At 40.9% G+C, this 57,671-nt stretch carries 27 protein-coding genes (1 of these 27 running past the window's edge); 18 read left to right on the forward strand and 9 right to left on the reverse strand.

Going from position 1 to position 57,671, the window contains the following annotated elements:
- Positions 1–711: 711 nt before the first annotated feature.
- The 5 genes from XM47_RS00005 (at position 712) to XM47_RS00025 (ending at position 14,491) form a co-directional block, all read left to right on the forward strand.
- On the forward strand, positions 712–3,099 hold the full coding sequence (locus tag XM47_RS00005; RefSeq protein ID WP_048687916.1) for an alpha-L-rhamnosidase-related protein: 2,388 nt from the start codon (positions 712–714) through the stop codon (positions 3,097–3,099).
- Between the two features lie 100 nt (positions 3,100–3,199).
- Entirely contained in the window at positions 3,200–6,832 is a 3,633-nt protein-coding gene (locus XM47_RS00010) for a glycosyl hydrolase (protein ID WP_245623383.1), read from the forward strand.
- Positions 6,833–6,840: 8 nt separating this feature from the next.
- Entirely contained in the window at positions 6,841–10,563 is a 3,723-nt protein-coding gene (locus XM47_RS00015; RefSeq protein ID WP_245623384.1) for a glycosyl hydrolase, read from the forward strand.
- A 38-nt stretch (positions 10,564–10,601) separates the two neighbouring features.
- Positions 10,602–11,507, forward strand: a complete 906-nt coding sequence (locus XM47_RS00020) for a hypothetical protein (RefSeq protein WP_048687921.1) — start codon at positions 10,602–10,604, stop codon at positions 11,505–11,507.
- Between the two features lie 122 nt (positions 11,508–11,629).
- The gene (locus tag XM47_RS00025; protein WP_077066432.1) at positions 11,630–14,491 is read left to right on the forward strand and encodes an alpha-L-rhamnosidase; all 2,862 of its coding nucleotides are present in this window, start codon (positions 11,630–11,632) and stop codon (positions 14,489–14,491) included.
- A gap of 526 nt (positions 14,492–15,017) precedes the next feature.
- On the opposite strand, the gene XM47_RS00030 is transcribed toward XM47_RS00025, so the two are convergent.
- Complete coding sequence (locus XM47_RS00030; RefSeq protein ID WP_048687923.1) at positions 15,018–15,788, reverse strand: DeoR/GlpR family DNA-binding transcription regulator; 771 nt, start codon at positions 15,786–15,788, stop codon at positions 15,018–15,020.
- A gap of 133 nt (positions 15,789–15,921) precedes the next feature.
- Positions 15,922–19,191, reverse strand: a complete 3,270-nt coding sequence (locus XM47_RS00035; protein WP_053084478.1) for a BNR-4 repeat-containing protein — start codon at positions 19,189–19,191, stop codon at positions 15,922–15,924.
- 530 nt (positions 19,192–19,721) lie between these two features.
- Here XM47_RS00035 and XM47_RS00040 point away from each other — a divergent pair.
- Positions 19,722–20,276 (forward strand): sigma-70 family RNA polymerase sigma factor, encoded by a 555-nt coding sequence (locus tag XM47_RS00040; protein WP_048687925.1) that lies wholly within the window; start codon positions 19,722–19,724, stop codon positions 20,274–20,276.
- A complete protein-coding gene (locus XM47_RS00045; protein ID WP_048687927.1) occupies positions 20,273–21,949 on the forward strand; it encodes a LamG-like jellyroll fold domain-containing protein in 1,677 nt (558 codons plus the stop codon). Before XM47_RS00040 ends, XM47_RS00045 begins: the two co-directional genes overlap by 4 nt.
- 682 nt (positions 21,950–22,631) lie before the next feature.
- Here XM47_RS00045 and XM47_RS00050 read toward each other — a convergent pair.
- The 3 genes from XM47_RS00050 to XM47_RS00060 all read right to left on the reverse strand — a co-directional run bounded on the left by XM47_RS00050 (position 22,632) and on the right by XM47_RS00060 (position 30,414).
- Positions 22,632–25,073 carry a VCBS domain-containing protein gene (locus XM47_RS00050; protein WP_172656480.1) on the reverse strand — a complete coding sequence of 814 codons (2,442 nt, stop codon included), beginning with the start codon at positions 25,071–25,073 and terminating at the stop codon, positions 22,632–22,634.
- A gap of 56 nt (positions 25,074–25,129) precedes the next feature.
- Positions 25,130–26,884, reverse strand: a complete 1,755-nt coding sequence (locus XM47_RS00055) for a VCBS domain-containing protein (RefSeq protein WP_048687930.1) — start codon at positions 26,882–26,884, stop codon at positions 25,130–25,132.
- Positions 26,885–26,961: 77 nt separating this feature from the next.
- On the reverse strand, positions 26,962–30,414 hold the full coding sequence (locus XM47_RS00060) for a TonB-dependent receptor domain-containing protein (protein WP_048689088.1): 3,453 nt from the start codon (positions 30,412–30,414) through the stop codon (positions 26,962–26,964).
- Positions 30,415–31,547: 1,133 nt separating this feature from the next.
- On the opposite strand from XM47_RS00060, the gene XM47_RS00065 reads away from it, so the two are divergent.
- The 7 genes from XM47_RS00065 to XM47_RS00095 all read left to right on the forward strand — a co-directional run bounded on the left by XM47_RS00065 (position 31,548) and on the right by XM47_RS00095 (position 46,368).
- Positions 31,548–33,395 carry a heparin lyase I family protein gene (locus tag XM47_RS00065; protein WP_048687932.1) on the forward strand — a complete coding sequence of 616 codons (1,848 nt, stop codon included), beginning with the start codon at positions 31,548–31,550 and terminating at the stop codon, positions 33,393–33,395.
- A 177-nt stretch (positions 33,396–33,572) separates the two neighbouring features.
- Positions 33,573–36,593 (forward strand): endo-acting ulvan lysase-like protein, encoded by a 3,021-nt coding sequence (locus XM47_RS00070; protein ID WP_048687934.1) that lies wholly within the window; start codon positions 33,573–33,575, stop codon positions 36,591–36,593.
- Positions 36,594–36,644: 51 nt separating this feature from the next.
- The gene (locus tag XM47_RS00075) at positions 36,645–39,512 is read left to right on the forward strand and encodes a family 78 glycoside hydrolase catalytic domain (RefSeq protein WP_048687937.1); all 2,868 of its coding nucleotides are present in this window, start codon (positions 36,645–36,647) and stop codon (positions 39,510–39,512) included.
- Between the two features lie 29 nt (positions 39,513–39,541).
- A complete protein-coding gene (locus tag XM47_RS00080) occupies positions 39,542–42,382 on the forward strand; it encodes an alpha-L-rhamnosidase (protein ID WP_048687942.1) in 2,841 nt (946 codons plus the stop codon).
- A 67-nt stretch (positions 42,383–42,449) separates the two neighbouring features.
- Positions 42,450–43,895, forward strand: a complete 1,446-nt coding sequence (locus XM47_RS00085; RefSeq protein ID WP_245623385.1) for a sulfatase family protein — start codon at positions 42,450–42,452, stop codon at positions 43,893–43,895.
- Between the two features lie 278 nt (positions 43,896–44,173).
- Positions 44,174–44,752, forward strand: coding sequence for a sigma-70 family RNA polymerase sigma factor (locus XM47_RS00090; protein WP_245623386.1), 579 nt, complete (start codon positions 44,174–44,176; stop codon positions 44,750–44,752).
- Complete coding sequence (locus tag XM47_RS00095) at positions 44,749–46,368, forward strand: LamG-like jellyroll fold domain-containing protein (protein WP_048687945.1); 1,620 nt, start codon at positions 44,749–44,751, stop codon at positions 46,366–46,368. Before XM47_RS00090 ends, XM47_RS00095 begins: the two co-directional genes overlap by 4 nt.
- A gap of 88 nt (positions 46,369–46,456) precedes the next feature.
- On the opposite strand, the gene XM47_RS00100 is transcribed toward XM47_RS00095, so the two are convergent.
- The 4 genes from XM47_RS00100 to XM47_RS00115 form a co-directional block, all read right to left on the reverse strand.
- Positions 46,457–47,899: a BNR-4 repeat-containing protein gene (locus tag XM47_RS00100; protein ID WP_048687947.1), complete on the reverse strand. Its 1,443-nt coding sequence runs from the start codon at positions 47,897–47,899 to the stop codon at positions 46,457–46,459.
- Between the two features lie 29 nt (positions 47,900–47,928).
- Positions 47,929–49,392: a sulfatase gene (locus tag XM47_RS00105; RefSeq protein ID WP_048687949.1), complete on the reverse strand. Its 1,464-nt coding sequence runs from the start codon at positions 49,390–49,392 to the stop codon at positions 47,929–47,931.
- Positions 49,393–49,408: 16 nt separating this feature from the next.
- Positions 49,409–50,287 (reverse strand): DUF1961 family protein, encoded by an 879-nt coding sequence (locus XM47_RS00110; RefSeq protein ID WP_048687952.1) that lies wholly within the window; start codon positions 50,285–50,287, stop codon positions 49,409–49,411.
- Between the two features lie 70 nt (positions 50,288–50,357).
- Positions 50,358–51,827, reverse strand: a complete 1,470-nt coding sequence (locus tag XM47_RS00115) for a BNR-4 repeat-containing protein (protein ID WP_245623387.1) — start codon at positions 51,825–51,827, stop codon at positions 50,358–50,360.
- A 618-nt stretch (positions 51,828–52,445) separates the two neighbouring features.
- On the opposite strand from XM47_RS00115, the gene XM47_RS00120 reads away from it, so the two are divergent.
- From XM47_RS00120 to XM47_RS00135, 4 genes are all read left to right on the forward strand, one after another.
- Entirely contained in the window at positions 52,446–53,309 is an 864-nt protein-coding gene (locus XM47_RS00120; protein WP_048687959.1) for a heparin lyase I family protein, read from the forward strand.
- Positions 53,299–54,771, forward strand: coding sequence for a sulfatase (locus XM47_RS00125; RefSeq protein WP_172656481.1), 1,473 nt, complete (start codon positions 53,299–53,301; stop codon positions 54,769–54,771). Before XM47_RS00120 ends, XM47_RS00125 begins: the two co-directional genes overlap by 11 nt.
- Positions 54,772–54,812: 41 nt before the next feature.
- On the forward strand, positions 54,813–56,486 hold the full coding sequence (locus XM47_RS00130; protein ID WP_048687961.1) for a YajG family lipoprotein: 1,674 nt from the start codon (positions 54,813–54,815) through the stop codon (positions 56,484–56,486).
- Positions 56,487–56,550: 64 nt separating this feature from the next.
- Positions 56,551–57,671 carry the beginning of a glycoside hydrolase family 2 TIM barrel-domain containing protein gene (locus XM47_RS00135; protein ID WP_048687967.1) on the forward strand. Its footprint extends 1,984 nt past the window's final position, so 1,121 of the gene's 3,105 nt are visible here — the first part of the coding sequence; it begins with the start codon at positions 56,551–56,553; its stop codon lies beyond the right edge, outside the window.

Below are 57,671 nucleotides of genomic sequence, written 5' to 3' on the forward strand. Positions count from 1 at the left end.
AAGTGACAGAAACGAGCTAAGGCTGAATGTCCGAAAATGGCAACTGAGAGGTCATTAACAATGAAGCTTCATGCGCGTCTGCTTTGTGGCAATTACCGAAATAGTTTGAGGCAAAGTTTATGATAGTTTTGGTTTAGAAATAGAGCTATATAAATGATGAACTCTTGCAAGTTAAAATATCCACTGGGGTCATAAATTTTAAGTGGTGTACTTGGACAGGCTTCTATAGGTATTAACCGTGCTGAGAATAGTTGAGCCATCAAAGCCTATTCAGGTATTATTAATGAAGTTGCCTTTTATGATTTTTCTTTACAGCCATTGTCATTACAAGCGTATTTTAAACACTTACAACAAGGTAGTAACTACTTTTTCTTGCCACCAAGTACTATGGCACTACCTAAGAAAATTATAATACCATTACCTTCACTCACGTCTATTGGACTTGAGCCACTAACGGGATTATATATATCAAATAATTATTAAATAATAATTAGCTTTATAAAACTGTTAGCTAATAAAATCGTCAAGCTAGTCAATCTATAGGTTGACTACCACCTCTACTAATTATCAATAAAATTCAAAATATTTCAAAATCATTCACAGTTGGGGGGTATCAATTTATCTTATTTGTGACTATTCATGTATAACCAAAAACGTTTACTACGACAATAATAAAACACAGTTGCGTAAAAATACTTACTAGGAAGTCACATGACTAAACGAAAAACATTCCTCTGGTTCATAGCCAGCTTGTTAACTTTATTTTCTTTGCAATCAGCCGCTGTTAAATGGGATGCGGAATGGATTTGGACTAAACAAAAAATTGGCAACCCAAACACTTGGGTTGCACTGCGTAAAGAAGTCGATATCACTGATTTTGACAAGATAGCAACTGATAAAGCTATAACCGCTTATATCAGCGCCGATACTAAATATTGGATATGGATCAATGGCGAAATGGTGGTGTTTGAAGGCAGCTATACTGGTGGCCCATCGCCAGTAAAACCCTCGCCTCGTGTTGACGGTTTTCCCATTGCGTCTAATAAATATTACGACCAAGTTGATATCAAGAAATACTTAAAAAAAGGTAAAAACACCATTGCGGCTTTAGCTTGGTATTACGGCGCTAATGGCGACAAAGGCACCCATATTTCGGCGAGAATTGGTGGTTTTATATTTCAGGCTAAGGTGGGTGAACAGCTCATTATTTCTGACACGTCATGGAAAGCTAAACAACATATAGCTTATCAACCGGTAGCGAAAGAAAAACATCGCCGAGTTGCCGCATGGAGTGTTAATTATGATGCCCGTAAAGATATGGGTGACTGGGGGAATGAAGCATGGTATTTACCCGGTTATGACGACTCTAACTGGAAAGCGGCTAACAGTGCTAAACAGCCACCACGTGCCCCGTTTTTCGAATTATTCCCAAGTGAAATACCGCCGTTAAATAACTTCGGTTTGGCCAATTGCACAAACTTCCCAGCGTCTAAATTCCCGTTTGTCAGTGACGGTAAAAAAATTAAATGTAAGTTAGATTTTAATAAAAACTTCACCCCTTATTTTGATATTGACGCGCCTGAGGGGTTAAACATTCACATCAAATCGAATATGCGATTAAACACAATTGAGACCTTTTATACCACTAAAGCTGGTCGCCAGCAGTTTGAATCTTATTCTTGGTTAAATGGCCGCATCATCGAATACACTATTCCTAAAGGCGTGACCATACACGGTTTAAAATATCGTTGGACAGGTGTTGGCAAGCCTGTTGGTCATTTTGAAAGTGACGATGCATGGTATTCACGTATCTGGCAAATGTCTGAAAACACCCTGTATATTTGTGCCCGCGATAACTTTATGGATACCCCCGACCGTGAACGTGGTTTGTGGATTGGTGATGTTGCCGACCAAGCCAGTTATTTATTTTATACCATGGATAAACCCGGCCGAGATCTTCTGAAAAAAGCGATTAAAGTTACCATGGCCTTTAGTGATTCTGAATCTGGTGTATTTGCTGGTTTAGGCCCGGGACGTTTCCGTGAATTACCGGCACAAAGCCTGCAGTTTATTGAACAAGCCGTTTGGCATTATTATTACAATACCGGTGATTTAGAAACCCTCGCCTATGCCTACCCTTATGTACACAGATATTTATCGATTTGGGACAAACAAGACAATGGCCTGATCGTCTTTAGAAGTGGCGCTTGGAAATGGACTGACTGGGGCCCGCAAGACACGATTGATTACGATGTAATCCAAAACGCTTTGTATTACAGTGCATTAGTATCTGCACGTAAAATGGCAAAAGCCTTAAACGACGAAACTCATCTCGGTTTTTACGATCAACGAATTACAGAGCTGAAAAAAGCCTTCCAACAACACTTTTGGCAAGATGGTTTTTACAGTAGTAAGCCTGACAAACTCAAAGATGATCGCGCCAATGCCCTCGCTATTTTATTTGATTTAGCCGAACCATCTCAGTATCAACAAATTGTCGATAACGTATTAATCCCCAATCAATTTGCTAGTCCGCATTTTGAATGGATGATTTATAACGCCATGGCGATTGCTGGCCGTTATGACGATGCGTTAGCTCGAATGAAACAACGTTATGGCAAGCAAGTAGATAACAAAGAACGCTCAACCTTAACCGAGTATATGGACGGTCGTGGCACCGAAAACCACGCTTGGAATGCGCCAGCAACCGTGTTAAGCCAATATATTGCGGGTATCGCACCAACATCAGTGGCGTGGGAAACTTATCAAATCATGCCAAACATGGCGCACATGAAGCACATCAAACAATTAGTTCCTAGCGTGCAAGGTGATATTGATTTTGCAATAAGCCGTAATAATAACAGTATCAAGATGACACTAACGTCTCCTCAAGGCAGCACAGCAACTGTTGGTATTCCAAAGGCCTACTTCAAGGTCAACACGATAAGTATCAATGACCAGCAGGTATTCAAAGCTGGTTTGTTATGGTCAACCGACAATACAGATCAATATCCAGGTATTCGTTATATGGGAGAAGACGATAAATACTTGAAATTTGAACTGGCTCCTGGTGATTGGATCATTCAAGCGGATCAATAGCCATAGTTTGAGCAAACACATGTATATCAGTGTCATAACCTGATTTTTAGGGTTGTGACACCGACTATACAAAGCATTGAAGAGTAAGCTAGGAAACAATATGTTTAATGATAATAGCGTGATAAATAATTCAACTTTAATCACAATATTCAAGCGTCGTATCACAAACACCATTATTTTTATAATAATGATGCACTTTTTGATTGGCTGTCACTCAGTTGATCATAACGATACAAACGCCAGAAGCAATACCAATACGAACACGATTAAACAAATTAAACCGCTAGCTCACACTCAACATTCACCTTTACCTATTAGCACATTAAAAACAAATTTTAAGAATCCCGAGAAACATTATTACCCTGAAACTTGGTTTCACCTCAATGGCAAAAATATTAGTAAACTAGGTTTAACCGCAGATTTAACCGCAATTAAAAAAGCTGGATTACAAGGGATACAGTTATTTAATACCCGATCTCAGCCATACCCGAATGTCGAACAAGTACCTATTTTAACGCCAAAATGGGAAGAGATGATTGGCCATATTGCCGATGAAACAGAACGGTTAGGATTAAATTTAACCCTACAAAACTGCCCTGGTTGGTCGATGGCTGGCGGGCCTTGGGTTCCCGTAGAAGAATCACAGCGTGAGCTAATTGAGCATGTATTTCAATTAAAAGGCGGGCAACTTGTTCAAAAATCGTTAGCGCTTAAAGCTGAATATTTAAGCTCCGAACGTAACTATCAAGATATTAAAACCATTGCTTTTAAAACGCTTAACAATGAACGTCCAGTTAAATCAATTCCTAACGTAGCCCCAGTTAGTTATCAAACTAATAATTCGATAGTTCCGTGGGATACCGTATTTGAAGAAACTAAACAGGTGATTTATAACCCAAAAAAAATTCATTCACAAGAGCCGTATAGAACCTATCAACAGAAGAACATTCAATATGTTGATGGTAAACCTACCTGGGTGGCCGTCACATTTGCAGAAAAAACCACCTTACGCAGTTTAGAATTACCCCCTATTCGTACTGTGTTAACCAATCGCCTTTTGCCCAAGGTAAATATCGGTATTTTAGTTGAAGCACTACAAGATAATGAGCAGTGGCAAACCCTTGCTTCACTCAAGGTTCCGACAAGTCACTGGTACGATAATGATTACCCCGTGACGTTTAATTTACCTGAAACAAAAGCTAAAACTTTTAAATTAACCTTTACTGATGATCCCTTATTTTTGTCTTATGTCCGTTTAAATGGTCACGTGCGTTTACATAACCATGAAGCGAAAGCCTCAAAAAGCTCGCGCGGTTTACAAAGCGACATCAAGCAATTTGTGTCTACTGACGATACGATAAATCCCAATGATATTATCGATTTAACCTCATATGTTAATACCCAAGGTCAACTAAACTGGCAAGCACCAAAAGGTGACTGGACAGTGATCCGCTTTGGTCATGTCAATATGTTAAAAACCAACCGCCCTGCCGAGCCAGAAGCAACCGGTTGGGAAACCAGCAAGCTCGATAAAATTGCAATAGAAAACCATTTACGTCATGGCATGATGGGGAATTTAATGCGCGATGGTGGCCCACTAGATGGTCATAAACTACATGGCATGTTAATCGACAGCTGGGAAAGCGGCGTACCGACATGGACCATGCACAAAGATGATTTACCCAAAGCATTTAAACAGCGGCGTGGTTACGACATGATGCCGTATCTACCCGCCACATTAGGCTATATTGTCAGTTCAGTCGATGACACCAATAAGTTTTTAAGAGATCTTCGTCAAACCATGGCTGATTTGTATGTCGATAATTTCTTTGACCATTTTAGAACCGTAGCTCACGATATGGGCGCTAAAGTTTACACCGAGGGGGCAACCGGCGAAACCTTGCCTGGAGATCCCTTACGCTATTACGGCGTAAGTGATTTCCCGATGACCGAATTCTGGTACCCGAAAGCTCCACAAAATCAAAAAGAAGCCAAACCTATCTATGCCGCTGCATCGGCTTATCATTTATATAACAAACCTTTTTTAGCTGCAGAAGCTGCAACGCAATTAGGGGTGAAATGGAATGAGTCGCCTAAAGATATCAAATACCTGATCAATGAAAATTTTACCAAAGGTGTTAACCATTTAGTCTTTCATACTTTTTCTCATACCCCGCAAGTAGATGTCGTGCCCGGATCTAGCTTTGGTGGCAATATTGGCTTCCCCTTTTTACGCACGCAAACATGGTGGCGTCATACACCTAAATGGATCAAGTCTTTAGCGCGCAGCCAATATTTACTGCAACAAGGTGAATTTGTCGCCGACGTACTTTGGTATTTAGGTGATGATTTAGATCGTCACCCGTTTGATACCTATCCATTTCCACAGGGTTATAAGTTCGATTATTTGAATGAGGAACTATTGCAAGAAAAAGTACACATCGCTAACGGCCAATTGTATGTTGAAGATGCTGGTCAATATAAAATCATTATGCTGCGTGACTCTCAGCGCATGTTGTTATCTACCGCGCAAAAACTTAAAAGCTTAGTAGAACAAGGCGCAGTTATTTTAGGTAACAAACCGCAAACATCGCCGAGTTTGATGGATGATGCCCAAGATTTAAGCAAGCTCACTCAAATAGCAAACCAGTTATGGGGCGATACTAATACCGGCATGAGAAAAGTAGGTAAAGGTAAAGTTTATTGGGGACACACATTACAACAAGTATTGAACGCTGAAGCAATTCAGCCGGATGTTTCGTTTGCCAAAGACCTTGATTTACGTTGGTTACATCGCAGTATTGGCGACACTGAGGTATATTACATAACGAATCAGCTTGATAAATCCGTTGATGCTTCTATCCGATTAAGAACAACCGGTACAGCGCCAGAAATTTGGAATCTAGATACGGGCAACACCCATATTGCGCCAATTTGGCAGCAAGACGATGCTCACATGAATGTCGCTATTAGCCTCGATCCTCATGGTAGTCAATTTATTGTGATTAACAAAAAACGTGAAGATGCAACCAGCGTTACAAAATCACAACAGCAAGGCCATATTGCCCTGAAAAAAGGCACAAGCACCTTATTAAGTAGCCAAGCACACTGGTTTAAAATTCACGATACTGATACACCACCACTATCATTTATAAATGGTCAGTTACTGCCAAAACAAACAGGCATGTATCAATGGCACTCACATAACGGCGACATCAATGAGCAATTTATTCAGACAGAAACCAAGCCTCTAAACAAACCTTGGCTATTAGATTTTGAAGCCGGCTGGGAAACGCCATCACAGCTAACGTTAACAAATTTGATAGCCTTAAATGAACACGCAGAACCTGCTATTCAACATTACTCAGGCACGATCACCTATAACACTTCATTCACAGTGAAAGATAAATCACAGTTGATGCAATTAGATCTCGGTCAAGTGGCCGATATTGCCGAAGTGTGGTTAAACCACCAACGTGTCGGGACTCGCTGGGCCCCCCCTTATACCTTTGATATTACAAAACATGTAACTGATGGAGAAAATCAACTCAAGGTGTTAGTCACTAATACCTGGCGAAATCAACTGATATACGATGCCAAACGAAAAGCATCACATAAAAAAACCTGGACGACCAATCCACCAAAAGAACATGAAACACAACTTGATCTTTCAGGACTCATTGGTCCTGTGAGTATTCAGCAAATTAATAATAACAGTGTAGATGGGATATAAACATCGACATGATGAGTAATAGAGATCCATTCAAGATGATGAAACAGATTAACGAAATTTTAACGCCTAAAGATAAGAAACAACCAAAGCGAGCTTTTTCAAAGTATGGTCGTTTTTCCATTTGCGTTTTTAGCTTTTTAATATTGTCTGCTTGCACAGGCGTTGAAGAAATTTCAACAGCTGATTCTGGCGCTGAGCAGTTTGAAGAACAAGGCAGACAAGCATTAAGCTTATCTTCCGAACAATTTTATCAAGCGCCAGCAGAGGTATTAAAAACCAATTTTAAAACACCGCCTGAGCAAGTGAAACCTTGGGTTTATTGGTATTGGGTGAGTGATCACATTTCGAAAACGGGGATTGAAAAAGACTTAGCGGCCATGCAAAAGGCCGGCATTAATACCGCGCTCATCGGTATTATTCATCTCAAAGGTAAACAAGGTGATGTCAAAGCCTTAACCGACCCTTGGTGGGATCACGTACGTTTTGCCATTAAAAAAGCTGCAGACTACAACATCGATATTGGTTTGTTTAATTCTCCCGGTTGGAGTCAATCAGGTGGTCCTTGGGTCGACTTAGATAAATCAATGCGTTATTTAGACTCGAACGAACATCAGGTCGTAGGCCCTAAACAACTAAATATGGTGTTAAATGCACCAGAAGCCAAAGGTATAAAAAAACATGTTGCTGAGTTTTATCAAGACGTTAAAGTTTTAGCGTTTAAAACCCCTGTTTATGAAAAAGACAAACTGACCACTGCCAATAGCAAAATTACAATTAGCAACCCTGTTACAAAGTCTGTACTAACCGACCAAGACGCAGATGTTTTGTTTGATGGCGATAGCAACACGGTTTACGCGCTGCCACAAGAAGTACTCAACCATCAACGTCAAGGCTCACGAAGCAAAGGTCAGCTACAAATTGACTTAGTGCATCCAACGTCTTTCCAAGCACGTAGTTTAGAAATTTATCCGTATAAAACCTTACAAACAACCATAACATTGTCGGCAAAAAATGAAGCGGGCGAGTTTGAAGCGGTTAAAACCTTCGAAATGCAACGTCCACGCAATATGGCGGCGATTGGTCCTGACCATGATGCGCCGATTGTTGTTTCCTTTCCGGCAGTTGATGCCAAACATTTCCGTTTAACTTTTAATGGCTTTAACCGATGGCGTATGGATAAGCCAACTGACCCAGTTGGCTTTAAAGACATTGTATTATCAAAAGCTTATAAACTTGAGCGTTATGTCGAAAAGAAATTGGCAAAAGTGTTTCCAAACCCAATGCCAAAATTTGATACCTATCAGTGGCCACTGCCAGCAAAAGCGGACGACCAACAGTTATTGCTTAAAGCTAATGATGTCTTAGATATCACCAAACATGTAAAAGATGGTCAACTTAATTGGCAAGTCCCTGCTGGTGATTGGACTATCGTGCGTTATTTTATGCGTCCAACGGGCACAGAAAATGGCCCTTCAGCTGGCTTAGCTCGCGGAGCTGAAATCGATAAACAAAGTAAAAAAATTGCGCAATATCACTTTGATGCTTACATCGGTAAGTTTTTGTCATCAATGCCTGCTGAAGATCGCACCGCATTAAAATATGCCGTGATCGACAGTTACGAAAAAGGCGCACAAAACTGGACTGACGGTTTTGCCAAAAAATTTGAACAACGTTACGGTTACGATCCAATTCCGTACATGCCAGTTTATAGTGGTCGCGTGGTCAACAGTGTAGAAAAAAGCGAACGTTTTTTATGGGATGTACGCCGTTTAGTCGCCGACAACGTCGCCTACGAATATACCGCTGGTTTACGTGAACGTGCCAATGCCAATGGTTTAAAACTATGGTTAGAAAATTACGGCCACTGGGGATTCCCAGCTGAGTTTTTACAATATGGTGGTCAAGCCGATATTGTTAGTGGTGAGTTTTGGGCAACGGGTAACTTAGGGGCAATTGAGTTAAAAGCTGCTTCATCTGCCGCGCACATTTACGGGCAAAAAACCGTGATGTCTGAGTCATTCACCTCTGGTCGTAGCAACAGCTTCCAAAGCCACCCGTGGAACTTTAAAAAGCGCGGTGATTGGTCATTTGTTGAAGGGGTTAACCACACCTTATTACATGTGTATATTCATCAAGCTTACGATGACCGTTTCCCGGGCGTAAACGCGTGGTTCGGTTCTGAGTTTAATCGTAACAATACGTGGTTCGATTACATGGGCAGTTGGTTAGATTACATCAAACGCGCCAACTACATGATGCAACAAGGTAAGTATGTTGCTGATATTATGTATTTTATTGGTGAAGATGCGCCAAAAATGACCGGTGAAATCAACCCAGCCTTGCCAGCAGGTTATTCGTATGACTTTATCAATGCCGAAGTTATTTTAAAGCGTTTATCTTTTGCTGACGGATATTATCAGTTACCAGATGGTATGCGTTTTAAACTATTAGTATTGCCAAATCTGGAAACGATGCGTCCTGCGGTATTGGCAAAAATCGCTAAGTTAGTTCAACAAGGTGGTGCTGTTTATGGTCCTAAACCTTTACGTTCACCAAGTTTAGAAAACTTCCCAAGTAGCGATCAGCAAGTGCAGCAACTTGCACAACAACTATGGCAAAACATAGATGGCCAACAGGTCACGCAAGCTCGTTATGGTCAAGGCTCAATCCATTATCAACAAACACAAGATGGGCAAATTGTTGATTTAGCAGTGTTATTAAACCAATTAGACACACCTGCAGATTTAGGTGGTTTACCAGCTGAGGTTATTTGGAGTCATCGCAGTAGCGATAGCCACGATATTTATTTTATCGCCAATCAGTCTGAGCAAAAACTAACAATTAATCCAAGCTTCCGCATGACGGCTCAGCAAAATCCGCAACCGCAATATTTTAATGCGGTCACCGGTGAGATTTCAGCAATTGCCCAGTTCAAAAACGCTAACGGTCGCATTGAGATCCCAATGCAACTAAATGATTTAGAGTCACGTTTTATTGTTTTTGAAAAACAATCTACTTCGCAGGCGCAACAACAGAGTGCAGGTCAAGGTCGCATTCACCAGGTAACGCATAATGGCAAAGCTGTATTGTTAGCAAACCACGTGAACAACCAAGGTCAATCTGTATTTACCGTAAATGACAACGGTGTATATCAAGCGGCCAATCACAATGGTCAACTGCAGACGGCTAAAGTTGATGATTTACCAGCGGCAATTACTTTAGACCAGCCTTGGCAGTTAACTTTCGAAGAAAACCGTGATGTAACCACCAGCTTAACCTTAGATAAGTTAACCTCGTTAACTGAGCTAAAACCGGCCGCGTTACAGCATTATTCGGGCAGCATTAAGTACCAAACGACCTTCACTGTTGACTCAGCGTGGTTGCGTGACGATCAGCAATTGCAACTAGATTTAGGTGAAGTTGGGGTGATAGCTCGTGTGACTGTGAATGGCCAAGACTTAGGTGAATTATGGAGCCGACCACTCACGGTGAACATCAACGACGTAGTAAAAGCTGGCAGCAATACCCTAACCGTTGAAGTCGCAACGACTTGGTTAAACCGTATTATTGGTGATTTAAAATATCCGGAGCAATTCCCAGATAGCAACAAAACTAAAAGCTTCAATACCGACATTACTTTTGAGGGAACCGTCAAGAAAACCGCCGCTCTACAGCGTTCGGGGTTAATCGGACCGGTACAACTTAAAGCGGTTCGTAAAGTCCGTTTTTAAGCTTATAAAACAGCCTAATAGATAAAGAGATCACCTCTATGCAAATTAAAAACAAAATATTTACAGGACTGTATATGCTAGCGCTATGCAATTTGTTAGTTGCTTGTTCAACGCAACAAACGACGTTCAGTCCGATAAAACCTGAAGACGTTATTAAAAGCCAAGCGTATTCACTTGAGCAGTTATACAGCCTAAAAGGCCAAGACAAAAGTTGGCAACAGCTACTCCAATCTGACGATTTAAAACCCTTAGGTACTTTTACGCACCATGGTTCTTTAGGTGCCACCGTTAACATAAATAATGACCTGATTGAAACCGGTCCTTACGCGCATCAGCCCATCAACGCTGTTCATCGGCATATGCGCTTGCACACCCTTGGTAACGCAGCTTTAGAAAGCACTGAGTTTTCTAAGTGGTCTCGTTGGTATCAAGAAGACGGTCACACCCAAATATTTCGTTTATTTAAAGACGAAGTGAATACCTCAAACCAACGAAAAAATGCCGCTCGAGTCGAAACCTATATCCCAACACAACGCTGGTTACCAGAACCTGACGTCGTGCGAGAGTTTGGCGCACGTTTTACCGTATTAAAGTCTGGCGGATGCATAGCTCCGCACTATTGTTCAATTTTCCAAGCCAAAGGCAATAACGTCGACCATTGGTCGGTGATGTTACGAGTCGATAGTGACGGCGCTTTATGGTTTTACCCACGCGAAGATTTATCGAAACGACGATTAATTGCCGCTAATGCTATCGGCCGTCCTTTTGATATGAAGGTACTAGACGACGGTTTAGATTACGAAATGTTCATTGATGGCCAGTCGGTTGGTACCGGCCAATGGCAACGCACCCAAAAAATTGGCTTTAGGTGGGGTATTTATGTCGGTCGTTCTACCATTCCAGAAGACATCATTGTGTTAGTCACTGGCGCAGCAATGAAATAGCGCACAGTTAAATACCAGCAAAATCGGCAATTGCATCACCAACAAAAAAGACACGCATGGGTTTATCACACTCATGTGGTGTTATGAACGATTGTCTATTGACTCCTTTAATCGAGATTATTATGCCCCACTATTTAATAAAAATATTAGCCGGTGTTCGCTCAAGCGTTCACTCAAACATAAAGGCTAGAATTAACACCAGCGTCTTATTGAGCCTGATTGTATTATCGGCTTGCACCTTTACCAATAATACCGAATTTGAAGGACAAGCCCCTATAGCCCTAAAAGTCGGTGAAGGTTTTGTTAACCCAATTGGTTATTATGAACAAAAACCGCGATTTTCGTGGCAAATTGCCCCGTCGGCCAAATATCAATTCCAACACGCCTACCAAATTCAGGTAGCTACCAGTGCCGATAACATTGCTAAAGCGGATTTATGGGATAGTCAAAAACAATTATCCACCAGCAACGCTTGGATACAATATCAAGGCACCCCGTTATCCTCTCGCCAAAAAGTATATTGGCGGGTGCGAATTTGGGATGAACAAGATAAGGTTTCACAGTGGAGTGAGCCAGCCTTTATTGAGTTAGGTTTATTATCCAATGATGATTGGCAAGGGCAATGGATCCGACACCCTGAAACCGGTGAAACTGTCACATTTGATATAATTGACAATAAAACAAAAAATACCAAAACAGTCACCAATAAAGTATATCGGCCACAATATTTAAGACGATCTTTTACCACTCAAAACAATACGGTCCTAGAAACGGCAGAAGTTAAGCCAAGCATCAAGCAAGCGCGTTTATACATTACCTCAAAAGGTATTTTTAACGCTTATGTTAATGGTCAAAAAGTTTCTGAGGATGTAATGACTCCAGGGTGGACACCTTATAAACAACGTATTGAAACCTTAACTTATGATGTAACTTCATTGGTCCATTCCGGTGAAAATGTGCTCGCTGCTACTGTCGCTGAGGGCTGGCATACCGGACGTTATTTAAAGTTAAGAGCGCTAAAAGTCAAACCTTCAGCCTTGTTAGCACAGCTTGAAATTACCTATAGCAATGACACAACGCAAATTATAACAACAGACAACAACTGGCAGGTGACACTGAACGGACCTATTCGCCATGCCGGTAATTATGATGGTGAAACCTATGACGCTAATTATGAAATGCCAGGTTGGAATACGGTTAATTTTATTCCTGATAACTGGAACTCTGTTATCACCGAAGCGTTAGAACCTGATGTTGAGTTAGCGCCAAAACGGCATCAAGCGGCAGCCGTAAGATTAACGATTCCAGCGGTCGATATTGTTAAAGTGGCTAACCCAAAACCGGGTGTTGTCGTGTTTGATATGGGACAAAACATGCTGGGCGTACCTGAATTATCAGTGCCTGGTATTGCCAATCAAAAAATGACGTTTAGGTTTGCTGAGGCCTTACATAAAAATACGTTTTATACGAAAAATTTACGCACAGCAAAAGCCACTGACTACTATACACCAGCTAAATCAGGCCAAATCCATTATGTGCCAACCTTTACTTTTCATGGGTATCGATATGTTGAAGTATCAGGCTTTGATCAATCTAAAACGCCTAATTTGAGTTGGGTCAAAGGCCGAGTATTACACTCAAACTTTAACGTCCATGCTAACTTTAAAAGTTCTCATAAAAAGCTTAATAAACTAGCTGAAAACGTGGTTTGGGGCTTGCGCGGCAATTTTTTAGATATTCCAACTGACTGCCCTCAACGTGATGAACGTTTAGGCTGGACAGGAGATGCTCAAGTATTTGCCGCACCATCGATGTACATGGCCGATGTCTATGGCTTTTGGGCCGCATGGATGCAGTCGGTCAGAGAATCGCAAAACCCAGACGGCGGTGTACCAAATTTCGTACCAAATAAAGGTCATGGTTTTGGTAAATTAGCCTCTGCGGGCTGGGGAGACGTTGCCGTGATCATCCCTTGGGAGCTTTACTTATTAAACGGCGATAAACAATTTTTGCAAGACAACTATGCCATGATTAAAGGTTGGCTCGATTTTCACAAATCTAAGTCAGAACAATATATTTCGAGCCTACGTGGCTTTAAAGATTGGTTGCAACCATACGCCAAACAAGGTCAAACGCCTCAATATTTAATATCTACGGCTTATTATGCACGTTCATTAGATTACGCCGCCAAAATAGCCAAAGTGCTAGGTTATGAAAATGATGCCACAACCTATGCTGATACCTTAAATAAAGTAAAACACGCCTTTCGCCAAAAATTTTACGATGAAAAGACAAAGGTAAAAAGTGCGTCAACGCAAACCAGTTACCTGTTACCACTAGCGTTTGAGTTATTTGAAGGCCAAGACCGGTTGAATGCGCAGCAACATTTAGTCGAGACAATTGAAGCCAGCGATAAGCATTTAGGCACTGGATTTCTTGGCACACCTTTATTGGCCCCTGTATTACAAAACATAGGCCGTAGCGATCTCATGTTTGATGTTTTGTTTAAAGAAACCTATCCATCATGGTTTTATTCCATTAATAATGGTGCCACCACCACTTGGGAGCGTTGGAATTCATACTCACTTGAAGCGGGTTTTAGTGAAGAGTCTATGAACTCGCTTAATCATTACGCCTATGGTGCCGTGGCCAAGTGGTTTTACGAGGGTATTTTAGGCATTAATGCTGCCAGCGCGGGTTTTAAAGATATTACCATTGCACCACAGTTTAATCAGCGCTTAGGTCATGCTGCTGGCAGCTATCACACACCACAAGGTGAAATTAAAGTGAGCTGGAAGATTGACCAAGATCAACTTGATATGCAAGTAACCATCCCCAAAAATAGCCGTGTCAATTTTGAGTTATCGCAAGTTTCTGGCTTAACGATTAATGGTGTAGCAATAACCTCATCGAACCAAAATCTCCTTCTACAACGACCTCCTGGTGTGTATAAAATACGAAGTACGTTGATAAATAAAGGTTAATTATGCTCAATTTTGTATTTTCTTCCAAGAAGTACGTTTATTGATAAAAAAACCGATTCCCCCTATTTTATGGGGGGAAAAGATTTTCGGCCAAATAGTCTTAAATTAAGTAACATTTAAACCTAAGTTCAATAAGAATTTTTGTTGTTCGATAAACTAACACGTCTGCTGTCAAAATCACTTTATGTTATTGTTCGTTATTCATGATGTGGTAGCCAGGCTACTTAATTTTAAAACAGAGTGAAAAATAAAATATCCAAGCGGGTACAAGCAATAGCTTTTGACAAACATAGCCAACTTATTTGGTTACTTTAGAGGATTGAGCTACGGCTTATTTTTGAACAAGGGAGATACATCAGTGTGGCCAATACCATTAATACTAGATAATAAAAGTAACTTTGTATTACATATAGAAAGATTTACTACCGCGAACAATGATCTAAAAACAACAGTATGTGAAAATTCTTTAAGAAATGAGTCGGGATAGATTTGGGCCAGATCATCTGAGTTAATAAATATAATGGCATTATCTAGCTTGAACCACTTCCACGCCAAGGTCCGTAAATTCTTGTAATATATCTTTGTTAGCGTCATTATCCGTGATCAGAACATCAACTTCATCTATACGCGAACAAACAAAATTACTAGTCATACCCAGGGTTGAACTTTCGGCCATAACAATTAACTTTTCTGCTTGTGTTTTAAGTTGACATTCTGCCTTAGCAATAAATCTGTCAGATTCCATAACGCCTTTTTGACTAATCGCTTCTGTACTAACAAACATCTTTGAATAGTAATAATCAGGTGAATTAATATTATTTGCTTGGAAATCCTCGATAATAATACCGTTAGAGCCACAAATTTGTCCCCCTGGTAAAATCACCTGATTATTATTTTTATTCCACAAAGTTTGCGCAATTAACATTGAGTTAGTCATAACATTTAATTGTTTATCAACCAAGTACTCTCCCATAAAGTGAGTTAACTTACCCCCATTAATAATTATTGAATCATTATTACCGCATAAGGCTGCCGCAGCTTTAGCGATAAGTTTACGGTTACATATTTTTTTTTCTATTTTTTTACTGGTATGTGCGTTAAAAGAATGATTAAAGTTATAAACTGCCTCTGCCCCTCCCCTTATTTTTTTTATTAACCCCAAATGAGACAATGCTTGAATATCTCGCCGTATTGTAGCTGCTGAAATATTTAATTCTGAGCAAAGAGTATCGACACTAGAAAAGCGATGTTTTTCCACAATATCAATAATTAATCGTTGACGCTCTCCTACCAACATAGTTTTTTCTCCTGTAAAAATACCTTGCTATTCATGCTCTAATCTTACATATATTTCAAAGACTGTATTTATGAATAATAAGAAAATGCCAAGCAACGTAATTGTTCGGCATTGACTATAAATGTTTTAATCGCTATTTATTTGCTCTCATTTTGGTGCGAATAGCTACTAATGATACGCATAGCAGTAACAAAGAAATCGGCATCCCACCACCAGAGGAATTATCATCTGCTTCGTTACTAGAATCATGAGTGCCTCCAGATGTTTTAGGTGTCTCTAGTGGTTCTGACGTCACAGGTGTTTCTGGCGTCTCAGGTGCTTCTGGCGTCACAGGTGCTTCTGGCTTCACAGGTGTTTCTGGCGTCACAGGCGTTTCTGGCGTCACAGGCGTTTCTGGCGTCACAGGTGTTTCTGGCGCCTCAGGTGTTTCTGGCGCCTCAGGTGTTTCTGGCGCCTCAGGTGTTTCTGGCGTCACAGGTGTTTCTGGCGTCACAGGTGCTTCTGGCGTCTCAGGAGTAACTGGCGCCTCAGGTGTTTCTGGCGCCTCAGGTGTTTCTGGCGCCTCAGGTGTTTCTGGCGTCACAGGTGTTTCTGGCGTCACAGGTGCTTCTGGCGTCTCAGGAGTAACTGGCGCCTCAGGTGTTTCTGGCGCCTCAGGTGTTTCTGGCGCCTCAGGTGTTTCTGGCGTCACAGGTGTTTCTGGCGTCACAGGTGCTTCTGGCGTCTCAGGAGTAACTGGCGCCTCAGGTGTTTCTGGCGCCTCAGGTGTTTCTGGCGCCTCAGGTGTTTCTGGCGTCACAGGTGTTTCTGGCGTCACAGGTGCTTCTGGCGTCTCAGGAGTAACTGGCGCCTCAGGTGTTTCTGGCGCCTCAGGTGTTTCTGGCGCCTCAGGTGTTTCTGGCGTCACAGGTGCTTCTGGCGTCTCAGGAGTAACTGGCGGTGCAGCACTTGCGGCAACAACAGTTAGTGTCAATGTTGCTTCGCCAGTATAGCCTTCGCTGTTGGTCGCTACAGCTTTAATAGTATGGATGCCAACAGGTTGTCCTAACAATTCAGATTTAAATTTATCGCTGTGCCCCCACTCATAAGGGGCGACGCCTTCTTTTCTGATTAATTGATCATTAATAAATAACTCAACTTCAGAAATAGTTGTCGTTTCAACGTGACTGATCGCTAATACTTCTAAACTTAAGTTGGTGTAACCTTCTTCAACCGTTATTGTTGTTTTTGGCATCGTAACCACAGGAGTTGAATCGAAGACTTTGATCACCGTGTTTGCCTCCGCTGTATCCCCCTTACTGTCGGTCACAACCGCTTTAACGTTATAACTGCCGACTGAAAAATTAGAAAGCAAACCGCTTGATTCTGTCCAAAGGTATGGCGCGTTGTTGAGCACAGACACTGAGTTGCCGTCTAAAAACAACTCTACTTTACTGATAGTTCTCAATACGTCAGGAGTCGCAGCATCAACAGCTAAGGATACGTTAGTATAACCTTTATTCAAAATTATCTCGGGTTCGGTAAATGCGATGGTTGGGGTCGGTTTTACTACATTTAATAACATAAATGATTCAGAGGTTTCTAACTGATCATTCGTTACAACGGCTTTAATTGAATAACTGCCAAGTGCTAAATTTTGCAGTTTGTCATCATTATGTGTCCATGTATAAGGCGCATTCGTGCGGCTAGAAACTAAAGTACCATCAATATATAAATCAACTTTGCTGATAGAGCGCGTATCATTGGCAATTGATGGTGTCGCGTTAATCTCTAAACTAGGGTAGTTTTCAACGACGGTGAGTTCATTTTGAGCAAAACTTACAGAAGTAGCGCTGATGCCTAAATCTAAGACTTGTAAATGTAATGGTCTTTCAGTGCCCGAGCTTTGTTCCATCAAATAATAATAGACTTTGCCATCTTTGACGTAAGCAACACCATGCGCAAAATTAAGTGGGGTTGTCGTATCAGAATAAATTTTTTGAAAATCATTGGTACCACCTCGAGCAACACTCACGGTGGGTCTTTTTTTACCATCAATGGTTTCTAAGCCAATCAAGTAAATATTATCGCCAGCGGCATAAAGGCGCGAACCGGAGTCTTCTCTAATTTCATGAATAAACTCAGTGGCGCCGGCTGGTTTATACAGGTGGCCATGTACGGTTTTGTTAATCTCAAGATCTTTAACTGAATGGGTAAAGTGCAAGTCACCTTTGTCGGTTAACGCCCAGTCAAAACCACCGACAATGTAAACTGAACCTGGCGGTCTGCCGCTGCCCCCTCCGTCAGTAGCCGTTGCCGCTACTAAATCACCTGGTTCAAATACCTTGATTTCATCAGCATCGACTAACGGCCAAGTCATTTGTTTGCCAGTGTGGTCACGCCAAAGGTTATTTGCCGGATCGTCAAGGTAGGCATAATAAATACCGTTTTGGTAAACAAATTTGTCATTGTTGTTACTGCTACGTTTTTGGAAGGCGACACCGAGCTTACCGCTAAAATATTTCATGTTACCGTATAAACCCCAGTTGTGGTCTAGGCCATGGCTCTTTTGGTTTTTACGACTAAATGCCTCAAAGCGGCTCCATTTTTGCGCATCAGCATCATACCAATTGTAATAATAAGCACCGTTATTATTACCGCCCCAACGCATATAAAGCAGTAAATCTCCCTCGTCCGTTGTATAAAACTTAGGGTAAGTATATTCTGCAAAATTCGACTTATCGTCTAAATTACCGGTCATAACTAAGTGTTTATAGTCATCAGGGCCTTCACTAACTTCACTGGTATCTTTTACAAACTGCTTTTCTAGAGTGAAGTCGGCATCTGTCACTTCTGCAGCTCCGGCTACGCTGTAACTATAGCGGAAAAAATCATTCTTAAATTTCCCATCAAACTTAGAGTCACTATATGCATGCATGTCATACACCATATGAATAGAGCCATTTTTTGGACTCACAGCTAAACCAATCGTATTGTGTGACTCTCCAATCCACCATTTGCCTTGAAACCCGGTATGTCGGTGCGGAAACTCAATGGTTTTAACGACACCAGTGTTAGTGTTAAGTCGCGATAACATCACTTGCCGATTCATCTTGCCGCCTTTGTACCAAGTCATAAATACGTAATCTTTATAAATTTTAACGGAATCACCATGGGCTGAGATACTGCCGCCAAATTTATAGTTATAGCTGGTATCAGCTTGTTGTTGCTCTGCCGTTGATAAATTTAGGTTTTTAAATGTTGAGCTATCAATATCTCGGCCATTAAAATGCAAGGCATTGTCAGTGATTTTAGTTGTTGATTCTAAAGTTACTTTGGCCACACATGTAGCTGCCCAAAAACAACTGGCAGTTACTAGTCCCAGTTGTACCAAACGAATAGATTGTTGGAATACTTTTTTCATAAGGTAATCTCAATTAATGTTTTCATTCCTAACGCTGCCCAAGTTGGACAACCCTATAGCATTAAATAAAAGACCATGACATTCGGAGGGGGGGTTTAGCTTTTTAGCACAAGCGGAATATTTACATTCCAGAAAAAGACTAATAGCTACGTATATATTTGTGCAGCGCTGTGAATTCATTGGTAAAGTATCAATCATGTTAGATGGGCTCTTATCTTTTTAATATTTATAATCATCGTAATATTCACTACGACTAAGAACAGGCCTAAAAATCTGATTATTGATACCCACCTAGAAAAAATAAAAGTATAAAATTCTTTCGGTGTTGACGATGACCGCAAATATGCTTGTAACCATATTTGCTCTTTACTTAGATATTGACATACAGGTCAATACCAGTGAAGATAACCAATAATAATCAAAAAATACTCAATTTGTTTACATTTGTACTCATAAATAGACAAGAGCAATCATATTATGTATTTTATCGAATCATTCATACACTTCGCACTTTTTAGGTTTTTTAGTTAATGACAACTAACGCTATTACTAAAAAGAACACGACAACTCCAGCTGCGCTTTCTGATGCTTTCATAGCCTTATTCGAAGCGGATAGAAAGCGCATCTACACCTATATTTATGCTTTTGTCATGGATACTGATGAGGCTGATGAAATTTTTCAGGAAACCAGTGTTGTGTTATGGCGTGATTTTGAAAAATTTGAAGAAAACACCAACTTTTCAAAATGGGCAAATGGCATCGTTTTTAACCGTATTTTATCTTATCGACGAAAAATAAAAAAACATGCGCTCTGTTTAAGTGATGATGTAACGCTAGAACTCGCAGCCAAAGTTTCTCAAACTGATAGCACGGATAGCCGCATAGAAGCTTTGCAAATATGCAAAGGTGAGTTAACTCCCACTCTGCAGCAACTGTATACCGAGTTTTACATTAATAACGCAACCGCCACTGAAGTCGCTAAAATGACTGAACGTTCTGTTTTCGCTATTCGTAAATCGGTACAAAAACTCAGAAAAAAACTGTTTGACTGTATTGATCGTAAGCAACGGGAGATGCAACTTTGAACCGCAGTGATAAATTTGAGAAAATTCGTAACATTGCCGACGCGATTTGTGCAAAAGAAGTTAACCCAGAACAGATAAATAACCTAGATAATCTGCTCCGTGGAGACCCTGACGCACAGCAATTTTATTACGATTACATTGAAATGCATATTCATATGAAGGCTGAAGTAGGCCCTTCAATGGAAGTGGTGCGCCGACGTCTGCAGGTAGATGAAGTTATATTCAGACCAAGCACCCATAATACTGAGAATCCTCAAATTGCAACGCCTACCACAACACTAAATCAGATAACGCATCATTCTGCGTCGCGCCGAGGCGTACCGATAAAGTGGTTAATTATTTCTATTTTATTAACAGCAGCCATTGCTGCCGTTTTTGCGTTAGGGTTTTTACATAATGAAAAACAAGCAGGTGTAGCTGAGCTATTTACTGAAGATGCTTTACGCATAGAAGGACAAGGAAAAATTGAATCTAATCGTATTTACCCGGGAATTTACTCGGCGATAAAACCTGTAACAATGATGTTAACTTCAGGAGAAGAGTTAACCCTAGCCAAAAATACATTTATAAAGTTATACAATAGCGCCGAAATTGAAATCATTAGAGGACATCTCTCTGTAAAGCAAGCTACCGGTAAAAATCTTATTTTTAATACCCCGAGTTTTACCTTGCATTCAGGAGGGGAGGAAATTTCTATTGATTTAACTAAACAGCAAGCCAAAGTGATTTCGTCTGGCACTGCTCATATACAACCTAAGCGCTGGCGCCCGAATCATTACTGGCCTTTTGAAAGCGACAGTGACCGTGTGGCTGATTATGCCGGTAATGCTTTCGGCATTTTAAGCACAGGGGTAACAAAAGTTAACGGGTTAGTAGGTAACAATGCATTTTTATTTAATAATAGTGCTAATGCCCGGATTAACGTGGGGAGTGGTGGTGGAACAGTACCTGCAACGGGTTCATTTTCAGTAATAGATGGTGTAACTATAGAAGCGTTAATTGTGCCGCACTTTAAAGGTCAGGAGAGTGTTACGGTTGATAATTATGTTCCTGAGCAAGATCAAATATTCAGGAAAGATCAAACAGATAAACATCACCGTATGTTGTTAAGTTTAAAAAATGCTAGACCTAACAGCCATATATGGCCTAATAATAAGATCAAGGGCAACACAATCGCTTTTGGCATGTATTTAATCGGTCATGGTTACCATACGTTACTTCTACCATTAGATGGCAAACAAGGGCGTCCTTCCCTTAAGCAACTAAAAGATGGCAAAGCCCATCATGTTGTTGCCAGCTACGATGTGAGTACTGGCTTAAAAGCCATTTTTGTGGATGGCAAAATGCAAGCGTCTTATCAATACCCAAAGGGTACAAAAATGATAAGTGGCGGTTCAGGTATGGCGAATATTGGTAATTCACCCAATAGAAAAGATGATAGAGAGGCTTATGCTGGCATTATTGATGAGGTCGCTTTTTATGATTTTGCTCTGCCGCCTTATATGATCAAGCAACATTACGAAGCGGCAATGAAAGGTAAAAATTACTTTAATGTTAATTTAGCCGATGGGTCTTTGCCACTGAATATCAATATTCCAATACCAGAAAACGAAGTCGTTTATATTGACTCTCAAACAGGGCTTATTAATCGAACCGAGCCTATTGCTCAATAGTTAACCTGATGTTGTGTTCTGCTCACAAAACGGCGCCTATGTGGCGTGATTCAAATTGTAGAACACAATCAAAACGGGGGAAGACAAAGATTGCAACATGTTGATGAGCTAGCTATAGCAAAAAGATTTTTTCACGCCATTTTTTCCAATAAACACAAACGTTCAATTAGACAAAAATGTTAAAGCCTTACAAAGATTAGCCTTTTCTATTTTTCTATCTTTCTATTTTTTTATTAAAGAGCCCCGCTTGTTTTGTTGCTTTAGAGGCTTGTGCAACAACGTATTTATAGGCAATAAATACGAAAATGTGGTCTTAAATTCAAACTCATTCCACCTCAACACGTGACAGTTTTTTAATCGGTAGTAAAAGTGATTATTACCACACATTAGCTCAAACCTGCACCTTGTATGGGTATATATGACAAGTAATCCTATCCCTGTTATCGATGAGTGAAACCTTGCAATAAACGGGTCTTTGGATCTGTCATTTTTAAATTTGATTCGAATTAAATGCTTTTTGCTCGGGGTAACTATTTACCAATAGTTTGCCTTGAATTAAAAGTATCCTAAACCGAGTTCAAGTTAGTTAAAAAATAACCCCCAGCAAAAATGATGGGGGTTATTGGTCATTTGAAACCCTAGTAATAGGCTTAGCGATTTTTACTAACTATTCCAATAATAATTAAGGCTTCTCAACTGGCGTCACAATTGTCGTTACTCCATGTGTACGGTCATTAATAAGATCACCTAGGTCGTTGATGTCACCATCAACTTTCAAACTATCAAATGTTTGGCGATAAACTTCGTTATTACCTGCCACATCAGAATAGATTACTAAATCATCAATCACCATTGCGCCAGTAACACCGCCACCAGAATTAGATCTTAGTGTTAGGTACTTGGCACCATTTTGTACCTTTGATAACTGTCTGGCGTAAGTCGGATAGTCGAAGTCTTCAGCTGAATCGTATCCCGGGAAGTCATCTTTAGTCGCTTTTTCGCCATTGATAATCACAGACACCACTGGAGCCCCATTGACTAAAGCGGCAGGAGAAGCATCCCAAGTAAACTCATACTCTGTCCATCCTTTGTAGTTCTGTTTTTGTTCAAGCGATACATAGCTGCCAATTCCGTTATAGAGTCTGGCCTCTTTGTTGTTCCTAATGGTCATACCAATTAAGGCTCTATCAAAATCATTATTTGTAATCAGGTCATCACCTTGAAGCATAATACGACTGTCCTTACTGACAGAGTAATGCAATTTAAAAGTCATTTTACCCGTTAACTGTGCTTCTGCAGGGATATTAAAGGCGATACGGCCTAAATCTTGAGGAACAGCGTGAACTCTTGCGCCGATATCATCTGGCACAGGTTCAATAATTGAGATAGGCAAAGTTATGCGAGTACCATCATAACTGGTGACTTCAATCATCTCGTTGAATGGTAACGCTAAAGCACCACTCTCAATTAATTCTGCCGTGTCATTATTTAAGGTATACGTCCAATTACCGGAAGCATCAATTGAGAGCAAGCCGTAAATACCGGCAATGTTCTCTTCTTGAAAGCTTGCTTCCCAAGGGTTTTCATCCACAATATTTAACTTGCCTGATATGCTCCCTTTAACCACATCAACTTTAGAAGATGATTTACCATCGGTTATTTTTGGTACGTCGGTAATTATCGGGGCAAGCTGCTCACTGGGCTCGATGTTAATATTGAATTGTGCCGTTGTACCGTCAAAGGTTGTCACAGTTACCGTTTCAACAAGCGCTGCAGGCATTGCTTCACCGATATTATATTTCAAGGCTTTAACTTCATCCTTAGTGAGGTCGACGCCGTATAGCCAAGCACCTTCACTATCAATGCTGATAGAACCATACATGAGTCCTTCAGACGAACTGTTTAGCGGCTGAAAAGTTCCCTGATTTAAATTAGCATCGCTCACATTAAGAGAGCCACTAATCAAACCATCGTTTATCTCGACTTTCTTTTCAGGATTGGTATAAGCGCTTTCCCCTTCACCTTCTGTAACACCTGGTAAACCAGTAACAACGGCTGGTACCCATTCAGACCCTTCAATAGCAATAATAATTTCTTCGGTATTTCCCATTGCACCCATTGAAGTAAGGGTAAACTTCTCTTCAACTGATGGGATCACATCTGGCTCACCTGTGTAGTACAAGCTACCTTCAGTACCAGGCGCTGCGTAAAACTTTTTAACGCTGTCAAGGTCAGGGTTTAACTTATAACCCCACACAAATTTGGCTTTTACCGCGTTTTGATGCTTCGAGCCTTCAACAGTTGGATCCGCTTTAATAGCTTCGACGTAATTGGTCACTTTAAAGGTTAACATACCATATTCGGTATCTATACTTCCTTCCGTATCAGTACCAGCTAGTACTGCTAAATCCACGATTCGGCCATCTGCGGTGATCAAAGTGTCGTAATCAGACTCTACCGGGTTGGCATCCTCCAAATTGATAGTTTTATTATTTATTTCCGGACTATCAAGAGTTAAGAATGAACTCATTGCACCACTAAACTCCGAATCTTCGTCAATACCTTTAATAGTTACCACAAATGTTTTCTGGGTACCGTCAGCAGTGGTTATAGTAAATTCGTCAGTTAGCGGAATAGAGTCAGCACTAACGAGGTTAGTCACATCATCATGTTCTGGGGTGTTAGACGTAGAGTTCCCCGTCCATAGGAAGTAATTCCACTCACCACCGGCACTGAAAAAGAACTGACCATATTTACTACTAATAATGGGAGCCGTTTTTTCATCATATGGGGTTTGTGTAGTATCTAAGCCATAGAAAATAGATTCACCAGGGTTAGCATCTTTCACTCGGTACGAACCTGACGGATTTGTGTCTTGCTTAGTGGCCACGCCAGTGAAATTTTCTTCAGGCGCTAACACAGTCCATTGCATATCACACTCAGTCATAGTTGGTTCACCACCTTCTTCCGTAGGCGGTATTTCAACTGGCTCACATGTAGGATCCACTTTCTCGAAAACGGAAAACGTTGGAGCAGTTGGCACTATACTTTCTTTTTTATCATCACTACTATCACAAGCAGATAGAGTTGCAATAATAGATAAGCTTAATAATGTTTTTTTCATTCGATTACCTTTAATTCTATTTCTTATATTAGGTTGCATGTTATTTTCGGCTACCATTAAAGATCGAGTTTTATAACGACGTCTTCCGTGGTTACGGCTTGGTAACGATCAAAAGAGTCCGCATCCTTAACCAAGTCACCTTCTTTATTGCTGTCGAAGTTATCTTCAAAAGCTGGTGCATCAAACTTTATGTCAGCATCAGGGTTGGTGAACAGACGAATATCATCAACCAACAATCCACCAGTCGTTGCAGGCGGTTCATCTTCATCGCCTGTCATCTTATCTACGGTGAAGTTCAATCGACCTAAACATCCCGAAATGCTGTCACTCGTAGTAAGCGTCTGGGCATAGAATGGCGTACTAGTATCACGCTCGATTAAAGGGTGATCTTCTGAGGTTTGCAGTGGCTCACCATCAAGTAAAAGCGTCATCTTAGGTAAAGATGCTCCTTCTTTACGATCCCAAGTTAGGGTGACTTCATGCCATTCTAAGTCTTGGAAACCTCGGTCAAACTTAACATGAGTGGTAATTATGTTGCCGCTGTTGTTAGGTGCTTGTCTTTCGAAATCGTTGACGTTACCGTAAGTGCCTCCAGGCTTTAAATGAGCCGACCACATTTCAAACCCGCCCTCAGGCTGAATAATAAATGAGGCAAGCCTGCGGTTATAACTGCCATGCCACCTACTACAATACATAGATATAGTCGCTTTTTTAGCCATATCTTCCGTAATTCTAGCTTTAAACTGCAACTTACCAGTTACAAGATCTTTAGTGCTGAGCCCTGTGCCACTTTTAACAAACTGTACTTCAAAGATCGACTTACTATCACTCTCAGCCTCTGCTACCGGAATGCTAGGCACAAAGTTTCTTGGCCCAAGGGTGATGAACACTTCCAGTAATTGTTTTGTGCCGTCATTAGTTACTAGGTAAAAAGACTCTGAAACTGGATCTGCCTCTTCTGTAGGCAATTGCATTCGTAGCTCTTCGACCTTTTCAGAGCGAACCGTATAAGTCCATTGACCATTAGGTTGGACATCTATGGTACCGTATTTTGGTGTTTGTTCTTGCGTCTCATCGACAGGTAATACTTGATTAAGAAAGTAAGATTCCTCATAGTTTGGATCGTATACCCGTGCCAAACCAAACTTTTCTTTAAACCTTAAGTCTGCGTTGGCAATCAGATCACCTCTTACCTCAGCCGGTTTTTTCTCAACTCCTGAAATAATAAAGTTAAGCTCAGTGGTTGAACCATCAATAGAGGTAAATGTAATGGTGTCAACTAAGTCGGCAGATTTACAGTCAGCTAGTAAAGCACCAAGCGCCTTGTTGTTTTCTGCACTATCTTCAATGACAGTATCATCAAGCGTAAACTCAGAACACGTAGAGCTTTCATCAGCCTCAGCCTTAATTGCGGCAGGCTTATCCATTACATAAGACCACTCGCTATAGCCGTCAGCAGATTTCTTGATTTTAAAGGTACCGTACATGGTTTTTAATATCCGAGCCGTTTGAGCGTACCTGTCACCCTCAATTTCTGCCTTGCTAGCGGTCTCAGTATCTTCTTCACCGATTAGCTCGAATTGTAGATCAGCTTCCCCCCAGTTGGCATCGGTTACCCCGAAAGTCCCTTCAGCATTACCATGGGCTATAGTTAAAGGCACATCCATGCCTTCGCCTGGGGTGCCGTTGAAACCGACAGTGGTCATAAATTCGTTATTAAATTGGGCGGCTAATTTTTTCTCAGCGCTATTGTCTATTTCACAACCAGACAATGCGACTAATATCGACAAAGCCAAAATTTGCTTTTTCATTGGATTTCTCCTGTAAATACTGTTTTTTGCATACTGCTTAACATGGCCTAAAGCCTTGGTTTCGCAGTAAGAAATAATTAAAAGTTATAGCTAAGGCCTAAAGAAAAAATGCGACCTTGGAATCGAATACGGTTGATAGCGCTTGTGTTACCCCCGATGAATTCGTACTCCTTGCGATTGTTAAGGTTATAGCCTTTTACACTAACTCTTAGATTTCTCGATAATTTATAGCCGACAGAGAGATCGATACGACCTCCAGCAGTTTGAGTACGGGCGTCGCTTCCTAAAAAGGTAGTCGTCCCGCCAGTGCTTAGCAGTTTTTGGTCTTGCCAGTTGTAGGTTAATCGAAGGCTTAAACCATCATTTTCGTAGTAACCAATGAAGTTAGCTGTATATGGGGCGATCTTGGTCATTTTCTGCCCTTCACCTTCATCCAACTCAACCTTACTAAAGTTCAACTTACCGCCAAGACCGTTGAACGGATAAGGCAAGAAGTCGAGTTTTTGCTGGATAGAAAGCTCATAACCCATAACCTCTACAGGTATATCACTGTTATAAGTTTCTGTAATACTTACCCTGCGGGTGTTTTCCATATCTGGCGCCGGTTCGATTTCCTCACAGTACCAACCTATTGATTTAGTACTATCAGGAACTCGAATTAGCTCACCTACAGGGTAGTCATGCTCACCTTCAGGGCAAACAGTACCCGTTTGAATCTTGCCCTGGAGTTTTTTATAGAAAACACCAGCGGAAATAGATGAACCTTCACGGTTATACCAAGCTAAAGCGAAGTCAAAGTTATCAGCCGTATATGGCAAAACCTCAGCCTTCGAGTTTTCCAAGTTAACCCTAGTCTCTGTATTCGTATTAATTGGGCTAGGTATCTGTGACAACAGATTTGGTCGTACCAGTCCTTGCGAGTAAGCCGAACGTAAAACAACATCATCCGTTAGATCAACAGCAATATTGAATGAGGGTAAAGTATGTGAGTAGTCATTTTCGGTGATAACAGCAACTCGTTTTCCATCCGAGTTAAAGCCTTGACCAATAACATCATTTGTTGTTTCTGTGTATCTAACCCCCATGTTACCTGAATAAGAAAAGTTAAATAGTTCACCTTCAAAATTAGCCATTAAATAAATGGCATTAATAACTTGATCAGCATTAAAGTTTTTACGGAAGTTAGCGTTCATGCCATAGGTAGGCAAGGTTGAGTTATTTTCAATTTTATCCGCCCAATTAGTAGGACGAGCAATCGCAAAATCTTTTACAAACTCTCCACTATCTTTGTCAAAAGCAATCATGGCACTCGGATCATCAATAAGTACAACTTGGCCGTCCTCTTCATACAGGTAGCCTGGTGTACAAGTTTCCTCGGGTTGACCTTGACATGTCTCGTAACCATAACCAGTTTGCAGTTTTTCAGTTAAATGCTTTGAATTCAGTACTTTCCAGCCACCATCAGATCCATAGTAACCAGGGAAAGTTCCATTAAAGAATTCGTTTTGGGTGTCGGAGGTTAAGCCCGTATAGAAGTCATCGCCAGTGATCCGTGACATGTTAATGGCACCACCACCAATGCGTGAGCTAACAGAATCCAAGTACTCACGGGAATGTGATAAACCAGATTTAATGCTCGTTATCAAGAATGAATCGTTGCCGATTTCGGTATAACGCTCAAAGTCTGCAAGAGCAGACTTATAGTTACGCTCTGGTCGTTCGACAGCACCGTTGATATAAAAACTAAGTGATCTGCCACCTTCTTCAAAGTCGCTATTTTGGTCTTTCATGTACGCATAGTATGCATCCTTGCCGCCTAGAGCTTCATAAGCGGCGTCACTGGCTGGATTCACTTTGGGGTCTAATTCAGGACCAAAACTACCTAAATTTGTGCTATACCAACCATTATCAAACCGTTTGTATGCATCTCGTCCGAGGTCATGTGCCTCACCTACTAACACCCTATCTAGTGGCACACCATTGCTGTCAATGGCGCCAACCCTGTCAAAATCAGAGTAAAAATAGTCATTAAAGTTTTCCAGAGTAGTCAGCGCTTTGCTCAAGTCGCCTTGGCCTGTATTAATTTCAGCATTCATGCCTGTAGGCGCATAAAAATATTTTTTGCCATCATCTAAGTCAGTATAGGTTTTGTTAGTACGGTTTTGGTGGCGTAAATCGATGCCCGCCATCCAAAAATTATTGACTGAACTTGATTTACTTGCAGCAAGGTTTATTACCCAATCATCAGTAACATAGTCAGCATATAAAAATATACCTTTTGCTTCTTGTGTCGTTTCGTTCTGACGATTGGAAGGTGACCATGCAACGTTTTTAAGCTTAGTATGTGTGACTGCATAAACAGGTATCGTTGCCATATCCGGGCTATGAACCCCTTCTATGTAGTTAGGGTTTGGTTCTGCCGTTAAGCGGATCGGAGTGCCGAGTAATTCCACTCTTTGTGATGCAAATAATCCGTTATTATCATCTCCGCTGATCGAAAATTGTACATCTTCCATGTTACTATCATTAAGGTTTTTCTTGGTATAAAGGAAGTTAGCACCAAGCTTGAGCGACTCTGTAGGTTTCCATTCAATATTACCCGTAGCTGATACACGATTACCTCGTGAATGCTCTGTTACCTCACTTGCTTTACCAACAGCTTTAATAATCGATAGTGGTTCGGTAATGCCATATTGCGCTTTATAGGCCTCTAAATCTGTCGGGCTGATAAATGTTTTGTAATCAATGGCATTATTCTCTACACCGTTCATTCCGACGTATGAAGAGAAATTCGTTGTATCACGACGGAACACTTGTTCTGAAGCAGCAATTTTAAAAGCCACAGCTAATTTGTTTTTGATAAGGTGCTTAGATGCTGAAAAGTTGATCGTCTTATTCCAGTCATCGACTAGCTCTTCATAACGGCCGCCTATGCCGAGTTTATACTTTCCGTCCTTTGTACCAAGCGCGCGTTGAAGTTTTTTGTTAATAACACCAGATAAACCACCATCAGGTAGATCCGCAGTCATGGCTTTAACTACAGTTACACCATCAAATACACTGGGTTCAAAGGCACCAAATGGGTTTGAAGAACCGACTACACCGGCGCTACGGCTAGGAGTCGCGAAAGACATACCTTCAGCAACTGTTTTTGCATACCCACCAGGTAAACCACGGAGGGTAATTTCTGAGTTACGACTACCATCATCTGTATTAAGCTGAACACCCGGAATGGACTGCATGGCCTCCCCCAAATCGAGAGCAGGCAAGGCATCCATATCTTTGGCTGAGATTGCATCAACAATTGAAGGTGCATCACGTTTTATCAACAACGCTGATTCTAACGAACCACGAACGCTTGATACTTCAATAACTTCTATAGCCTCCTCTTTGTCTTGCTTTTCTTTAATAGCTGAATTTACTTCGGCCGCTATGACCGATGGTGTAAATAAAGTCATTAAAATACTCGCTGAGCAACTTATTAAAGCGCCTTTATGCAAGTAATTACTTGTATATTTTTGTTTGATCATTTTTTTATCCGCTTTGTTGTTCTTAATTTTAAAAAGACGGAGTTGACTTGTATTTTGAATATTTTGTGTTCGTTCAACATAATCAACACACACATCTCCCGGCAAATAAGCCTTATTGGTATTACTAAAAAACATTACTTTTAAAATTCATATAAGTAGAAATGCTTTTTCAAAACACCACTATTTGCTTATGTGTTTATGCAAGTTACTTCAGGTAACAAACAATAACGGAGCAAATAGCGAGTAAATAAGAGGCAAAGTAAAACCATAACGATTTAGTTAGGCCTAAGGTTTTCACCACCAACTTACAAACACAGAAGAGGCCGATTTTTTCAAAACTTGATACCTTTAAATAAAAAAAAGATAAAAAAATAAAAAAAATGACTAGGAGGCTGATCTTTGCGGATTTTCCTGAACTCGATTGAATGGGTTTTGTAATAGTCTGATTTATAATAAATAATTTTAAAATTCACCTACTTGTTTTGTTACACCTAGTTTAACTTAGACTCAATGATGAAATTTAAGTGGATATCAAGGCGCTTAAATAGCGTTATTGAACAAAATGACTTAAACCGAATTCAGGTTGATTTTTTCAGCCGTTTATTTGCTTTTTATACAAGACAGCAGGGATGGTTCCTAGCTGCCCAACCTGAATAACAGAAAATACATTTGAAAGAGTGAATATCCCTGTAACTTAAACAAAGTAAGTTTTTAATATCTAAATTAACCGGCAGAGTGCTAATTTTGTTATGTGCTTTGCAGTCTAAACTTGCTGTCGAACAATTTGACGTCATCAACTACGAGTCGTGGCAATTATTAAAGACAATAACATTACTCATGTTGACGTTTTTTATCACAATTAGATCGTGCACATATAATATAACGTCCGCACATTTGAGATGATGCACTCCCCTCAATATTCAGCTTCCTACGATTACCACTACAATTTTTCTGCATATATTCATCTATTTTTATTTTAGGGGGTATCAATATTGACGTAATAGAGCCTTTTCTAAGTCAAAGTTAAAAACTCATTAACTAGAAGATCAATGTACTTGGTTCAAGTTATTTCGAAACACTGAAAATAAAAATAATGAAGAAATTAATCACTTACAGAAAAGGTAATTTGATACATGAATAAAAAATTAATAACACTTTCCGCATTAACATTACTGATTCAAGCCTGTGGCGGTAGTAATAATGATAGTGATATCACAGAAGAAGACAGTCAAAATAAGCAAGGTACAATCGCCATAGTGGGGCCCTTACTACATGCATCGACTATTGATACCCAAATCTCAGATCCTGATGGTATTTCAAATATAGGTAACGTAGCTTATCAGTGGCAACGTAATGCGGTTAATATCCCGGGGGCGACAAGTAATAACTACACTATAACTACAACTGATTTTAACCAAACGATTAGCGTTACCGTCACTTATGTCGATGATAAAGGTTTTGCTAATTCACTGACCTCTTTAAAAACAGCTAAAGTGCCAGCGATTGATTTTAAGGGAGCACTTAGTATCAAAGGCATAGCTAAGCAAGGGCAAACACTTAATGTGGAACTTTTGGATGGAAACGGACTTGACCTTAACCAAGCAACTTTTACTTGGTTCGCTGATGATGACGTGATTAGCGGCCAAATCACCCAAGCGTTAACATTGACACGTGAAATGGTTGGAAAAAAAATATCAGTACAGGTTAATTATACTGACCAAGATGATTTTAATAACACGCTAACAGAAGCACAAACAACAGCGGTAACACCAATAGAAAATAGCGTAGGTATATTGTCACTTGCTGGCGCTAACGATAACCCTTTAAGCCTGCAGGTGAGCTCTACCCTACAGGCAAATCTTATCGATGCAAATTCAATAGCGGGTGATGTAACTTACTATTGGTATTCAGGTGACAATTTAATTGCAAATCACAACCAAGCAAGCTATCAGTTAGCGCAAACAGATGTAGGCAACTCTATTTACGTAAAAGCAGAGTATGTCGACGCCGACGGATATGTTGAATCAGTATTCTCAGAAAATACCGAGCAAGTCACCGCTGTCGATTTAGGTATTCCAGGAGGTATTGATTACCCTGTAGGCGCACACATTGCGGGTAATAACCCAATAGCGCGTAAGACAGCTAAGTCGAACGAATCATTCGAAGGTGGCGGCTGGAATGCAGGCACCATACGCGACCATCTTTATAGCCCAGGCTTAGATAAAAGCTTACCAAAGAACTTCCGTTTTGTGCAATTTCAAGGACCACACTCGTTTGTCGCAGAAAACACCATTACACGGTTAGGTAATTATTCGGCCAAGCTTCATTGGAAACATGGCGATCCGGGCAAGTGGAATGGCGACGTAAATAAGATAGATAATGAAGATCGCAAGGCCATGTTCCACGGTAAAAACGTTAGTAGCCACAGTGCTACCGCTTGGTACGGATTTAGTATCTATTTCCCTAGTGATGAAATGGTACTCACCGGTAACCAAAATCCTCTATTTTTCCAATTACATGGCGCGCCAGATACAACGCCTGAAGGCAAAGAACCTGGCCGACAACCACCGATTGCACTCACTGTTGATAGTGACTCTTTTAATGTCGGTTATGGTTGGGATGCAAGAAAATTCAATACCAACACTGCAGGCCAAGGGCGAGGCATGTTTAACGTACCGGTTAATTTTTCTCAAGATTACCAAGACCGCTGGGTAGACTTTGTCTTACAAGTGAGCGCCAACCCATTAGAAAAGAAAGGTTATATCAACCTATGGATCGATGGAATTCAGGTATTAAGCGAAAGTAATCTACAAATTGGTTATAACGATGACAAAGGCCTTTACCCATCTTGGGGTTGGTATCAAACCGGCGATAACGCTTACCGTACCGCAGACGCTATTATGTATATGGATGAATTTCGTCATGTAGAAGCCGCTGATGCCGACTATTACGATGTTGCCCCTGGCTACTTTACCAAGTAAGCCTAACTAGGTGAATTAGCAAGACTGTGTGAAGAAGAATAAAAGAAAAAGTAGATCACCAGACGACAGTTTATCGTAGGCAGTACCACCGCCCTGGCGACGTCTGCGCCGGAATTAAATTGAGCCCAAACAAAACAATCCGAATATAAATAACTTACATAAGATGAGATTTATTAAATGAATATAAAAATACTCGCATATACCGCATTAACATTACTGACCTCAGCCTGTGGGGGCGGCGGAGGTAGTGAAGATGGTAGTAATAAAGGCAAAGAAACTGAAGAAGTTATTGTAAATCAGCAAGGCACTATCGCCATATCAGGTGCCTTAGAGTTTGGCGCTAACCTTGAAGCGAAAATTACTGATCCAGATGGCATAACAAATATAAGCAACGCGACTTACCAATGGCAGCGTAACGCTGTTGATATCGCGGGAGCCAATAGCAATAGCTATACACTTACGATGGCAGACTTTAATCAAGTGCTTAATATCAAAGTGACCTATGTCGATGATAAAGGTTTTTCTAATTCACTAACCTCTTTACAAACAGCTAAAGTGCCTGCAATTGATTTTATCGGAACGCTTAGTATTAAAGGCAAAGCTGAGCAAGGGCAAACTCTTAATGTGGAACTTTTGGACGACAACGGTATTGATCTTAACCAGGCAATCTTTACTTGGTTCACTGATGATAGCGTTATTAATGGTCAAACTAAGCAAGCGTTAACATTGACACCTGAATTGGTCGGCAAAACAATATCTGTACAAGTTAATTATACTGACCAACATGGCTTTAATGACACGTTAACAGCATTACAAACAATAGCGGTAGCGCCTTCCTCTGAACCATTACAGCATCCAATAATCTATACCACTGACAGTGAACGCTCGTTAATGCTAGAAAAAATTGAAAAATATGATTGGGCACAAAATGTATTTCAACATTTAAAACAAACTGTCGATGCCAAAATAGCGATTCATAGCGCTAACCCTGAAGCTATTATTAATGCCATTCCCGAACTAGCTTCAGATAGTCATGGCTCTGGCGGAGCCGATAAGGCGGCTAGTCTTCACCAGGAGGTTCTTGCGACAGCGCGTAATGCAGCCACGCTCTACTATTTAACCCGTGAAACTAAATATGCAAAGTATGGCGCTGATATATTTCAAGCCTATATTGAGCGTTTAGGGCCTTTAAGCCCACAGACGACCTCAATCTCGGGCGATGTATTTTACGATGCTAGAGCAGGTTATCCCGCGCTGGCACTTACCTATGATTTTCTTTATCACTATCTCAATAGCTCAGGAACTAAAGTTTATAGTAAAAAAAAGGACACGAATATTCCGTTTGATAATGACCTTGCTCAAAAGGCCATGACCAATATGGTTGGTAATGTTCTGCAAGAATATGGCAAACCAGATAGGCACGGCCGCGTGGTTTCTAATCACCCAATATTAACCGCCACTGGCGCATTGTACACGATTCTTTGTATTGACGACCAAGATGAACGCAACCGCTTGTTTGAAGTGTTTTGGGAAACGGGTACTTTCCATCAATCTTCGTTTACTAAAACCATTCTGCCAATTTTTGGCGAACAAGGTATTTGGCCTGAATCGCTTAGCTATAGTTTTATGGGTAATATTAGTCAGATTTTAAATATTGTTGATCGCATTTACCCTGAAATGGATGTGACTCAAGAGTATAAAAACATTCTCGAAGGCAACTTCCTGTTTGATTACTTGCGTAGCCCGAATCGTATTTTTGTCCGCTTTGGAGATTCAAAACGCTACAACGATAGTACCGGACAGCTTTATCTTTACACCTTAGATATTGCTAAACGAAAAGGTTATACCGAGTTAGCTCAAAAAGCACAGCTCGCCCTTAAACAAGCAAGCGATGCTAAAGGTGGTCAATTACCGACGTTGAAAGAGTCAACTTTTGGGACCGACCACAGCTTAAAACTTTTTTGGGGACAGCCATTATCGGAGCAATTAGAGGGCTCAATCGACTTCGAAAAACCGACCGTAATAATTGAACACGCCGGTGTTGCACTGCAACGTAACTCTGTGGCAAACAACAATGTTGATTATGGACTGACAGGTATTATTGGTGGCGCTCATTATGTGCATTCTCATGCTACCGGAATTTCAATGGAGCTGTACGGCGCCAATTACTTTATGGCGGCCAATGGTGGTATGCCAGTGTCGGTAGCTGATCGAAAGCTTCCAGAACACGCTGAATATTTCCGTTTGTATGCTGGCAATAATACAGTGGTTGTAAACGGCACTTCTCACGGTAAACAACCTGGCTCTTGGACTAGTAATGGTTACCTCTGGCAAGACACCTCCAAAAATATTGCCGCTGAACCAGCGCACCTTCAAGATCCCATTAATCCTAACTATAGTTTCGCTACGCAACGACTTGACGACACAGTTAACAATGCAGAGCAAGAGCGAACTTTAGGTATTATTCGTACTAGTGAGAAAACGGCCTTCTATTTCGATATGTTCCGTTCGCGTTCACTTGGCGACAATAAATTTCACGACTATATCTACCATAATATTGGCGATGAAACGGTTATATCTGATCACACAGGAGAGTTGTCGCTAACGTCAACAGATCGCTACGATAATGACATAGACGACCCTGTTGGCTCGCCTGGCTGGCGTTTTTTTGAACAAGAACAGGTAACAGCGCCAACAACATCAGCGGTCAATATTCAGTTCAAACTTCATCATAATCAACGTTCAATGAATCTTTTTGTGCCGGACGGTGTAGAGCGTGAATACACTTATGCACTTGCACCAGCGACCCGTGAAGCAAAAAATGGCTACGTCAAGAAGAAAACCCAAACTATCGCCATTCGCCAGCAGGGTGAAGCATGGGAGCGTCCGTTCATTGCGGTACTAGAGCCATCAACAACATATCAATCTAGCGTGACTTCAGTAACGCAACTCAGCCAAGACGGACGTGTTGTCGGCGCGAAAGTGGTTTCCAATGTAAACGGAAACGAAATTATAAACTACATTATTAATCACGACGACCCGAAAGCCACTTATAACAACAATGCGTTAGGCCTTAGTTTTACTGGCCGTTATGCGGTAGTAACCGATCGCGGTGGCGACGATGTTGAACTTTATATTGGGGAAGGTACTCAACTTCAATATGGCAAACACCATGCTAGCGCCGGTTCAAGCGATTAGTGTCGCCTGAAGCAAAGCGTCAGTAACAAAAAGAATAATACAGGAAAAAGTATGATCACCAGACGACGGTTTATCGTAGGCAGTACCACCGCCCTAGCCGCATCTACTATTGGTTTTAATTTACTGATGGCAAAACCGTCAGATAATAGTGCGGTTAGTGTGCAATTACCTGCTGACGCTTTAGATAACATTCACCCAGTCAATTTAAAGTGTGAATACCTAAACAATCCTGAGGGGGTTGATATAGTCAACCCTCGCTTTTATTGGCAATTAGCTTCTACCGAAACGGATCAATATCAAACCCGTTATCAATTGCTGGTTGCTAGCTCACCAGCGACATTAAACCGCAATATGGGTGATATTTTTGATTCGGGAATTGTCAGCAGTGATAGTAATACTCACGTTGTTTATCAAGGCGAACCTTTGCAAGCTGCAACCAATTATTATTGGAAAGTACGCGTTTGGGACAAAAACCAACAAGTATCAGCTTGGAGTGAATCGGCCCAGTTTTCTACCGGTTTATTCACCGAACAAGACTGGCAAGACGCACAATGGGTTGCATGGAAAACCCAGCAGGATTGGGAAACTAATTGGTGGCAGCGCAAAGCTATTGAAGAGCAAACCCATCAAATTAGTTTACCCTCGTACTTTGGCGCACGCATGTCATTATGGGAGCGCTCGCTGTTTCATTATGCCAACCCTTATGATCCATCGCCTTTGGTTCGAAAAGAATTTAGCGCCACTAAAACGATTAAATCAGCCAAGGCTTTTATCGCCGGTATTGGTTACCACGAACTGTATCTAAACGGTGAAAAAGTCGGAGACCATGTGTTAGACCCTGGCTGGACTAACTACGCTCGCTCAATCCTTTATGTGACCCACGATGTAACGGACTTAGTCAAACAAGGTAAAAATGCGGTCGGCGTGATGCTTGGCCGTGGTAACTATGGTTTATTGGCCAACGATCACTGGGGGTTTTGGAAAAAGGGTGGCTATATAGGTCAGCCAAAATTAAAGTGTTTAATCAAAGTCATTTACGCCGATAACAGCGAACAAATAGTTGTTAGCGACTTAAGTTGGAAAGTCACGGGCGGTCCAGTCACTTATGATTGTCCACATATGGGTGAAATTTACGACGCCACCCAAGAAGTTGACGGTTGGAGTGATATCGGACTAGACGATTCAAACTGGGATCCCGTTCAGCCCGCACCTGCTCCAGGCGGTAAATTAAAATCACAGTTATGTGAGCCAATACGCGTGGTGCAGACCAGTAGACCGGTAAAAATTAAAAATAAAGGTAAACGCTGGGGACAATGGGGAGATGCGGGCACCAACTTAGCAGGTTGGCTTCGTTTAAAAGTCAACGCGCCAAAAGGCACGCGGATTTTGGTTTATTTTGGCGAAAAAGAAAATGCCATGGATTTAGATCAACCCGGTGGGTTACAACAAATGGCCTACATCGCTAAAGGAGAGCCGGGTGAGATTGCCGAATGTCGATTTTCTTATAAGGGATTTAGGTACTTCATCATCCATGGACACGACAAACCCTTAACGGTTGATGATATTGAGATCTGTCAGGTCAATTCTGATGTTGCCTCTGTAGGAACATTTTTAAGTTCTGATGAAAGCCTGAACGCGATTCACCAAATTACCGACAAGGCGATGATTTCTAACCTGCACAGTATTCCTACCGACTGCCCACATCGCGAAAAAAATGGTTGGCTTGGCGATGCGGTAACAGGCCTTGAAATGGGCATGGCTAATTACGATTTAGCCGCCCTGACCACCAAGTTTATTCACGATATTTTTGATGCCCAACACCCTAAACATGGCGGTTTACCTAATTTTGTACCGAGCCGAGGTTACGGTAGAGGTGTCTCATCCTTGTGGGGATCGGCCTGTGTGTATCTGCCTTATTATATGTATTGCTATTACGGTGATACCCGACTAATCGAACAATACTGGCGCGCAATGCTTCATTTTGCACAAAGTGTTTGGGCCATCACAGAGATTGAAGGCAAACCTGGTTTGCTCAAAGACCGGCTCTCAGATTGGTCTTCGCCCTTTGGCAACAAACCAGATGAGGGTGAAGAAGTGTATGCGACCATGAACTTTTATCGGGTGCTGAGCTGTTTAGCTGAAATGGGTGCTGTCATCGGAAAGCAACATGATGTGGCGGCATTAGCGCAACAGCAAACTAAGCTAAAAGATGCTGTCTACAAACACTGTTTTGATCCACAAACTATCACCTTTAAAGGGGTAGACACTGATGAGTATCGACAAGGCCCGAATGCCCTTGCCCTGTTTACCGACATTGTCAAACCTGAACATCGCGAGCAAGTACTTAAAGGTTTAATTCACGACATTAAGGTCAGTCGAGATAATCATATTTATGGCGGTATTTTTACTGGTCATGCGTTATGGGAATTGTTGCCCAACGAGGGTTATTCAAGTTTGGCCTACCAGGTTGCGGTAAATGATTCTTACCCAAGTTATGGTTATATGCTTAAAAATGGCGCGACAACACTTTGGGAACACTGGCCTGATAAGTCGTCTCACATTCATTATTTTATGGGCTTTGTTGATAATTTTTTCCATCGTCACTTGGCTGGAATTAATTTTGATACTAAAACACCAGGTTTCAAACATATTCTGTTCAAACCGAAATTTATTGAAGAAATCGAATTTGCGAAAGCCAGTTATCGATCGATTCACGGTGAAATAACAGCAGGCTGGCAAAGAACTAACAATGGCGATATTGAATACAGCGTCACTATTCCAACCAATTGCAGCGCTCAAGTGCTACTGGCAAGTGGTACGAGAAGCTTAACGTCTGGCAGCCATAAACTAACCATCAAACATTCAGATTTAATAGCTTCAAATTTATTTTTTTCTGATTTATTAGCCTCTGATTTATGAGATTTAGGTTTTCAATAAAGGTTTATTACATGAAATATTTATCCATTGCCGCACTCGTTGTGCTCGTTGCAAGCGTATTACAAGCATGTGGGATCAATAAAACGGCTCAAGACCAAGGGTTACAATCGGCCACAGCCTTAAGAATTAATGAAGGTTTTAACAACCCTTTAGGTTTTTACGATCCCAAACCAAATTTTTCATGGCAATTGGCATCTGATAACAGCACTTTAGCACAAACAAAATATCAAATTGTCGCTGCTAGTCAGCCAGATTTATTACCCAATCAGGCTGATCTTTGGGACAGTGGCATGGTGACTAGTGCGCAAAGCACCTTTGTTGATTACCAAGGTAAAACATTAGGTTCAAGGCAACAAGTATACTGGCAAGTGCGTTATTGGGATGAACAAGGAGAAGTATCAAGCTGGAGTGATGTTGCTCAATTTGAATTAGGTTTACTCTCTAATAACGATTGGTCGGCCAAATGGATCGAAATCAAACAAACAGCCCCCGTTAAACTAAATAATTACGGTACGCCGATTCATATTCCACAACATTTACGTACTGAGTTTGAGTTAAAAACGGCTAACGCAAGCACAAATACTGACAATACGAATATCAAAAAAGCAAGGTTATACATTACCGCAAAAGGAGTATTTGAAGCTTTTATCAATGGTCAGCGTATTGGCGACGATATTTTAACACCAGGTTACACCCCTTATAAAAAACGCATTGAAACCCTCACCTACGATGTCACAGCACAATTACAAAATGGCAAAAATGCTTTTGGTATTCAGCTAGCTGAAGGCTGGTATGCCGGCCGTTTTGGCCCTAAACGTCATTGGCATAAAAAATTAAGCCTCACCCCCAAAGTTTTAGCCCAACTTGAAATTGAATATAACGATGGCCAGAAACAAACAGTGATCACCGATAACAACTGGCAAGCCACACAAAATGGCCCTATTCGTACCTCGGGTTTATACGATGGTGAACGTTATGATGCCCACTATGAATTATTCGACCAAAACGTGGCTTGGCACCAAACCGGTTATAACGCATCAAACTGGGCAAACGTCACCACCAGCGAATTAGAGCCACAAGTGCTATTGCAACCGAAACGTCACTTTACTTCAAAAAATAAACTGCTATTACCTGCCCTTGCGATAAAACAAGTCGGTGGTAAAACCATCTTTGATTTAGGGCAAAACATGGTGGGCGTACCAAAAATTAAAGTGCCGATGAAAAAAGGCCAAACCCTGAATTTACGTTTTGGCGAAGGGGTCAATCCAGACGGTTCGTTATTTATCAAAAACTTAGGCAGTGCCAAACAGTTAGATTTTTATACCGCCAAAACCGATGGCGTGATTGAGTGGCAACCACAATTCACCTTTCATGGTTTTAGATATGTTGAACTCAGCGGTTTTGACGCATCGGTTAAACCTGAGCTGTCGTGGATTACGGGTGTGGTGCAATACACTGATTTTGAACTAAACGGTTCATTTGTCACTTCACATCCAGAGTTAAATCAATTCCAATCGAATATAGAATGGGGTTTAAAAGGTAACTTTTTAGATATTCCGACCGACTGCCCGCAACGCTCAGAACGTTTAGGTTGGACTGGTGATGCCCTCGCCTTTGCTCATACGTCTTTGTTTATTGCCGATAGTCATGCATTTTGGTCGGCTTGGTTACAATCCATTCGGGAAGAGCAATTTGACGATAACAGTATTCCGGTTGTTGTGCCTAATGAAGTAGGAGAAATTGCCCAAGCAGGTTGGTCTGACGCGGCAGTGACCATTCCATGGGATGTCTACTGGCGTACCGGCGATAAAAAAATCTTAGCAGAAAACTACGAGATGATGACCCGTTGGATTAAGTATCACCAAACCCAATTAAAAGATGGTGTTAGTGTCATGTGGACGGTTGGTGACTGGTTGCAACCTTATTCAACCAAAAAAGATTCTCGCCGTGGAGAAACCGATAATAGCTTAATTTCTACCGCATTTTATGCACGTTCTGTGGAGTTCACCCGTAATAGCGCACAAGTGTTAGGTAAAACTGAGGATGTTAAAAAATACAGCCAGCTACTAAAACAAATTAAACACAACTTCCAAAATCACTTTTTTGATAACCATGGTCGATTAAAAGTGGGTATTCAAGCACAAACCGCCTATTTGTTGGCGTTAGGTTTTGATTTATTAGATAAAACCACGGCCGAAAAAGCGGTTCCGCATTTATTAAAAACCTTTGAAGCAGCCAACGGTCATTTACGCACTGGCTTTTTAGGCACGCCATTAATTGCACCAGTGTTAGATAAAATTGGCCGCGCCGATATCGCGTTTGACCTAGTGTTTAAACGAAGTTACCCGTCGTGGTTATTCTCAGTGACACAAGGCGCAACAACGGTCTGGGAACGTTGGGATGGTTACACTCACGATAAAGGTTATGCTAAAAAAGCTGGATCGCTCAATCACTATGCCTATGGCGCTATTGGTCAATGGTTATATGACAGAGTTGCTGGTATTAGCCCGTTAACTGCTGGGTATAAAACTATTCGCATTGCCCCCCTCATTTCAACACATTTAACATCTGCAGAAGGCAAATATAAATCACCATATGGCGAGATAAAGTCGAAATGGCAGTTCAGCAATGGTGTGTTAACTATGGAAGTCACCATTCCAGCAAACACACAAGCACAGATTGAAATTCCTAAATGGCAGTATCAGCAAAATCAACAAAAAACTGCCTTAGGCGATCAACTCAGCATCAACGGCCAAGTATTAACAAACAAAGACACGAGCTGGATTGGAGAAACGAAAGAAGTTAAGAAGATCATCGTTAAATCGGGACACTATAAAATCCAAATTAAATAGGTGTCTAAAGCAAACTTACTTTAAACACCGGATAAACAACAACAGCAATTAATCAAAAGGAAAACCTATGATTCAAAACAAACTGAACGCTTTTAGTAAAGTGTTCAAGATTCAACAAGTAATGGCAGCAGCCTTATGCACAACAGTGCTAGCATTAACGTCAGCTTGTTCATCACTCTCAACCAACGCAGATGCGGCAGCACCTTCGGTAGCCAAAGACACACCGCCTAATATCTTACTGATATTATCTGACGACCACGCATGGAGTGATTATGGTTTTATGGGGCACGAAATTGTCAAAACCCCAGCACTCGACAAACTTGCCCATGAAGGCGTCACGTTTAAACGTGCTTATGTACCTACGTCACTTTGCCGCCCTTCGTTAGCCACCATAGCTACAGGTTTATATGCTTCTCAACACAGTATTACAGGTAACGGTCCTTCCAAAAAAGTACCCGGTGGTAAAAAGGGTGAAAAATACGCTCAATTACGCAAACAGATCATCAGTAAAGTAGATAAATTAGATACTTTACCGGAATTATTAAGAGCAAAAGGCTATGTTTCACATCAATCAGGTAAATGGTGGGAAGGTAGCTTTAAGCGTGGCGGTTTTGATCAAGGTATGACCCAAGGTTTTGGTAATCATCCTCAAGGACGTCACGGTGATGTCGGTTTAAAAATTGGACGCAAAGGGTTGGCACCAGTTACAAACTTTATTGATGAAGCAGTTGCCGCAGGCAAACCATTTTTAGCTTGGTACGCGCCATTTATGCCGCATACACCACACACGCCGCCAGAACGGATTTTAAAGAAATACACAAACAAAGGGTTAGCTTTACCTATCGCTAAATATTACGCTATGATCGAGTGGTTTGACGAAACCAACGGTGAATTATTCGATCATCTTGAGAAAAAAGGCATAAAAGACAACACACTTATTGTCTATGTTTCTGATAATGGCTGGATAACTAACCCTAAACAAACAGACCGTTTTTTACCGCTGTCAAAACAAAGTCCTGCAGAAAGCGGTGTCCGTACCCCGATCATGTTCTCGCTACCAAGCAAATTTAAGCCACAAATGCGTCCCGAATTAGTTAGTAGTATAGATATTGTCCCAACTATTTTGGGCGTTGCTGGCGTAGAAGTACCAGCAGGATTACCGGGTAAAAATTTATTTGCTAACATGGTGAATGAAACGCCCCTCGATCGTAATGAAGTCTACGGTGAAGGCTTTTCTCATGATATGACAGATATTAACGACATTGAATCTTCATTATTGTACCGCTGGGTGATTGAGGGTGATTGGAAACTTATTTTAAGTTACGATGGCGTAAACGAAAGTTATCAGGAGCATCACGCTGTCGATCGTCAAGGCCCACGTTTATACAAGGTATCAACTGACGAGTATGAGCAAGTAAACTTAGCCAAGCAACACCCAGAGATAGTCGAACGTTTATCGCAAAAATTAGTTGACTGGTATCCTCTGCACAAACGTAAAATTCTTCAAAAATAACAAGTTATCATCTAAAGCTCAGGCTAATTCACCTAGCCTGAGCTTTTAGGTTACCTGCCGAGAGCTGCTAAAACACAAATAGAGCTAAATCAACAGATAAACTGAAGGTCGTTTACCACAGACAAATACTTGAGGGTTCTGACCAAAATAGTTAATTTAGCCTGATGTGGGAGAAAACAATCAAATCAGGTAATTTATAATCAAGCTAGCTTGTAAATATCTGTTAATATATATTAATAATCACCAAATTTTTAACATATATTAATTTAGGCTGTACGTTGCAATCAATTTCCACTCAGAAAAATCAGCAGTTAGACACCACTGATGCAGAAGCACTACGCTCATCAAAATTTGGTCAATTGTTTGAAGCAGATAGAAACCGACTTTACACGTATATTTATGCGTTTGTATCTAATCACAGTGCTGCTGACGACATTTTTCAAGAAACCTGTTTGGTCCTTTGGCGAGAATTTGATAAATTCGAAATCGGTACAGAATTTTCTAAATGGGCAAACGTGATTGCATTTAACAGGGTAAGGCACTACCGCCAAGCTCAAAAAAAGTATCAATTGGGATTGAGTGACGATTTCATTGAAGAATTCAGTCAAAACATCACAATCACAGAAAACCAGACTGTTACGCAAGAAGAAAAATGGCGCTATTTAGAACATTGCTGCTCATTACTGTCAGAGCCATTGAAAAAAATATACCAAAATTTTTATGTAGATAAATTATCGGCCAAAGACCTTGCCGAAACCACTGGAAGATCCATTCATGCTATCCGTAAGTCCGTGTTTAAATTACGTAAAAAATTGTTTGATTGTGTTGAACAGAAATTACGAGAGGCATCAAAATGAGCACAAGTGAGCAATTTTCAGAAGTCAGAGCTATTGCTGATTTAGTATGTTCTGATTGTGCAACACAGGAGCAACTAGAACAGCTAGAACAGCTCTTGCGAGGAAATCCAGCTGCACAACAATTTTATTACGACTACCTCAGTATGCATATGCAATTGCAATCCCCCACTGATAACAGCATGGAATTTATCTACCGCAGAATATCAGAAGAGTTTGTTGTGCGCCAAAGAGATGCTGCGCCGCCTAATGGGCCTAACAACACCTTTGATAATGATCATGGAAGTAAATATTTTCGAAACAAAGCAACAATAATATTTAGCATACTTCTATTAGTTTGCACACTGGTGAGTATCTGGTGGTTCTCGTTTCGCAGTGACTCTAGCCATGTAGCAAAATTAGTGCAAGGCGTTGTCACGCCAATGGGGCGACAAGCCAATATCGAGGGAGACTATTTATTAACAGGCGATTATCAAGTTGTACAAGATGCATCGTTAGAAATGACCGATGGCAGCTTGCTCCATCTCAGTGCGAACTCAGTTATAAAATTATTTAATCATAATGAAATAAAACTTAAGCTGGGTAAAATCGTTGTTGAGCCAGGCTTGAACAAAAACCTTACTGTACATGGTAAAAAAGCTATCATGCAATCAAATGGTAGTGGCCTAACATTTGATTTAACCCATAATCGACCTAGGTTAACCACAGGAAAAAATACTGGCATGACTCCGTTACGTTGGCGTCCAATACATTACTGGGGATTTAACGAGGTAGGTGATCGAGTGGTAGACACTGCAGGTAATGCCCATGGTATTCCAGCAAATGGCGCTACCAGAATACAGGGCAAGATTGGCCAAGGCGCATTTGCATTTGCTAACAGCGAAGACGCTAGAGTCACGCTTGGCAATGGCGGCGGCACAGCGCCAGACACAGGCTCCTTTGCGGTACATGATGGCGTTACCATTGAAGCCTTGATCAAACCTGATTTTACCGGAGAGTTAGATAATGTAGATACAATATTTCACAAAGCACACGGAAAATCTGATCATAAAGTCACATTAAGTTTGCAGAATGATAGCAACAATGATGTTCCAAAATCGAAAGAAACATACAATAAAAGTTTAAATTTTGGCCTGTTTATACTGGGTCAAGGCTACCATGAACTCAAACTGCCGCTAGATGGCATCGCAGGTAGGCCTAGCATTAGTGATATAAAAGATAATAATTATCATCACATTGTCGCTAGCTACAATGTACAAACAGGTTTAAAAGCCATATATATTGATGGCAAACTTCTGGCATCGCGCCAATATCCTGCTGGCTCAAGAGTAATCTCTGGTGGTCCTGGTACTGCAACTGTGGGAAATAACTCGGCCCAAGGGCGATGGCAACAAGAGGCTTACTCAGGGGCCATTGATGAATTAGCTTTTTACGATTACGCGCTGCCTGAATTTATGGTTAAGCAACACAATGACCACATAAACCAAGGCTTAAATTATTTTGGCTTACCAGCTAATATCAAAGCACTACCTGAGCGACCTAGATTACGTTTACCAACAAATACAACGTTTGAGCTCGATTTCGTTACTGGCCTACCGAGTAAGGTTATCAGTGACTAATAGCTAAACACTAGCGCGGAATGAGTGTCTTCCCATACGCGCTAGTGTTGTTGTAACAAACACAAATGAATAGCCACTTTAAAATACATTATTTAAATATGCTCTTATCCGCTTCTGTTAACACTAAAGCTTCTGATTTGACCCTTTTTATAGGTCCATTGTCTCCCAATAAATAAATTTTCCGCCAATTTGTGCCTTTAGGCCGTTCTGCCACAAGAATTCGAGCATCAGGATGCGCATTTTTAATTAATGAACTGACTGACCAACTAACATCTTTGCGATGTAATAATTCTTGGCCTTTGACAAAGGTTTTTCCGCCATCTTTACTATGAAAATCAGCAACAATTGCATCCTTGTTTTTCTCTTCATAAGCTAAGGTAAATTGAATATCAGTAGCTGAGTGAGGGACAAAATCGCCTTCAGAGCCTTTACTCTTATGTTGCTGTGCATGAACTAGATTACCGTCAGTCCAATTAGCTCCTGTCCATCGATAATAATGGGTTTGTTTGGAGCCCCCCCAAGGTTTACCAATATCTTTGCCAATGTTTATAGATAAGTGCGGCTTGCCTTGTGGATCAAGATGAGTCGTCCCATTGAAAGTCCACATGTCTTCACCGCCTGTGCGAGCAACTAGCGTTTTGGCATCCGCTATCTGACGGGTTACTGGCGTGATTAATGGCTCAGACTGCACATTTCTCCATGTATTATTTTTGGTGTCAAATACCATGTAGTACAAATCATGGCGCACAGGGATATGACCGCGTGCTTTGGTATCATTTGGACATACATGATAGTCATAACTCATGATAATGTCGTCGTTTTCACCTTTAGTTGCCCACACATACCAACTGTCATGATTATTTTGTGTCTCATGGGGTTTGTGTTTTAAGAACGAAACAGGTGCCTCGAAAGTACGGCCATGATCGGTCGATTTTTGATAAACCCAATCACTACGATGCGCGCCGTGGCGATAAATTAAATATATATCGCCATTATCCATTTTTATCGCTTGGTTGTAAGTGCCAAAAACTGAGATGTTTTTTAATTCTCGCCACTCACTAATATCGCCAGGCCGTTTTGAAACCACATGTTTATTCCGGCCAGAGTTATAGTTACCTAATAGGTTTTCACCATCTTTTGGGCTACCACCATGACCACCAAAGAAGATATGGATGTAACCTAAATCATCAATTAACATGGTCGGTTTACCATGATTGTCTGGCTTCTTTTTATTCATGCGGCCAAGGTCGCTTTCACCAGCTTGGAAAGGACCTTGCCACTGTTTTGTATTGTGGTTATACGCTGCTACATAAGGGTCAGTAAATTGACCTTGGTAAGAAACGTAGGTAATACCGTTTTTGTGAATACCTGCTGGGTGTTGAACAATCGCTAGCGGTGTACTCAGTGCATTGTCAGCAAAGTATTCAACCATTTCAACGGGCTCAGTAAAAGAGGATTGAGTACCTTGACAACCACATAGAAGATAAAGCAGCGACATCGCCAATACAGGCTTTGACATTAGTTTTTTCATTTTCAATATCTATATATACAAATTTTATATTAGTGCGTTTGGCACTGCTGTTGTTCCATACAAGCTGCTAACTTCTCTCTCAACTCAGCCGCTTTCGCTTGATATTCGGCTTGATTAACCACATTTACCGTTTCATGCGGATCTTTTTTCAAGTCAAACAGCATCTCTTCGATTTGGCTGTTTTCAGCTTGATACGAAGTAAAAATAAAATCTTCCGTGACGATTGAATCACCTGCTTTAAATCGGCTGTAAATCTGCCTTTTATGGTTAACCGAAGGGGCATTAAGTACCGAAGTAAAGCTTTCGCCAGCTATATTAACTGGTGGGGTCGTCTGAGTGATCTCTGTCACTGTTGGGAAAATATCAAGTAATTCAACTAACGCATCAGTGTTCATATTTTCCTTGGTGCTTGGCCCTGCAATAATGAGTGGCACACGTAATGCGGTATCGAGCATCGTATGTTTTGTCCAGAAATTATGCTCACCTAAATGGAAGCCATGATCACTGGTAAAAATAATCGTGGTGTTATCTCTTAAACCCAATTGGTCTATCTGTTTAACAACATCGCCCACTAATGCATCAATATAACTAACTGAAGCGTAATAACCTCGCAGAGAAGCCGTGTGAAATGTGTCACTATTGAACTCGTACTCTTTAAAGTGATAACTATGTATCTCACCTGAACCTTTAAGTGATTTAGGCGCATTTTTAGGCTGCTCGCGATGAAAAAATGGCTCAAATTTAGTTTCCGGATGTAAGTCATAGTACTTTTTCGGGGCATAAAAAGGTAAGTGGGGACGAATAAAACCAACACTCAAGAAAAACGGCTGTTTTTTATTGGCTAACTTTTCAAGTGCGATCAGTGCTTTTTGTTTTACTTTACCGTCAGGGTAAGCTTCATTTGCTACATCGGCAATTTCATACCAAGGCCCTTTCGGTTTTTTGGGGTTTTTCTTGTTGGCTTTTAAATACTGTTCTGAGTCCGGGTTTAAGCGGGTTGCGTGCGGTAAACCAGAAGATTGCAATTTTTCACTCCAACTTTCCTCGGCTAAATCTTGACCATTGTGAAAAATTTTGCCGATGCCCATTGTGTAATAGCCAGACTCTTTAAGCACTTGAGGCAACGACTTTGCGCCTGGGGCATCTTCTTCAGCTTTGGCTTTATAATCAATAAAGCGATTTTTAGTGGGTCTAAGGCCAGTTAACATGCTAGCACGCGAGGCACCACATACAGGCACGTTGGCATAAGCCTTGCTAAATGTTAGCCCCTGCTTTGCTAAAGCATCAATATTAGGGCTGTATGCATTTTTATCGCCATAAGCACCTAATACCGGGCGCAAATCATCAACAATGATCATCACTATGTTATGTTGATCTGGCTTGGCTCTATTAACACTTTCGTTTTGTGTTGTGTTAGTCGCTTCTGGAGAATTGCAAGCAGACATTAGGCCTGCTAGCGCAATTGGGCATAAGATTTTTTTAATTGTGGACATAAACAGTTCCTTAGAATTATTTTTCAGTCAAGGTTGAAACAGTAAAGTTTTTATAGATGGCGCTACGAGTAAACATGTGGCGTAAGCCGATACGGCCTGCAGTAATTTCAGGGTGGCTAGTGGTATCCCACATTAAAACCTTACTTTGGGTTTTATTGGCAACTTTCATCCATAACTGTGTGCCTTTTTTTATCACAGTAATTTGGTGAGGAACACCTGTTTTAAATAAACCAGTGCCAAAGCTATCACCTGCTAATTCGGTGCCTTTTAAACCTTTATTATCAAGCGGCATATAACGTCGAGCACGAACATAGTCTTTATCAGCGTCGTTGTTGGTCATGCCAAAAGCGGCATAACTAATATGGTAGGTGTTCATATTATCAAAGTAATGGCGCATGTAGGGCTCTTGTCGATAATCAGCCCAGTTCATAATATCTTTATCAAAACCTGGTGTACCTTCGCCAGTTGCTTGGAGGTATAAAATGCTGACGTAACGCACTTGGTTGTCTGTGCGGGTGTATTCATAATCAATTTTGATATCACCGTCGAAACTTTTTTTAGTCCAAACCACAAGGTGGTGTGCGTGGTTTTTCGCTTCTGGCCCGGCTTTTACATGCATGCCTTTAGGTGTGTTTTCAACGCTGCCAATAAGGCCATCTACCAACCAATGTTCTCGCCAGTTTTTATCACCGCGGTCAAACATAACTTGCTGCCAGTTAGCATTGTTTATTTGTTGGAATTGGCTTTCCTTGCTTGTTGCTTCGATTTTTTCCTCTGTGACTGTGATAGGTGCTGATTTTTGCGATTGTTCATTTTCCATCTCAGAACAGCTGACGAGCAGTAAAATTAGGCTTACTTTTATTAATGAGGTCAATCTAATTAATAATACTTTCATAGTAATTCTCTTATTTTTAATTTGCTTGGTATAAGCTTCTTTACCAAGCAGCTAAACCGGTCAACAAAAGCTAGTTCAATTTAAGTTGATAAAGAGCCTTGATATGCTCATCAGCATGGTGTGCTTCGCTCTTTACTCTTTGCACAGGACCTTTTTGACCAACAAGGTACATTTTTCTTAAATGTGAGTTGTCGATTTTTTCTGAAACCAAGATTAATGCTTCAGGATGGGCGTTACGAATAAATGAAGATACTTGCACGCCAAAGGTTTTATCTTTTAACACCACATCGCCTTTTTTGAAGGTTTTGCCACCATCTAGGCTGTGACGCCACGAGATCATATGAGTTTTATTTTTAGCTCGACTGGCTAACAAAGCGCTTGTTTTTATGGACGAGTGGACAATATGGTCGCCACTAGAAATAGGTAGCTGTCCGCTTTTACTCACTAACCATTGATTACCATCCCAGCGGTAATAGTATGTCTTTTTCGGACCACCTTGGTGGCGATTTTTGTGATGCCCTTGGGCGAAAATAATATGCGGGTCACCATTTTCATCGAGATGCACTGTGCTAATACCCGTCCAATCCTCAGTGCCTTCGGTTTTGAACACTAAGGTTTTCTGGTTAGCAGTGTCGCGATCAATAGGCGTGGTAATTATCTCACCTTGAACATTGCGCCATTGTCCGGTTTTGGTGTCCATTTGCATATAATAACCATTGCTGCGCTCACCTAAATGTTTACCGTTAGCATGGTTATTACCGCAGCGATGATAAATGTAAGCCAAGGCGATGGTATCGTTGGCTTCCTCAGAAAAATAACCATACCAAGAATCTACTCCTAAACCGTCAGCGCGTTTCTTTGGTTGCATCACTGATACTCTTTCACCAAATGTTCGACCGTGGTCTGTTGATTTTTGGTAAACCCAATGACTTTGATGTGCGCCATGCCGATAAAACAGGTAAAGATCACCATTACTGGTTTTTACCCATTGATTGTATGTGCCAAACGGTGAGACATTATCAAGCTCTTGCCACTCGGTAATGTCGTATGGCCGTTTCGAAACAATATGTTTTAACTTACCGTAGTTGTAGTTACCCATATCATTTTCGCCCATCTCAGGTGTACCACCATGACCACCAAAAGCAATATGGATATAACCTAGATCATCAATAATCAGTGCAGGTTTACCGTGGTTATCAATTTTACGTTTTGGGTCTTTACCCATTTCACTGGTGCCCGCTTTGATTGGACCTAACCATTTTTTTGTTTTGTGGTTGTAAGCGGCAACATAAGGGTCTTCAAGTAACCCTTGGTAGGTAACATAAGTTACACCGTTTACATGCTCACCCGCAGGGTGTTGCAAAGTTGCCACTGGATTACTTAAGCCGGTATCCGTGAAATAATCAGCTTTATTCATGTGAGCAGAAGCTTGATCAGTATTTTGATTGGCTGATTGCTGGCTGTCATTATTGGTATTTTTACAGCCACTTAAACCAATTGTGCAAGTCAAAATTAAACAGGTAAATTTTATCATTTTCATAACTATTCGTTTATTAGTTAGTATTGATAAGATAAGCGCCTAACTTGTAAAATTACTACCCCTCTCGCACAACTTAAAATTTTTACTCTGTGTAAAAATGACGATTCTCAGCACTTTTAGCGCTAGATAAAAATCAGATATATTTATTAAGTTATTGATATCATATGTTTTTATATAACAATAAGTACATTTCTTAAAATAAATCTAATTTGCGCATCTAATAGCTGGCGATTACTAACGAATTCAACTCAATTATCAGCAAAAATGCCCTCAAGAAAGCAAGTTTTTACCCAAAGTTGATGTCAGTTATTACAGCCCCTAACAAATAGCGCTCCAGCTAGCAACCAAACGAAAATACCTTAGGGCTTTGTGGGATTTGACTATTGGCATAAAGCTTCACTCCAAATTATTACAAATTAAGGGGTAGTAATTTTCGCCTTATGCTGCTTTTCCTAAATAAGGGGAGCTTCACATGGTAACAAGCCATTAAAAATCCCTAAATCAAAGCTGGGAACTGGATTGATTTCAACGTTCTCAGATTGATACTGCAAGCAATGGCTTAATTCATTCTTGTGGCGAAAACAAAAAACGTAATACCTATAATTTACAGAGAAATAAATGAAAAAAGTAAACCGCTTTCTGGCCTTGCTGACGCTAATTAGCCAGCCCGTTTCAGCTAATGTTATTTGGTCAGCAGATCCAAACCAAAGTACGAATATTAGTAACTATTTTAAACGCTTCGATGACGGTAACTACCCACAAGATTATTGTGTTAGTAAAGGTGATGAAAAAGGTGTCCCGTCCTCAACGGTAAGCATTTTCAACGACATGGAGCGAGGAAAAGTGTGGAAAATAAACAAACCAATTGGCCGAAAACGCGGAGAGTTTGCAAGATTTGAAGGCAAGGTGAACACCTTATCCCCTAAAGAAGGCGACGATATATATATCGCATGGGATTGGAAAATCGACACCGCTGACGGTAAAAAGATAGATAAAGAAGTCACGGTTTTTCAGTGGAAGTCAGCCAGTCCACATAACCAAAATTATCCAATAAATTTAGAGTACGACGGTGATTTAACCCTAAATGCTTGGGGCGCAGATTACCAAGGCAATCAAAGTTATTCAGCTCGTCGAACGATATTATGGCGCCAAGCGATACCACAAAATCAATGGGTGTCATTTATTGTAAGGATTAAGGTCAATAAAAATGACCATGGCGGTTTAGTAGAGTTCTGGTTCAACGGAGAAAAGCAAACTTTAGCCAACCTAAAGTCACAATCTTATCAGGTGAAATTATCAGACGATAAAAAAACAGCCTTTCATCGCACTAATGACGGCCGCTTTGTTTATCCCAAGTGGGGCGCCTATAACAAAAAGTCCTGTAAATATGACATCAATGCTTATTTTCATAATATGAAAGTAAGCACCAGCCTTTCTGAGTTAATAAAAGTTGGCAAAGAGAAAAAGCCTTATGCTAAGTAGACGAAATTTTATTCTAAGCTCTGCGTGTTGTGCAACAGCAGCACTCACCCCTTTTCAAGTGATGAGCCAACTCAAGCAAGAGTATCCTAATGTATTAATGTTGATTGTTGATGATCTCAACGATTGGGTTGGCGCCATGGGAGGACATCCAAATAGCAAAACCCCAAACATAGATAAACTCGCCAACCAAGGGACACTATTTACCAATGCCCACGCCCCTGCACCTTTATGTGGCCCTTCACGCGCTAGCATAATGACAGGCCTGGCGCCTTCAACGACAGGAATTTATGGCCACATCCGTGATAATGATATTCGCAAGGTCAACGACAAAACTGCACATTCTCAGTTTTTAAGTGAATACTTCAAACAGCATGGTTATTACACTGCTGCAGTCGGTAAAGTTTTTCATGAAGCAATTGTTGATGGCAGTTTTGACGATTTTGGAGGCCGTCATAAAGGGTTTGGACCCGCTCCTGCCAAAAACTTGAAGTGGGCTCAAGCTAAAACCAGTACAGACTGGGGACCATTTCCTGAGCGTGATGAGCAAATGCCAGATTTTGAATCTGCGCACTGGATAGCCAACAAATTAAAACAACAACACGATAAACCTTTTTTCATGGCTTGCGGATTTTTACGACCTCATGTGCCATGGCATGTGCCGCAAAAATGGTTTGATTTACATCCAGTAAAAGACTTATACCTGCCACCCTATATGAGAGACGATTTACAAGACGTGCCTGAAATTGCCCGTTTGATCTCCGATCATCCCATGATGCCAACAACCAAATGGGCACTAGAAAATGGTGAATACCGTAATATCGTTCAAGCTTATCTTGCTAGTGTCTCATTTGTTGATTCCATGGTTGGGATTGTTTTAGACGCACTTGAAAGCAGCCAATACGCTAACAATACCGCCGTTGTCTTGTGGGGCGATCATGGTTATCACTTAGGTGAAAAAGATAAATTCGCCAAAATGACTTTGTGGGAACGAGCCACCCGCACGCCACTTATTATCAAGCCACCAAAGCAGTCAAATAAACAAGTCAGTCATAAACCCGTCAGCTTACTCGACCTATATCCAACCTTAGTGAAGATGTGTGGTTTACCTGAAAACCTTAATAATGAAGGTCAAGATCTAACCCCTTTATTGCATAACCCCAATGCGCCTTGGCAGCATGCTGCAATCACCACCTATGGTGAAAATAACCATGCGGTAAAAACGGAGCGTTATCGTTATATACGTTACGAAGATGGTTCAGAAGAGCTTTACGATCACCAGGTAGATAAAGAGGAATGGCGCAACGTGGCCAATGATCCAGCCTACCAAAAAGTCAAAACAGAACTTGCCAAACATCTACCGCACGTTAATGAAAAATGGACAAAATATTCCGCCTACAGAAGCAATGCTTATTTTAGCCAAAAAACCAAAGAAGCCGGCTGGCAAGAAACCCACAACAAATAATGTTAAAGCGTTTGAGTTAACTTTAATTAATCGGAACTACCATGAGAAAACTTAATTTAATCACAACTGTCATTTCAACTTTATTAGTCACTGGCTGCTCAAAGCAGCCAGAGGCTAACGACCAGCTTGAACAAGAAATAGCAAGTAAAACAAAGGCGGTAAATTTTTCAGTCGCAGATGCGAGAGATAATTTAAGCTTTGCCAAAAATCAATATTTGAAGATGATAGAACATATTGAAAACAAGCGGCATCAATATAACCGACCGGAATGTGAACAAAATCCCAGCATGATTTGCATTCCAAGATCGCAAGAGCACGGCGGTATATTTATGGAAAAATACGCCAAATGGACCAACGGCTTTTTTCCTGGTTTGATGTGGAAATTACTAGCCAATAAACAAGAAATTAATTGGGATGAAGGTGAGGAACACAAACTATACGAAAGTGCCAAGTATTTTCAACAAGCTTTAGCAGCTGACGCCACTTTAGCCTCCACCCATGACTTAGGGTTTATGCTTTATGATTCATTCGGTGAAGCTTTGCATTATGAAGGATTAGACTCGGCAACCCGCCAACAATACATTCAACTACTTGATACTGGCCGTGCAACTTTAGCAACTCGGTTCAGTGAAGAAAAAGGCGTAATCAAGTCATGGGATTTCGCACCGCATATGAAACTAACAACAATGGAAAATGGAGAACAAAAAGTTAACCTATACTCCTTGTCCGACCCATGGACATTCCCAGTTATCATCGACAACATGATGAATTTAGAATACCTATTCGATAGTGATGTAGCAAGCTATCATCAAATTGCCTTTAGCCATGCACAACAAACCATGGTTAATCACTATTTTTACGATGAAGCCGATACTGCAAAACAATACCCTTTGTCATATCACGTATTTGACTACGGTGAAAACAAACCAGGCAACTGGCAAGGTTTAGGCAATGTGTCAGCTTGGGCACGAGGTCAAGGTTGGTCGCTGTATGGGTATTTAACGGTTGTTGAGGCTATGTCTCGCGCAAAAACAGACTTAAGCAAATACCCAAATTTTGAAGCACACTTGCATCGCTTGCTTGCTACGGTCGAACATTTATTGGGGAACGAATATGTTCCTTACTGGGATTTTTGGGCAGCAAGAGACAATGCCTATGAATATGCTGAAAATGTTTCACCAAATACCGCTATTTATTCAGGTATTTTAGAACTATGCGCAAAACGTTTAGAAGATCACATCACACCATACAAGGGTTACCGACCACAAGAGTTACAAGCTTCAATGTTGTCAGAAGAATCACTCAAACGTTTAGCTGGTAAGCAAAACTGGTATGGTGAGGATGTTATCCAAGGCGATAAACTCGTACCGTGTGGCTCAAAGCCATATCCAGAAAGTCATCAAAAAATACCAAGAGATACATCTGCATCAGCGCTTTTCGCTTCAGCATTCTACCGCTTTGCAACTATTACTGATGACGCACAACTAAGCAAAAGATACGCAAATTTAGCAGACAAAATCATGTTGGAATTGACACAAAATTATCGTACGGATAACAACAAGACTCGAGAAAACAGCTTAGATTTTGGATTTATATTAGCTGAGGCGACCGGAAACATGGGGAGTGCAGGTGAAATTGATACACCAATTGTTTACGGCGACTTTTATTTTGTAGAAGCCAATATCCGTAAAATTGCATATGAGTTAAGTCACTAAATCAGATTATAGCGCGCCACCATGTGGAGTTATTCTCACTTATTAATATAGGGTTAAAAATAAAATGAAAAAAGCAACACCTCTAACATGGCTTTACCAAAAAAGCTTAATGTTGATGTTTTTGTTAGCTGGAGCACTGGTAATGAACAGCGCCAGTGCATCCGTTAACAATAACACCAGACAAGAAATCAATTTTAATCACAATTGGAAATTCAAGTCAGGCGATCACACCGCCTATAAAGACAAACAGCATAACGACAGCGGCTGGACTGTATTGGATGTGCCGCACGACTATATTTTTGAAGAGGGCGTTAGCAAAGACGGCTCACAAAAACAATTTGGTGGCAACCATGGTGGTGGCTTAGCTTGGTATCGAAAACACTTTGCATTTGACCCAAACTGGCAAGGTAAACAAGTATTTATCCAATTTGACGGCGTCTACATGAATAGTGAAGTTTGGCTAAATGGCCAGCTACTCGGCAATCGTCCATACGGATATATCAGCTTTCAGTACGACATCACTGAACATCTAAACCGTGATAGCAATGTAATTAGTGTGCGAGTTGATAACGAATTACAACCATCTGCACGTTGGTATCACCCAGGTGGTATTTATGCGCCTGTGCGTTTGGTTGTGGTAGACCCAACTCATATCAAGCACAACTCATTATTTATTCATACACCTATTGTTGGCGACAAAACCACTGTACAAACTGAATTTGAACTGAGCAAAGATGTAAAACGTGCGGCTGATTATGACGTTCGTTACCGCGTGTTTGATCAAGAGGGTGCCCAAGTTTTAACTGGAAAATCAACGCTTAACAAACTTAAACAACAAGATAAATTCCAATTCTCGTTTGAGTTAACCAATGCCAAACGCTGGAACCCACACGCAGCTTACCTATACAACTTAAACCTTGAAATACTGCATAAAGGCAAAGTCATTGATAGTGATAATAGCAATTTTGGTGTGCGTGATATTGCATGGAGAACCGACACTGGTTTTTGGATTAACGGTAAAAATGTCAAAATTCAAGGTGTTGCAGAGCATTATGAAGGAGGTCCTGTCGGTGGCGCATGGACTAAACCTTTATTACGTTGGAAATTACAATTATTAAAAGATATGGGGGTAAATGCAGTTCGCCTTGGCCATAACCCTTACCCTCCAATGTTTTACGAATTAGC

This window comes from Catenovulum maritimum (assembly GCF_001050375.1).
GTDB classification, from domain to species: domain Bacteria; phylum Pseudomonadota; class Gammaproteobacteria; order Enterobacterales; family Alteromonadaceae; genus Catenovulum; species Catenovulum maritimum.

Bases quoted from the DNA above. Each gene is read 5' to 3' on its own strand.
- XM47_RS00110 (WP_048687952.1), bottom strand. From the start codon at position 50,287: ATGAAAGTATTATTAATTAGATTGACCTCATTAATAAAAGTAAGCCTA.
- XM47_RS00060 (WP_048689088.1), bottom strand. From the start codon at position 30,414: ATGATCAAACAAAAATATACAAGTAATTACTTGCATAAAGGCGCTTTA.
- XM47_RS00130 (WP_048687961.1), top strand. From the start codon at position 54,813: ATGAGAAAACTTAATTTAATCACAACTGTCATTTCAACTTTATTAGTC.
- XM47_RS00025 (WP_077066432.1), top strand. From the start codon at position 11,630: ATGCCCCACTATTTAATAAAAATATTAGCCGGTGTTCGCTCAAGCGTT.
- XM47_RS00095 (WP_048687945.1), top strand. From the start codon at position 44,749: ATGAGCACAAGTGAGCAATTTTCAGAAGTCAGAGCTATTGCTGATTTA.
- XM47_RS00115 (WP_245623387.1), bottom strand. From the start codon at position 51,827: ATGAAAATGATAAAATTTACCTGTTTAATTTTGACTTGCACAATTGGT.
- XM47_RS00055 (WP_048687930.1), bottom strand. From the start codon at position 26,884: ATGAAAAAGCAAATTTTGGCTTTGTCGATATTAGTCGCATTGTCTGGT.
- XM47_RS00005 (WP_048687916.1), top strand. From the start codon at position 712: ATGACTAAACGAAAAACATTCCTCTGGTTCATAGCCAGCTTGTTAACT.
- XM47_RS00015 (WP_245623384.1), top strand. From the start codon at position 6,841: ATGATGAGTAATAGAGATCCATTCAAGATGATGAAACAGATTAACGAA.
- XM47_RS00050 (WP_172656480.1), bottom strand. From the start codon at position 25,073: ATGAAAAAAACATTATTAAGCTTATCTATTATTGCAACTCTATCTGCT.
- XM47_RS00075 (WP_048687937.1), top strand. From the start codon at position 36,645: ATGATCACCAGACGACGGTTTATCGTAGGCAGTACCACCGCCCTAGCC.
- XM47_RS00105 (WP_048687949.1), bottom strand. From the start codon at position 49,392: ATGTCCACAATTAAAAAAATCTTATGCCCAATTGCGCTAGCAGGCCTA.
- XM47_RS00125 (WP_172656481.1), top strand. From the start codon at position 53,299: ATGCTAAGTAGACGAAATTTTATTCTAAGCTCTGCGTGTTGTGCAACA.
- XM47_RS00020 (WP_048687921.1), top strand. From the start codon at position 10,602: ATGCAAATTAAAAACAAAATATTTACAGGACTGTATATGCTAGCGCTA.
- XM47_RS00030 (WP_048687923.1), bottom strand. From the start codon at position 15,788: ATGTTGGTAGGAGAGCGTCAACGATTAATTATTGATATTGTGGAAAAA.
- XM47_RS00080 (WP_048687942.1), top strand. From the start codon at position 39,542: ATGAAATATTTATCCATTGCCGCACTCGTTGTGCTCGTTGCAAGCGTA.
- XM47_RS00085 (WP_245623385.1), top strand. From the start codon at position 42,450: ATGATTCAAAACAAACTGAACGCTTTTAGTAAAGTGTTCAAGATTCAA.
- XM47_RS00120 (WP_048687959.1), top strand. From the start codon at position 52,446: ATGAAAAAAGTAAACCGCTTTCTGGCCTTGCTGACGCTAATTAGCCAG.
- XM47_RS00070 (WP_048687934.1), top strand. From the start codon at position 33,573: ATGAATATAAAAATACTCGCATATACCGCATTAACATTACTGACCTCA.
- XM47_RS00010 (WP_245623383.1), top strand. From the start codon at position 3,200: ATGTTTAATGATAATAGCGTGATAAATAATTCAACTTTAATCACAATA.
- XM47_RS00100 (WP_048687947.1), bottom strand. From the start codon at position 47,899: ATGAAAAAACTAATGTCAAAGCCTGTATTGGCGATGTCGCTGCTTTAT.
- XM47_RS00040 (WP_048687925.1), top strand. From the start codon at position 19,722: ATGACAACTAACGCTATTACTAAAAAGAACACGACAACTCCAGCTGCG.
- XM47_RS00065 (WP_048687932.1), top strand. From the start codon at position 31,548: ATGAATAAAAAATTAATAACACTTTCCGCATTAACATTACTGATTCAA.
- XM47_RS00035 (WP_053084478.1), bottom strand. From the start codon at position 19,191: ATGAAAAAAGTATTCCAACAATCTATTCGTTTGGTACAACTGGGACTA.